Genomic DNA, 56812 nt, shown 5'->3' on the forward strand with positions numbered 1-56812 from the left:
GTTTCGGTGCCATCAGGGGCGCCTTGATCGTCAGCGCCCTCTTGTTTTTCATGGATGCCTTTACCGGCGCGCCTAACGCCAGATGGTGGCAGGACTCGGTATTGGTGCCCGAATTTGGCGTTGTGATCCAGTGGTTCTTCGACTACCTGGAAAACACCTCCAGCTTTGTACCCAAAATATAAGAAAGACAACAGATTTACCCCAAACGTTTGGGATCCAGAGCCGCTATAACCCAGGACCAATGGCGTCGCCGCAATAACATTGGACCTGGGTCATGTAGGGTATCCGGGTTTCGCGTGAGACGGGTAATAGAACATCTTACAATGAGGAAGCTTACCCATGTGTGGTATCGTCGGAATAGTTGGCCAATCATCGGTTAATCAGACCATCTATGATGCATTGACCGTGCTGCAGCACAGAGGTCAGGATGCGGCAGGCATAGTGACTGTTGATCGTGATGCTTTCAGATTACGTAAAGCCAATGGCCTGGTGAAAGACGTATTTGAAACCAAGCATATGCAGCGCCTGCAGGGGAACGCCGGCATAGGCCATGTGCGTTATCCTACCGCTGGCAGCTCCAGTGCCTCGGAAGCTCAACCTTTCTATGTCAACTCGCCTTTCGGTATTTCTCTGGCGCATAACGGCAACCTGACCAATACCCTGGAATTGACGGCCCGTTTGGTGCAACAACGTCGCCATGTGAACACCACCTCAGACTCTGAAGTGCTGCTCAATCTGTTGGCCGATGAACTGCAACAGACCACGAGCCAGCAGTTGAGCGCCGATGAAGTGTTCGATGCCGTTGCCCGGGTGCATGCCCAGACCCGTGGTGCCTACGCCGTGGTGGCGATGATCATCAATCAGGGGCTGGTGGCGTTTCGCGATCCTTTCGGTATCCGTCCTCTGGTGCTGGGCAAGCATGAGACCGCGACTGGCACCGAATACATGGTCGCCTCCGAGAGTGTGGCATTGGACGCCGTCGGCTTCGAGGTCATGCGTGACGTGGCCCCGGGTGAAGCGGTTTACCTGTCGCTCGATGGTGAGCTCTATACCCGCCAGTGTGCCGTGGCTCCCAGCTATGCACCTTGTATCTTCGAGTTCGTCTACTTTGCCCGTCCGGATTCCAGCATAGATAACATTTCTGTGTATGCCAGTCGCGTCAACATGGGCGCCAAGCTCGGCGAGAAGATCAAGAAGGAATGGTACGATCATGATATCGACGTAGTGATCCCCATCCCCGAGACTTCCTGCGATATCGCGCTGGAGATCGCCCGCTGCATGGACCTGCCTTACCGTCAGGGGTTCGTCAAGAACCGCTACATAGGCCGTACCTTCATCATGCCTGGGCAACAGGAACGCAAGAAGTCGGTACGCCGTAAGCTCAACGCCATCAATACCGAGTTTAAGGGCAAGAACGTGTTGCTGGTGGATGACTCCATAGTACGGGGCACCACCTCGGAGCAGATCATCGAAATGGCCCGCGAAGCCGGCGCCAAGAAGGTGTATTTCGCCTCGGCGGCCCCTGAGATACGTTTCCCGAATGTCTATGGCATAGATATGCCGACCTCGAACGAGTTGATCGCCCATGGACGCGATGTGGATGAAATCGCCAAGTTGATCGGCGCCGACGGGATGATCTTCCAGGACCTGAGCGACCTGATCGAAGCCGTGCGGATGGAAAATCCGGACATCAAGCGCTTTGAAACCTCTGTCTTCGACGGTAACTATATCACCAACGATGTGGATCAGGCCTACCTGGATCACCTGACCCAGCTGCGCAACGACGATGCCAAGGCGAACCGTAACAAGGACATAGGCACCAACCTGGAGTTGCATAACGTCTGCCACCCATGATGGCCCCTCGGGTTAACCCGTCCTAGCCCTAAAGCCAGCTGCCTATGCAGCTGGCTTTTTTGTTGGGTGCTGGGGCAGATGTGGCTTGCCCTGGGCCTGGATTCACTGAGCCCGGATTCACTGAGCCTGGGTTCATGGGGCCTGAATTCACTGAGCCCGGATTCACTGAGCCTGGATTCACGGGGCCCGGATTCACTGAGTCTGGGTTCATGGGGCCCGGGCAGGGCCAACAAGCCAGAGTGAATGGCATTTGACTAATGAGATTCAGGGCGAATACTTTAAGGGTGACTCGCGGGTGTCATTCCCGGCACCAGTAGATTCGGAGGCAGATATGGGTATCATCTCCTGGATAGTGTTAGGGCTCATCGCCGGCATTTTGGCCAAATGGATCATGCCGGGCAAGGATGGCGGTGGATTCATCATGACCACCTTGCTTGGGATAGTGGGCGCCATAGTCGGCGGCTGGGTCAGCGCCTTGCTCGGCTTGGGTAGCATGGGCGGACTCACCCTGGGTGGCATACTGATGGCAACCCTGGGGGCACTGCTGGTGTTATTCGTCTATAACAGCGTCAGAAAATAACCTTTGTCTCTCCTGTTGGCGGCGCAGGCGCTAAACCTGGCTGCTGAAAACGGCCGCGGCCGTTGACAGCGGAGTTGCAGCCCGGGCCGCTTTAGGCTAAATTGCACTGTAATTATATCCAGTGCATTGTTGCCATGATCCTCTATATTGCCGAAAAACCCAGTCTTGGCCGTGCCATTGCCGATGCCTTACCCAAGCCCCACAAGAAGGGCGAGGGCTTCATTCAGGCGGCGAACGGCGATTGCGTCTCCTGGTGTATAGGTCATTTGCTGGAGCAGGCCGAGCCCGCCGCCTATGATCCTGAGTTCAAGTCCTGGAGATTCGAGCATCTGCCGATAGTGCCGGCCAAGTGGCAGTTGACTGCCAAGGCCAACACCCGAAGTCAGCTCAATGTGCTGAAGAAACTGGTCAAGCAGGCTTCCGGCCTGGTCAACGCCGGCGATCCCGACAGGGAGGGGCAGTTGCTGGTGGACGAGGTGATAGCCTATCTCGGGGTCACGGGCGACAAGCTGCATAAGACCAAGAGGCTGTTGATCAGCGATCTCAACCCCCAGGCGGTCAAGCGCGCCCTGGGGCAACAGAGATCCAACCGTGAGTTCATTCCGCTGTCGACGTCGGCCCTGGCCCGCAGCCGCGCCGATTGGCTCTACGGCATGAATATGACCCGGGCCTATACCTTGCAGGGCAAGAAGGTGGGTTACCAGGGGGTGCTGTCGGTCGGCCGGGTACAGACGCCGCTGCTGGGGCTGGTGGTGCGCCGCGACGAGGAGATAGCCGCCTTTCAGTCCAAGCCCTTCTATCAGGTGTTGGCACATCTGCACACAGAAGCCGGCGCCACCTTCAGTGCCCGTTGGCATCCGAGCGAGGCCTGCTTGCCTTACATGGATGAAGAGGGGCGGGTGTTGTCCCTTGGCTTGGCGCAGAATGTGGTGCAGCGGATCACCGACAAGCCGGCCTTGGTGACAGAGTTGGAGACGAAAAAACGCCGCCAGCCGCCGCCCTTGCCCTACAGCCTGTCGGCGCTGCAGATAGATGCCGCCAAGCGTTTCGGCATGAGTGCCCAGACGGTACTGGATACCTGTCAGAGCCTGTATGAGCGCCACAAGCTGATAACCTATCCCAGATCCGACAGCCGGCACCTGCCGCTGGAGCAGCATGCCTTGGCGCCACGGGTGCTCGAGGCCATAGGTGGCGGTGCCGGCGAACTGCTCGAGGGGATGATGGCACCGGACCCCGGGCTCAAGTCCAAGGCATGGGATGACAAGAAGGTCGAGGCTCATCACGCCATCATTCCCACGGAAAAGCGCGCCAACCTGAGCGCCTTGACCCAGGCCGAGCGCCAGTTATACCTGCATATCGCCCGTCAGTATCTGGCGCAATTCTATCCTGCCTATCAATATGACGAAACCCGGGTCGAAGTCGGCATAGAAGGCGGGCGTTTCTGCGCCAAGGCGCGGCGGGATACCCACTTGGGCTGGAAGCAGCTGTACGCCCGCCAGCAACAGGAAGACCAGGATAAGGAGGCCATGGATAAGGAAGCCATGGATAAGGAAGCCATGGACAAGGAGGATGACTTTGGCGGCCAGTTGCCGCCACTGGTCGTTGGGCAGGCGCTGCATTGCCTGCGTGGCGAGTTGCTGGAGAAACAGACCCAGGCCCCCAAACATTTTACCGATGCGACCCTGCTTTCGGCCATGACGGGCATTAATCGTTATGTGACGGATCCCAAGATCCGCAGCATTCTCAAGGAGACGGATGGCCTGGGCACAGAGGCGACCCGTGCCGGCATCATAGAGTTGTTGTTCAGGCGCGGTTTCCTATGCCGTCAGGGCAAGTCGATTCTGGCGACCGAGGTGGGTAAGGGCCTGGTCAACAGTTTGCCCGAGAGTGCGACCCGCCCGGACATGACGGCGCTGTGGGAGAGCAGCCTGAACGCCATCAGCCGCAAAGAAACCCGGTATCAGGCCTTCATGCAGCCCCTGGTCGAGTCACTGGCTGACTTGATCGCCCAGGCCGGGGCACAGTTGCCGACGGCGCTGGCAGGCCTGAGCTCCGGGAAAGGTTTTGGGAAGGCTTCCGGTAAGGGTTCCGGCAGAGGCTTTTCCAAGGGGAAAGCCAGGGGTGCCGGCAGAGCCAAGGCCAGGGGCCCGGCTAAATCCGGCGGCGCAGCTGCCGGCAAGACGGCAACGCCCGCGTCGAAGCGGGCGTCCAAGGGCTGATGTTAGCAGTTCTTGTCCAAGATGAGCCTCATCTGAGCCTGGCGCCGCGGTTGAGGGCGATGAGCCTGTCGAGGATCTGCTCGCCGTCCATGCGAATGCCGTTATGTTCATACTCTGAGGTGAGCCAGTATTTCAGATTTCCCACCTGGGCCGCGGTTTCCAGGCTGTATCGCATCTCGACAAACATGTCTTCGCTGTAGATGGCCGCCACCACAGGCACCCGGTTCTGTTTGAGTTGCCCGGCATCATAGAGTGCCGGCCAGTCGTCCTTGACGGCCAGCAACTCGGCGGCCGCTTTCAGCGGTTTCAAGTTGTTGAACTGCTCGAACATCCAGGGATAGATCATCTCACCCGTGAACAGGAAAGGCTCATCTGTCCGGTAGTTAAACTCAGGGTACTGCTGCCTAACCCTGTGGGCCGCCCAGTCGGAGGCCGCTTGCTGGCAATAGATGGACTCGTGCAGCAGGGCGAACAGGGGGTTGGTGTTGTAGTCCAGCATGCCTGAGAATTGGGCCGCAAACAGCGGATTGAGCCTGGTGCCATTCTGGGTCTCTATCAGCGCCTGCTCCAGCAGGTAATAGACAGACTCGCCGCCTTGCTCCATGCCGATATTGATCCCCAAGAGTTGCAGCATTTCCACCGTCAGGCGCTCACCCGTGGCCAGCAGTACCTCATTGTCTTGCAGATAAGTCACCAACTTGGCTATCAGCTCCCCGGCATCGGGGAAACGCGCGAAGAAGTCCCGATTTTTCGCCAGCACTCGCAGGTAGGTCGCTCGATACACTTCCTCGGCACTGCGGCTCAAGGAAGGAATGCCGCCTGTGATATAGGCCTCGAGCAGGCCTTCGGGGGCGGCGCTCAGGTAGCGCAGCACGCAGAAGCCGCCGAAGCTCTGCCCCAGAATGCTCCAGGGGTTGCCTGGGCTGAGTTGGGCGCGGATCGCTTCGGCATCCCTGACTATGTTGTCGGCGCGGAAGTGGCTCAGGTACTCGGCCTGCCCGGCGGCATCCAGGTGCTGCAGGCTGAGGTAGTTGATTGGCGTCGACAGGCCGGTGCCGCGTTGATCCAGCAGCAACACCTTGTACTCCTTGAGGGCGCGCTTTATCCAGCCGCCGTTGGCCGCAGGTCGCATGGCGCCGAAGCCAGGGCCTCCCTGGAAAAACACCAGATATGGCAATTGCTTATCGACATTTTCCGGCAGCGTGAGTTCTCTGGCGAATACCAGGATCCGTTCTCCGTCCGCTTGGCTATAGTCAAGAGGTAAGCTGAAGTTATGCTTGCGCGCCAGCACGCCGGCGAGGGTGATCAGCTGTGTTGCTTGGGTGGTTTCGGATTGCATCTTGTGGCCTTGGTTGGTTTCGGCTCGGCTTACCTGAGATTAAGCGCCAGGGAATATTGGCTGATTGTATACAAATGTTTAGATGTCGCAAGTCTGTTGCCTTTTCTCCTATGCAGCGAACGCCGTGGACCGGGCCCAGAGGCTTAGAGCTTAGCGGCTTAGAGCTTAGAACCTTAGATAGGGGCTTAGTGGACGGACATGTCTCATCGACATGGCGACCTATGATGCCGACATACCCATTGATACTGGGACGAGTTTTGATATTTTCTCACCCAGGTGCCACTTCGGCGCCAATGCCGAGCTGATGACCCTGAATGGCGATCGCGGCGCCAAGGCCCTGTTGGAGCAACATCATAAATCCGGCGAGCGGCTCCTGGTGCCTCTGCCCCAGGCGGCGATAGACATAGATACCCCGGCCGATCTCCAGTCATGGTTGGCTTGACTGGCCGAGTCATGTCTGGCGGTGTCGGATGTGCCATAAACTAAGCCTGTGAAACCAAGAATATAGCGGGAGTCCATCAGGGATTAGCGGAATTGCAAGACACCTGGGGTGTCTTTTTTTTGGTTTTTTTACTACAAAAATGCTTGTATGCTCGGTCATAAACGGGCATTAATGCGAAAAACTGCGATGGAATTCGGAATTTCATCGCCATTTAGATGTAATTTAACCAACAATAATGCGAATGGCGCCAACAGGGGCGGGGGAGAGTATGGAAAATCGTTGCCAAGTGGCAATTTCGGCCGGGGTGCTTGCCGCACTCTGGTGTGGTATCGCCGATGTATTTCAGCTGGTGAGCTGGATAGGTTTCCTGGGCTGCAGCACCTTCTTCGCCCAGGGGCATGCCGGTTTCAAGGGCGTCGTCATGGCTTGGTGTACCAATTTATCCGGGGTGTTCTGGGCCTGGCTGATTATCGCCGGTGGCAGCTTCTTCGTTTCACCTCTGGCCGGTTACCTCCTAACCGGCATAGCGACCGCGGCAATGTGCCTGCAGGCGAGCTACGGCAGGTTGGCCTTCATTCCCGGCGCCTTCATCGGTTGTTGCGCGACCTTCGCCATGGGCGGCGATCTCGCCAACACGCTACCCGCACTGCTCTGCGGTGGCCTACTTGGCTACAGCATGAGCCTATTAACTGCACAATTAATCAGCCTGAAGCCGAAAACAGCGGAAGCTTAGGGGCGAAGTGTGCCAGAATAAGCCATTAACGCCCTGAGTTTCACACTGGGCGGATTTTTGACTGAGGATGACACTAATGAAGGCAATCCAGTTTCGCGCCATCGATGGCATGTTGATTAAGTTGAGTCTCAACGGCAAATTTTGGATGCTTTGCAGCCTGGTTGCCGTGATTACCGCGGCTGTGGCCTGGGCGAATTTGCAACAGGCGCAGACCTTGATCCATGCTCAGTCCGAGTCCAGGCTGCAGGCCAGCGTCGATACCCTGGCCGATGTGGCCAGTGCCCAGGGCCTGAGCGGTGATGCACTCAGGGAGTTTGGCCTTAGTCATGACGCCCGCCTGAGCGGCCGCGATGAACACAGCAGACAGGGTGACAGGCTCACAGTCAGCGCCGCCGTTGGCGGTGAATATTTGCAATTATCCCAGGACGTGAGTGCCTGGGAGCGTGATGCCAGCAGCAATGCCCAACTCATGCTGTGGTTGGCGCTGGCGGGTTTGTTGCCGTTATTCCAGTTGAGTTATTGGATTTCGACCTCCCTGGGTGGGGGCTTGTGGGACATGTACGTCGCCATCAAGCGTCTGGCGGAGGGGGATTTGACTCAGAGGTTAAACTTCTTCGGCACCGACGACTTCAGCCTGATCGCCCGCGAGATAGACAGCTGTGCCGATAACATGAGCGACATGGTGTCGGCCATCAGGAGCAATGCCCAGACACTGGCGAGCGCCTCGGATGAATTCAGCCAACAGGCCAAGGTCAGCGATGAGTTGATAAGCTATCAGCACCAGTACCTGGATTCGGTTGCCGGGGCCATGGAACAGATGAGCTCGGCCATTGAAGAAGTGTCACGCAATGCCGGCGATACTTCCTTGCTGACCAAAGACAATGCGGCCCAAGTCTCCGCCAGCCAAGGGCGGATCAGTGACACTGTGGCCAGCATAGGTCTGCTGTCGGGCACCATAGGCACTGCCTTTACCTCGGTCGAACAGTTATCCAAAGATACCACCCAGATAGATGCAGTCGTCACCACGATCAACGCCATTTCAGAACAAACCAACCTGTTGGCGCTGAATGCCGCCATCGAAGCCGCCAGAGCCGGGGAACAGGGGCGAGGCTTCGCCGTGGTGGCCGATGAGGTCAGAACCTTGGCCGGGCGTACCCAGAAAGCCACGGTCGAGATCAAGGCGATGATCGAAGGTCTGCAGGCGGGAACCCGGACCCTGTCGGGGTTGACCGAGGATATAGTCACCCAGTCTGAACAGGGACGCAGCGCCATAGAGACTGTCGGGGAAGATGTCGAAGCCATGTCTCGCTCGGTCACTGCCGTGTTTGACATGAGCAGCCAGATCGCGGCGGCGGCAGAGCAGCAGAGTGTGTCATCGCGGGATATGAGTGCCCAGCTCAATGAGGTTCGGCAGCAGTCCGATACCATCAAGCAAACGGCGCTGCGTTCGGTGCAATTGGCGGACAATCTGCACAGTGCCTCGCTGGATCTGAACACCATACTGAAGCAGTATCGCACTCAATAAGCCAAGTGTGGGAATAACCTGAGATAGGAAGAGCAGGCCGGGTGTCCATACGGAACACACGGCCTGCTTGAGTGCTAGAAGCTTATGTTCCAGCTGTTGAGGGTGCCACTGTCAAGATTGGCACTGTCTACCACCTTGAGTTGCCAGTTGCCCTGCACGTCGTCGCCGCTGAGGCTGACGGTATAGGTCTGATCTATGTTGTCGCTGCTGCCACCACTGTTGTTATGCAGCACATAGCTTTGACCCGTGGGGCTCATGAGCGTGACCTTGAGATCGCCGATATAGGTATGAGTGATGCTCACATGGACGCTGGCCTGAGCCGAAGTGGCACTCAGAGTCACGTCTATCGGGCTGACCACGCCTGAGGTATTGTTGTCGGGGATGCTGTAGCTTTGATTGTTTTCGAAGCTGCTGCCACCGCCAGTGCCGTCCGTGTAGCTGGCAACCAGGGTCACACCGGCATAGCTCGAATACCCATCCAGCATTATGTAGTAGCGGGTCGCCTGAGGACTGGCCACGGCACAAGACTCGCTGTTGCCATTCTTGTAGGGACGGCAATCATAGTTGGTCTTGCTGACCTGGCTGCCGGCCTTCAGGTAGAGATCCGCATCGCCGCTGCCGCCGCTCATCTGCACATTCAGATTGCTGGCATTGGCAGGCACGTCGATATAGTACTGGCCCTGAGAGCCCGAAGCGCCGCTGAGATTGGTCGCGGCAACTCCATTTAGCAGCTCGACCGCCCCTACAGGTGGGATCACGTCACAGCTGGCATTGACCCCAACCTGAGTGAAGGCATCTATTACGTCCTGGCTGGCGTAGCCCGCATCATCCGCGGCTTTCTTGACGCCACAGGCGGCATTGTCGAAGTCACTGGTGCTGGTCCAGTACAATTGGTTCGCCCTCAACATGACCTCGAACGCCTTGCGCGTATCCCAGCCGCTGGTATGAGCCAACAGGTAGTAAGCCTTGTTGAATACCCCGCTGGAATGGTGCACGTCTATGCCGCTGTAATAATCGTCGGCATGGCCGATGGAACTGCCATCCAGGGTAGGATCGGCGAAGTAACGCAACGCCCCCTGACCCTTGAGGATCTGGGCACCGACCAGCCAGTCATTCTGGCCCTGCATGAAGAACTCGGCCGCTTCACCCGCCATGTCGGAGAAGGCTTCGTTGATGCCGCCGGATTGACCCGAGTATTCCAGCCCTGAGTTCTGCTCGGTGAAACCATGGCTGACCTCATGGGCAGAAACGTCCAGGCTCACCAGAGGATAGAAGGTGCTCTGGCCGTCACCGAAGGTCATGGCCGAACCGTCCCAGAAGGCGTTTTCATAGTTGCTGGAATAGTGCACCTTCATGGTCAGCTGGAAAGTCAGGGGCGCTGTGCCATACCATTGGTCATACATGTTGAACACCACACCGCCGAAGAAGTGGGCGTCGTTCAACGGGGCATAGGCGCCGTTGATCTGTTTGACCGTGTTGCGCGGACAAGTGTAGCTGAACGCGGTCGTGCCGGAAGTGCCGCCGTTCAGGTTGACCGTCTTCACATTGGTGTTGTTCATGGTACAAGTGCTGCCGGACTGAGCCACATCCAGATTGCCGAAGTCGGTGCCGTACTCGTACTGACCCGTCTTCAGGTTGCCGCCGGGGCCTGTGCCCACCAGGGCGTGATTCAGCCCGTCCCATTGCTTGACTATTTCACCCGTGTTGGCATCTATGATCCCGAAGGGACGACGGGGTTGCTCGCCGGCTTCGAAGTAAGAGACCTGATACACCAGCCTGGCTTGGTCGTTGTCACCCAGGTAGATATACAGCTGGCTCTGGACATTTTCCAGCTTGTCGGTCTTGATGCCGTGACCTGCGAGTCTTTGCAGTGCCTGTTTGGCCGACAGTTTGGCGGCCACTGAACTAAGATCTTGCTCCAGCTGAGTCAGCACCTGACCACTGCTGGCCTGCATCAGGCCAAAGCTGTTGGCTTCGGCGACCAGGCTACTGCCATAAACTGGCACGCCTTGGTACATTTGACGGAAACGGGCTTTTTCCTTGCCGCTGCGGGTCTTGACCCTGCGGACTTCTTCCATCCGGTAGTCGTTGCCCAGATTCAGTTGTTGGGAGAGGGATTGCTGCATCACGGACGAGGCCGTGCTTGGGTTACTGCTGAGGCGAGCCACATCTTGCCATTGGGCGGCGCTGACGTTAGCCGTGAATCCGATGGCGAGTGCCAGCGGTGCAATCTTGAATAAAGTTTTCATAAAATTCCTTTTATTTCAATCATTAATCACCTAGTGTTTGGCTCTGAGCCCGACTGCCAATTGATTGATACATCCACCATCCTGAGCAGAGCGTGTTAATTGTTAGCATGATGTGTCTCTTGTGTAAATAAATGTAACCATCGTAAATGGTAATTATTTAGTTTTCGGTACGAAATATCGTATAAAAAATGAGCTGAAAGTAACTTATTGTTAATAATGGGGAAGCTGTGAATTATAACCGAGTGGCAAGTTTACACTTTGTAATGATTTGTTTACACTCGGTTTCAGAAAAAAATATCCAGGCTGCCATGGCTTGGGAATGGGGGCGGGAATGAGACTGGCATGGGGTGAAATGGCTCGAAAAAATGTGCGAACAACAGGGATAACAAATTTAGATTAAAGAAAGTGGGTAAAGCAGGTGGGTAAAAAAGCAGATGGGTAACAGTAGCGCCAGCCAGGACACCCAGTAGCAACCAGGTGTCCTGTGGGGGATCAGGCTAGCTGAAGGTGCTCCAGATAGGAGCATGATCCGAGGGCTTTTCCAGGCCCCTGAGTTCATAATCCACCTCGGCCTCGACCAGACGGGCCGCCAGCGAAGGGGTCGCCAGGATCACGTCTATGCGCAGGCCGCGGTTATCATCGAAGCCCTTGCTGCGATAATCGAACCAGGAATAGCGCTCGCTGCGGTCTGGATGCAACTGACGGAAGGTGTCGATCAGGCCCCAGGCCTGCAGTGTCTTGAGCCACTCACGCTCCTCGGGTTGGAAACTGCATTTGCCTGTCTTCAACCAGCGTTTGGCGTTGGCTTCGCCTATGCCTATGTCCAGATCTATGGGGGAGATGTTGATATCGCCTATGATGGCGATGTCTTCCTCGTTGCTGTGGTGGGCTTCGAGGTAGCGCATCAGGTCCTGATAAAACTTACGCTTTGCCGGGAACTTGGTCTCATGGCTGATATTCTCCCCCTGGGGGAAATAGCCGTTGATCACCGTCAGCGGCCGGCCGTTGTCTTGGGCGAAGGTGGCCATGATGATACGTCGCTGGGCATCTTCGTCATCGGTCGGAAAGCCCTTCTGCAGTGCGATAGGTTCGTCCTTGGAGAGCATGGCAACCCCATAGTGGGCCTTGCCGCCATGGTAATGCACCTTGTAACCCATGGCCTGGACTTCTTCCAGCGGGAAGGACTCGTCATGCACCTTGGTTTCCTGCAGGCCTATTATGTCTGGGTGATGGGCATGGATCAGCGCTTGCAATTGGGGTAGGCGTGCCCGCAGGCCATTGATGTTGAATGAGACTATTTTCATCAGGGCAATACTCGCTTGAAAGGTTTAACCAGCACACTCAGATACACACCGGCGGCGACATAAGGATCGGCATCGGCCCAGGCTTGGGCCGCTTCGAGTGACTCGAATTCGGCGACCACCAGGGAGCCGCTGAAACCGGCTTCCCCCGGGTTCTCGCTGTCGATGGCTGGATGGGGCCCGGCCAGCAACAAGCGGCCTTCATCGGCCAATTCCTGCAGGCGCGCCAGATGCGCCGGACGTGCGCCCATACGCTTTTCAAGGCTGTTTTCAATATCCTGAGACGAAATCATATACCACATTATTTGAGTTCCTTACGTTGTTCTTCCGAGGTATGCCTGAATAAATACACCACAGTGATTACCGTATTGAGCAGGGTTAATGCCGTGAGACCGAAGACCTTGAAGTTGACCCAGGTTTCCTGCGCCAGACTGAAGGCAACATAGAGGTTGACCAGGCCACAGCTGATGAAGAAACCGACCCAATACCAGGTCACCCTGGCCCAGATGGTGTCGGCCACCTTGAGTTCCTGGCCCAGCATGCCCTTGAGAATGGGTTTGCCCAGCAATTGGCTCACCCCCAGTGCGATGGCAAACAGGGCGTACACTAGGGTGACTTTCCATTTGATGAAGGTGTCATCGTGGAAGGCCAAGGTCAAACTGCCGAACACAGCGACCATGGCGAAGGTGATCAGGTGCATCTTCTCGAGTTTCTTGTATATGAGGTAAGTGGCCAGGAGTTGCAATGCAGTAGCGCCTATCAGGGCACCGCTGGCGACATAAATGTCGAACATTTTATAGACGGCAAAGAAGATGACCAAGGGCAGGAAATCGAGCAATTGTTTCATAGATTACTTAGGTAAAAGAGACATTGGCCCGAGTGTAACATGCCCAAGTTGAGGCGCCAAAGCCTGTGCTTGCCCAGGGCGAAACTGAGCCGTAAGCGACAGGCATGAGGCTGGCGTGAGACGGGAGGGGCTAGGTTCTCAGCTTGTTTAATCCCGGTGCAGAAATGAAACAGCATAGGCTGGCGCCTATGCTGTTTGGTTTGCAGCCTATGCTGGCTCAGCCCGGCTGCGACTCCGGACTAGACTCCTGGTTAGCGTCTGGGCTGGAAGCTGGACTAGAAGCTGTAGCCCAGGTCCAGGCTGAGGGAGCGCCCGGGCGCGGCCACCCGGCCCGCGGGCGATACATCCAGCCCCCTGAAGTAGTATTCATTGTCGAACAGGTTGTTGACCGACAGGCCGACTTTCAGCCCATGCCGGTCTTGCTTGAACAGCTCAGTGCTGATGTTGAAGTTGACTACCGTATAGCCAGGGATTTCACCTGCGGTACCCGAGGCATTTTCTGCCACACTGTTGGCCAAGTCAGCGAAGGATTTACTGTAGTAGTAGGCCATCAACCCGAGATCCACCCGCGCTATGCTGTACAGGGCGCTGACCGATACCTGATGCTTGGACACATAGGGCAGTTGCTTGCCGGCAAACGCGCCGTCAAGCTGTTCGGTATCCAGGTAGTTGTAGGCACCGCTGAAGCTGAGATCCGGCAATGACATGGGCGAATACTTGCCTTGCAGCTCTATGCCCTGATTGCGGGTCTTGCCTATGTTGACGAACAGGCTGATGTTTTTGTCGTATTCGACTTTATTCTCGAAATCGATGCGGTAGGCCGCCAGGCTGATATTGCTTCTGACGGTCGGGGTGAATCTGATCCCGGCTTCATAGTTCCATGACAGTTCCGATTCCAGGGTTTGATCTTTGGGCCACAGCTGGGCTATCTGCGGGGTGCGCAGCGAGCGCTGGGCGTTGCCGTACAGGAACCAGTCGGGGGTGAGTTCATAACCCAGGGTGATGCCCGGCAGCCATTGGGTCACATGGTTATCCTGGCTGTAGTCCTGGCCCAGGTTGGTGAAGGTCATGCGCACGTCTTCGTAACGCAGCCCAGGGGTCAGGGTCAGTCTGTCGTCCATGAAGCCCAATTTGTTGCTGACATAATAGGCCATGGCATTGGTGTCCAGGTGCCAATCCCTGGGGCTGGTGGTCACCCCTGTGAGCTTGTCCGTCTGATTGAGTTTGTAGCCTATGTCTTCGTTGACGTAACGCGCCCCGGCGATGATGTGCTGGCTTATCTTCCCGTCGATGAAGAGGCTGGCCTTGGGCTCTATGCCGTAGACGCTGAACTCCCGCGGGGAAGTGCGCAAGTCCGTTGCCGTCTGCGTGGTGTCGCTCCAGTCCGTGCCTAAGTTGCCGTCCGTGTCTTTATTCTTGTTATAAAAATCCCACTGGAAGTTGCGTGAACTCTCATTGGCGAAGCCCATGAGTTCAATTTCGCCGTAATCGACCAGTGTGGAGGGCGCCAGGGTATGGCTGTATTTCAGGCTGATACGTTTGGTATCTGCTTCGAATTCGTCGTTGGGCCTGAGAGACTGTTCTCTGTCTTCCAGGTAAGCCTGGGTGTTCAGCGCACCCGGCAGTTCGGCAAAGGCATCATAGTATTGCAGGTTGGCATCCAGGCTATTGTTGTTGTCCAGGTTCCAGACGGTTTTCAGCATCAGGTTTTTGATATCTGTTTGTGAGTGCTCGCGAAAAGACTCACCCTGGGTCAGGTTGCCATCCAGGCGCAGGGAGAAATCCTCGTTGACCGCCCCCCCAGTGCTGAGATTGGTGTCGTACAGCTTGTTGCCGCCGGAGAAGGTCACGCGCTCGTTGAATTGGGTTTCCCAATCGCTTGAGATCGGCTTGGAAACTAGGTTGATCACCCCGCCCACGTTGTTGGGGCCGTATTGCACCGAGGCGCCGCCACGGGCCACATCTATCCTGTCGATCATGAACAGGGTCGCGGGGAACAGGGATTGGCCGGTATGACCGTAGGGGGCCAGTGTCATGGGCACGCCGTCGAGCAGGAACTGGGCATAACCGCTGCGGCTGCTGTCCAGGCCTCGTACCGAGACGTTCGGCAACACGCCGGTGCCGGTTTCGTCTTTGATTTTGAGCCCGGGCACCTGCTGCAGGGCCGTGTCTATGGAGCGGACCGCGGTGCGCTCCAGCTGCTCATGGGTGATGATGCTGCGATTACCCGTGTAGGTCTTCAAGTCGGCCACTTCCGAGTTGCCCAGCACACTGCCTCTGACCACTATGACTTCGGGCTTGGCGCTTTGCTCTGCATGCGCCGCGGTACCAGAAATACCACCGGCAACGGCCATGGAGAGGGTCGTCAATTTGAAGAGCTTATTCGAGATGAACATGTTACTTCCTTGGAGTTATTTTTCGTGAATTAAATTCTGGAGTTGCTGTTTAAACTGTTTGAAAATCAATCCTCTGTCTTCGCCTACCAGGAAGGCATTCACCCCCTGGCGCTGCCATTTGGGCTTCTGGCCCGGCAGACGCGGGATGGCACAGAAGGGCACACGGGCCCGGGCACAGTGTTCGGCCATATCCTGCAGACTCTGCTGCACCTGGGCATGGCCGAAGTCGATGCCATGGCCCATGGCCAGGCTCAGATCCAGTGCGCCTTCGAAAATCATGTCTATGTGCCCCAACTGCAGCATGTCGCCGAGGGCGGCCAATCCCTGGGGATCTTCTATCATCAGGCCGACGAAGGTTTCCCGATTTGCCAGCGTTATGTAATCGGCCAGCGGCAGGGTACCGAAGCCTGTGTTGCGTCCGCCGCTGATGCCACGATGGCCCAGAGGCGGGTATTTGCTGGCGGCAATCGCCAGTCTGGCCGTGTCGACATCTGTGACACGGGACACCACTATGCCTTGGGCGCCGGCATCGAGCAGCCTGCCTATGACCGCCGGATTGGCATCGGCCACCCTGACCAGAGGGGTGATGCCGGCAGATTCGGCGGCGCGTATGCAGTGGGCCAGGTTCTCGTCGCCGTGCAGCACATGCTCTGTATCCAGCAGCACAAAGTCATAACCCGCGCAGGCCAGCATTTCGATGACCACAGGGGTGGGCACAGAGTTGAGCATGCCGAATACGACTTCATTCCCGGCAAGCTTGGCCTTGAGTGAGTTAGTTCCTAGCATCAGTTCCCCCGGTATCCAAATACAGTTAAAAATAGAATCGATAATTATTCTCATTTAATGATTTTGGTCAAGTCTTTTTACTGCTTTTAATAAATCATGATTTCAATGTGTTGACTGGATGCTTGCGCAGATGGCGTCTTTCCCTGCCTCCGACATTTTTCGCAATGGAATTGTAAATTTACTTCTAATGATAACAATTCTCATTTAACTTGTGGCGAAATTGACCTATGACGGTGAACTTGGCAGTGCCATGGCACCGTCGTTCATTTAGCTCAAAAGGAAGTAAAGATGAAGCCTGTATTGGTGTTGATCACGCATGTCGAGAACAGGGCTGTGACCCAGGGGTTTGTGCCCGCTGCCGTAAAATTGGGGTACGAGATTATTTTGGTGACGGACCATGGCTTGGCGCATAGGCAGTATTTTTCCTATGCCGCTGCTAGCCCGGATCAGATATTGGAAGCCGATGTCTTCAACCCGCTGGCCATCATAGATATGTTGCAAACCCGGGGCATAGAGCCACAGCTGGTGTTTTCCAACAGCGATCACCTGCAGACGAGCACCGCCCTGGTGGCACAATATTTTGCTTGCCCGGGCAAGGACTGGCGGCTGTGCTATCAGGCGAAGAACAAGGCGGCCATGCGTGCCAGGCTGGCCGAATTGATGCTGCCCAATGTGTGGAGCCATTGCTGGCAAGCGCAACAGGATTTGCCCGAGACTATCCCTTTTCCCGTGGTTGCCAAGCCCAGGGAAGGGGTGGCGAGCATGGATGTGACTCTGTGTGAATCGCATGCTGCCTTGCTGGCATACGGCGCCGAAACCGCTCGCGGCGATGCCTGCATCTTGCTGGAGGCCTATCTGCAGGGGCCCTTGTTTACCCTGGAAACCCTGGGCGATGGCGAGCGACTGCAGGCCATAGGCGGTTTCGATGTGACCCTGTCCGAGTTACCGCACTTTGTCGAGACCCAGGCCCAGTGGAATGGGCCCATCTGTACTCGATTCAGGGAGCAAGCCCTGGCACAGGTAGAGGCGTTCGGCATCAATTTCGGCGTCTGCCACAGCGAATTCATCCTCACGGCGCAGGGACCTGTGTTGGTGGAGATCAACTATCGCAGCATAGGTGATGGCCGTGAGTTTCTCCTGGATGAGCTGCTGCCCTTCAACTGGTTCGAGACCATATTGTCATTACACGCGGGAGCGGCATTGCCCGCACTCGAAACCCATACCCCGGCGGCGTTGGTCCGCTATTTCCCGGCGCTGGCATCGGGTCATATCGAGCGGAGCCCAGAGGCCTTCGTGCAGCAGAGCCCCCATGGCGCGGCACGTTTCCTGCCACTGAAACGGGCGGGAGAGCATCTGAGCCTGAGCCATTCGAACAAGGACTATCTTGGCGTCCTGACCCTGATAGGCGAGAACTTGCAGGGCCTGGAAGCCAGTGCCGATGCCCTGGGGCAGCAATTGGAATGGGAGCTGAATTGATGACACAGTCCCAATCTTATATAAGCCAGAGGATCATAGACACCTGTCTGCGCGAGAACGTTTGCGAATTGATGAGTCGGGGCCGGCTGTTGCCGACGCTGCCCGCCGATCTGGCCCGCCATTGGCCCGGGTCATCCGTCTCGCCGCAAGCCTGGCTGCAGGTGAGCCATTTGGGGACACAGACCTTGTACATTCCCCTGGAGGCGACCGAGTATTTACAGCATTGGCGGGCCGCCGGCATCGGCTGGCTGCTGCAGCCCGAGCCGCCTGCCGCTGCGCGCTACAGCCAGGGTTACACAGCTTGGCTCGAGTGTTTGGCGGCAGGCCTGACGCAGGAGGAGGCGCGGCTGTTTCGCGACTATATTCTGGAGGCAGATTGCGCCGCCGAGCACAGGGAGCTATGCCGGCAGGCCTACATTAGCCAGACGCCACTCCTGAGGCAATCGCCCGGCTGCGCGAAGCAGAACCCAGGGGGCACAGGTGTGAGTCAGGCCGCCGACTGGCATAGGCAGCTGCTGCTCAGCGATCAGATCGCCGCCTATCTGGATCACCCCTACTATCCGACGGCGCGCGCCAAGGTAGGTTTCGATGCCGCCGCCTTGCGGCGCTATGCCCCTGAGTTTGCGCCTCGCTTCGAACTCAATTGGCTGGCGGTCGACAAACGTCAGGTGTCACTCACCTCTGCGGTGCCGGCCTGTTGGCCGACCATGAGCCAGGTGGGGCTGGCACCCGAGCTGAGCCTGAGCCACTGCCTGTTTCCCGTGCATCCTCTGACCCTGGCGAGTTTCGGGAGCCTGCCGGAGGGCATCATTCGGGCGCCCTCTGCTTATTTAACTGTGCAGCCGACACTGTCGGTACGCACCTTGGCCCTGGTGGACTTTCCCGGAGTGCACATCAAGGTGCCGCTGCTGATGGCCACTCTGGGGGCAAAAAACATTCGCCTGATCAAACCCAGTACCCTCTACGACGGCCATTGGTTCGAGCGGGCGCTGACCCGGATTGCGCAGACCGACGCCGTCATAGGCCAGTTGTTCGCGCATGTGGATGAGCGCCACGGCGGCCATCTGGGCGAGCATAAGGAATTTGCCTACATAGTGCGGCGCTATCCCGAGTCCATGCAACGGCAGCAGTTGGTGCCCGTGGCGGCATTGGCAAGCGAGATGCCGGATGGGCGCCTGTACCTGGCGCATCTGGCGGATGTCTATTATCTGGGCGACTGGCAGGCCTGGTTTGATGGCTACCTTAGCCTGTTGCTGAGGGTGCATCTGAGGTTGTGGCTCAAGTACGGCATGGCGCTGGAGTCGAATCAGCAGAATGCGGTATTGGCCTATAGGATCTCGGGCTTGTCTCTGGTGATGAAAGACAACGACTCGGCGCGTCTTCTGCCCGAGCGCTATCTTCAAAGCGCCGTCGAATGTGCAGTTAATGACAGCGGAGACGGCGCCGAAGCCAGGGCGCAGGCCCAAGCGCAACTGGCCGGGTTGCTCGACAGGCGTATTCTGGTGGAGGGCGACGAGGCGTTGGCGCAGATGTTCGTCACCATCACGCTGCAATTGGATATTGCCGCCATCATAGAGGCCATGGCGGCCAAGGGGCTAGGTACCAGGGCCTATCTATACCGGCGGCTGCGCGAGCAACTCATCGCCGAGCTGGATGCGCTGGATGCGCAGGGCATAGCCACGGCGTATGCCCGCAACTATCTGTTGCAGCAGAGTTACTTGCCGTTGAAATACCTGTTGAGCTCCGGCAGTTTGCTGAGCAAGACGCAGTCGGGGGCCAGCGATGTCAACAAGTTCTATGGTCAGAGCGCGCCCAACTTCCTGCTCGAGACCCTGCCGGGCTCCGGCTTGGCAGCCGGGCCCGAAACCGGCGTTGCAGCGGGAGGCGAGTCAAGCCCATGCCAGTGATTGCAATCGTACTCTTCTGCCATTTCCTGACGGCCTTTACCGCCTTGGGCATGCCTTTATTCCTGCCGCGCATGCTGACGAGCCTGGGGCTGGCGGACTCAGGCTATCTCGTCGGCGCCATGTTCGTGCTACCGACCGTCTGCACCGCCCTGACGGCACCCTGGTGGGGACGTTTTGCCGACAGGTTCGGCAAGAAAACCTCGCTGCTAAGGGCACAGGCTGGACTTGTGTTGGGTTTTCTGTTGTCGGGTTTTGCCGACTCTGTCTGGCTGTTTGCCCTGGGCCTGATGGTGCAAGGGGTGAGTGGCGGCACGCTGGCGGCGTCTAACGCCTACCTGAGCCGCCTGTATGGGGGCAAGGCGCTGGCACATAGCCTGAACCTGACCCAATGTTCGGCGCGGCTCGCCCTGGTGTGTGCCCCCATAGTTCTCGGATTGTTTACCCATCTGAGTGAACCCCTGCAGATCTACCGGGCGTTGGCACTGTTGCCGCTGCTGGCCTTGTTCATCTGCAGCTTTTTGCCCGGTGATGGCGAGCAAGCCATGCCGGCGGCAGATAAAGCGGATGCCCCAACCCGGATGCAAACTGAAATTGGGACAGGGACAGGGACAGCTTTCTCACACCTGCTCTGGCTGCAGTTTCTATTCTGCTTCGCCATGGTGGTGACCTTTCCCTACTTTTTGCCCTACAGCGAGCAGTTGGGCGTCGGCAGCGATGCCCTCAGCGGCTTCTACTACAGCCTGCCGCACCTCGTCTATCTCTTGCTGGCCTTCCATACCAAGAAGCTCAGCCTGAGCCCCCAGTTGCAGAGCCGCTTGGGGCTGGGGCTGCTGGGCATCTCCTGCTTAGGGCAATTTTTGCTGCCCGGCAGCGAGGGACTGCTCTGGCTGCGGCTGCTGTTCGGCCTGGGGATAGTCCTGAGTTACAGCGGTTTGCATCTGTTGGTGAGCCAGAGCCTGAACCACAAGGCGGCGGGGCTGAGCTTTGGCCGTTTCGATGCCTGGGGTAAATGGGCCGGGGTGATGGCAGGGCTCGCGGCCAGTGGTGTGAGCCAGCTGGGCAACCTGCAATGGCCTTTCTTGCTGGCGGCATTGAGCTGTGGTGCCGGCTTATTCGTATCAATGTTTTCTTTCAAGGAGGTTCAAGATCATGCTTGCACAGTCCCATAGCGCTAATGTTACCGCGAGTGCCATCGCCGCTGCCGAAGTCGGCAACAGCATGCGCGACCAATGGCATAGACAATTGGCCGAGGATAATGGCATCGGCTGCCTGCTCAACTGCTACATACGTGAATATGCCCAGCCTCACGCCCAGGTGTGTTTAAAGGATGAGTCGGCGGATCGACCGCTGGCCCTGAGTCATGGCATTCTGGCGGGCGAGCGTAAGGTGCGGATCCGCTTTCCCGAGTCGGGGGCCGTCCTGCTGCTGGTGGCCGATCGCATCAGTCTGTTGGGGCGGTGCCGTTTCATCGGCCAGCCTTACCTGAAGAGGAAGGGCCATTGCTGGCAGCTTATGGAGGCGTTGGCGCTGGCACAGTTTCTGCTCGGGCACCTGGCGCGGGTGACAGACACGGAGTTCAATCACGAGCTGCTGGCGCAGATAGGCAACAGCATGGAGGTGACCAAGGCCTTCGTGCAGCGGCTCGACCTGGATGAGGCAATCCCGGGCGCCGATGGCGCGCCCTCGGGGCAGGTGGGTGCCCAGGCGAGTCTCATCGTCTCAGAGCAGAGCCTGCTGTGGGGCCACGCCATGCATCCGGCGCCCAAGAGCCGTCATGGGGTGGCGTTCGATGACATGCTCGCCTGTTCGCCCGAGATCCAGGCCAACTTTCCCCTCTATTGGTTCGAGGTCGATGCCGGCTTGGTCAAACAGCTGCGCTGCACCCAGGTGTTGCCGCTAACCTTGCTGGAGCAGGCGAGTCAGACACAGGCGCCGAGCGGCCGCTGTCTCTATCCATGCCATCCCTGGGAAGTGCAGACCATATTGGCGCAGCCCCTGGTGCAGGCGGCAATCGCCGCAGGGCGGATGACCCCTATAGGCAACTTGGGCGCCGAGGTCTATCCGACATCGTCGGTGCGAACCACTTATCTGCCGGAGATCAATCAGTTCCTCAAGTTCTCCATTCACGTGCGCCTGACCAATTGTGTGCGCAAGAATGCCTGGTACGAATTGGAAAGCGCGGTGGCGCTGAGCCGTCTCCTGCTGGCTGCCACCGGGGATGCCTATTTCCATTGCCCCAAGTTTGCCCTGATGGCCGAGCCTGCGGCCAGTACCCTGGATCTCTGTGACCTGGCCCCCAATGCCGAGGAAGACGCCGCGGCCATCATGGTGGCCGAATGTTTCGGGATCCTCTACCGTGACGGCATAGCGCCCGAGTTGCAAGCGAAGTACCGGCCGCAGATGGCCGGCGCCCTGTTTGCCTGGGACATGAGGGGCCAAAGCCTATGCGGGCAAGCGGTCGCGCGCCTGGCGCGGCAGCGACAGCAGAGCTATGGCCAGACGGCGCTCACCTGGTTCGACGCCTATCTGGATGCCTTGCTGCCGGGGGTGTTTTACTATTTCTTCAAGCTGGGCGTCGCATTCGAGCCGCACTTGCAAAACACTGTCATAGGCTTCGATGCCGGCTTGCCGGCCTTCGTGTGGATCCGCGATCTGGAAGGCACCAAGTTAGTCCCCGAACACTGGCCGGCAGAACGTTTGAGCGGCTGGTCGGCCAAGGCGAAGGCCTCAGTGTACTACAGCCGCGAGCAGGGGTGGCAGCGTATCGGCTACTGCACCTTAATCAACAATGTCAGCGAAGCCATCTTCCACCTCGCCGGCGGCGATGAGGCGCTGGAAGCAAGTCTCTGGCAACGCCTGGCCAAGGCCATAGCCCAGTGGCAGCTGCTGCAGGGCGAGCAGCCTGAACTCATGGGGGTGCTGCGAGGCGATGACATTCCTTCAAAAAATAACCTGACCACACGCTTGCTGAAGCAGGCGGATCGTCTGTCTGGTTACACTCAACTGGCCAATCCCCTGGCCCTAAGCCCGGTGGCAGCATGATGCAAACCAACACTCAAACCCCGCCGGCCCGGGTCGGCATCAATAGGGCCAGAATAGCCCAGGCCATAGACACTATCCTGGCCGGACAGGCGCCGGACACCCAGGTATGCGCCTACATCTATGATCTCCAGGGACTCGAGGCGCATGCCCGGCACCTGGTGGCGGCCCTGCCGGACAACTGTGAGTTTTATTACGCCGCCAAGGCCAATCCCGAGGCCAGGATACTGGCGACACTGGCACCAGTGGTGCATGGCTTCGAAGCCGCCTCGGGTGGGGAACTCGACTGGCTGCATGCCTGCCATCCCGAGATGCCGTTGATCTTCGGCGGTCCGGGCAAGCTGATCTCCGAGCTTTCCAGGGCGATAGATCTCGGCATAGAGGCCATACACGTGGAGAGCTTGACCGAGCTCAAGCGGCTCGCCGCCCTCTGTGTCCAGAAACAGGCGAGTTGCCGTATCCTGCTGCGGATGAACATCTCGCTCGAAGGCATAGCCCAGACGCGGCTGACCATGGGCGGCAAGCCGACGCCCTTCGGCATAGACGCGGAAGATCTCGGCGCCGCCATCGACATCATAGCCGCGGCGCCGCAACTGACATTGGCGGGATTTCATTTCCACTTGATGTCCCACCAGCTGGATGTGCAGCGGCACCTGGCGCTGATCGAACTGTACTTCACCACCTTCAAGCGCTGGTGCCGCGAATATCGCTTGGATCTTGGCTTGTTGAATGTCGGTGGCGGCATAGGGGTTGATTATGCCAACCCAGAGCAGGTATTCGACTGGCCGGCGTTCTGCGCCGGGCTGGCGCGGCTCATAGGGGAGGCACAGCTGACCGGGGTGAAAATCCGTTTCGAGTGCGGCCGCTTCGTCACCGCCGCCGCAGGTTGTTATGTGATGGAAGTGCTGGATATCAAGAAGAACCATGGTGAATGGTTCGTGATAGCTCACGGCGGTACCCATCATTTTCGGACCCCGGCGGCCCAGAATCATGATCATCCCTTCATGGTGCTGCCCGGGATGCGGCGCCGGCAGTCGATCGAGACAGAGGGGGATGACACCAGGCTGGTGCGGCAGCAGGCCACCCTGGTTGGCCAGTTATGTACCCCAAAAGATGTGCTGGCGCGCCGGCAACACATAGAAGCGCTGCAGCTGGGGGATTATCTGGTATTCACCCACGCTGGGGCCTATGCCTGGAACATCTCGCATCAGCATTTCCTGATGCATGCGCCACCGGTAATGCACTTCATCGAATCCTGAGCTAGATGACATAGAAAAGGCCTGCCGGATGCAGGCCTTTTTCTTTTTTTTTGTTGGGGGGGACGTGTGTCTACGCCGGGCTCTTGCTAAGTTGGTGGCTAAGCCGGCGGCTCAGGTGGCGGCTTTCATGGCGCGGCCGAAGTCCGCCAGCGTCGCCAGCAGCTTGGGCTCGTCATGCAGGTTGTTCTCTATGATCTTCACCACGGCTGAACCCGAGATGGCGCCGGCCGCCCCCGCCTTGATGGCGGCGCCGACCTGGGCCGGCTCGGCGATGCCGAAGCCCAACAAAGGCGGCGGGGCGTTGAATTCACGCAGCTGCGCCAGTATCTCTTCCACCGGGGTGCCCGCCTTGGAATCCGTGCCTGTGACGCCGGCACGGGACAGCAGATAAGTGTAACCCGCGCCGCTTTCACTCACCCTTTGCAGCGTGTGTCTGTCGGCGTTGGGCGGCGCGATGAAGATGGGCGCTATTCCCTGAGCCTTGGCCGCCTCGGCGAAGGGGGCCGACTCTTCCACCGGCACGTCGGCGATCAATACCGAATCTACCCCGGCGGCGGCGGCCCTGGCGTAGAAGGTCGCTATGCCGTTGGCAAAGACCAGGTTGGCGTACAGCAACAGGCCTATGGGCAACTCAGGATACTTGGCGCGAATTTGCCCCAGCATCTCGAAGCAGCTGCCCGGGGTAGTGCCCGCGGCCAGCGAGCGCAGATTGGCGCCCTGGATCACCGGGCCGTCGGCCAGGGGATCCGAGAAGGGGAAACCCAGTTCCAGCGCATCGGCGCCATTCTCCACCAGGGTGTCTATTATCTTCAGCGACAGCTCGGCCCCGGGATCGCCCAGGGTGACGAAGGGTACGAAGGCGCCGCGGCCTTCGGCCTTGAGGCGGGCGAAGGTAGCCTGATAACGGCCGTCATTGGCATTGATATTGTTCATTTTGATGCTTCCTCGTCCTGGGCTCTGGCGTCTAAGATGTCTGCAACTGTGAAGATGTCCTTGTCACCCCGACCCGACAGGTTGACCACCAGCAAGGTTTCCTTGGTGGCAGCGCGTGCCAGCTTGAGGGCGTAGGCGATGGCATGGGCCGATTCCAGCGCCGGAATGATGCCTTCGCAGCGGGCCAGCAACTGGAAGGCGTCCAGCGCTTCCTCGTCCGTGGCCGACTCATAGCTGGCGCGGCCCGTGGCATGCAAATGGGCGTGTTGCGGTCCGACCGAAGGGAAGTCCAGTCCGGCGGAGATGGAGTAAGACTCTTCGATCTGGCCTTCGCTGTCCTGCATCAGCGGCGCCTTCATGCCGAAGAAGATCCCCGTCTTGCCGTGTTTCAGCGGTGCGCCATGCATGGGGGTGTCTATGCCCTTGCCGGCCGGTTCCACCCCTATCAGCGCCACCTCAGGCTCGTCGATGAAGTCGGCGAACATGCCGATGGCGTTGGAGCCGCCGCCGACGCAGGCGATGACGGCATCGGGCAATCTGCCTTCACGTTCCAATATCTGCCGCTTGGTTTCCGCGCCTATCATGCGCTGAAACTCCCTCACTATGGTGGGGAAGGGATGGGGACCGGCGGCGGTGCCGAGCAGATAGTGGGCCTTGTCGTAGCTGCCGGACCAGTCGCGCATGGCCTCGTTGCAGGCATCCTTGAGGGTCGCCGAGCCCGAGGTGACGGGAATGACTTCGGCACCCATGAGGCGCATCCTGAATACGTTGGGGGATTGCCTGGCCACGTCCTTGGCGCCCATGTAGACCTTGCATTTGAGCCCGAGCAGGGCACAGGCCAATGCCGTGGCGACCCCATGCTGGCCCGCGCCCGTCTCGGCGATGATTTCCTGCTTGCCCATGCGCTTGGCCAGCAGCGCCTGGCCCAATACCTGGTTGGTCTTGTGGGCGCCGCCGTGGAGCAAGTCTTCCCGTTTGAGGTAGATCTTCACCATGGGATTGGGGCTGAGGTTACGGGTCAGGGTCAGCGCCGTCGGCCTGCCGGCGTAGTTTTGCAGCAGGTCGTTGAACTCGGCCTTGAAGGCGTCATCCTGCTGAGCCTCGACGAAGGCAGTTTCCAGTTGTTGCAGTGCCGGCACCAGAATTTGCGGCACATACATGCCGCCATATTCGCCGAAATAAGGGTCGAGCTTAAGCTTGGTCATACCTGTATCCTTATCTTACATTCATCTTGAGCCATGCCCATCTTGTGGTGGCCGTGTCTCTGTCGCCTATGCCTTGGGCCGCATGGGTCGGCCATCCAAGGCATGGGCCCGTTGTTCTTCAGTAGCGGCGCAGCTGCGCGAAGGCGGCGGCTATCTTCTCGGCCGACTTGATCCCGGGCGCCGTCTCCAGTCCGGAATTGAAATCCAGACCGTAAAATCCCTGGGCGTTGGCTTTCGCGGCATTCTCCTGGGTTAGGCCGCCCGCCAGCATGGCCTGCGCCTTGTCGACCCATGAATGCTGCAACACTGAAGACTGCCAGTCGAAACATTGGCCGGTACCGCCAAACTGTCCCGCCGCCCGGCTGTCGTACAAGTACCTGTCCGCCCCCTGGGGCACAGCTAGCTGCGTCTGGGCATCCGAGGTGACAGCTATCGCCTTCCACACTTGGGTTTCGCCATTACGCTCGTCGCAAGCCTCGGCCAAGGCGGCTTTAAGGGCGGCGATTTCCGGCGCGGTTTCGCTGCCATGCAACTGCACCGCATGGAGCCGCAGGCGCTTGGCCAGGGCGACTATTTCGTCCAGCGGCTGGTCGGCGAACACCCCGACAAATTTCAGCTGCGGGCCCGTTTCCCTTTGGCGGGTGACCAGCTCCAGTGCCTGCTGCGGCGTGAGCGCCCGTGGCGATTTGGGGGCAAAGATCAAGCCGCCGTAGACGGCGCCGGCCCGGGCCACGGCCTGCATGTCCTCGATGCGGGTCAGGCCGCAGACCTTGTTGTGGCCATAGATAAGTTGCCTGCAGCCGAGGTCGATATCGGCCTGGGCCATGATGGAGCTGCCCACCAGGAAGCCATTCACCAGCGGGCTCAGGCGCCGCACCTGCTTGTTATCATAGATCCCTGACTCGCTGATGATGACACGATCGGCGGGCACACGCGGCGCCAATGCTTCTGTGGTGGCCAGATCTGTGCTCAAATCCCGCAGGTTGCGGTTGTTGATGCCTATGATGGCGGCATCCAGGGCGATGGCCCGCTCGAGTTCTTCGGCGTTGCTGACTTCGGTCAGCACATCGAGGCTAAACTTGGCGGCTTCGCTTGCCAGCTGCCGATAGCGGCTATCGTCCAACACGGACAACATCAGCAGTATGGCATCGGCACCCTGATGCGCCGCGAGCCTGACTTGGTAGCTGTCGACGAAGAAGTCTTTACACAATATGGGTTGGCTGACCCTGGCTCTGACCCTGGGAATATAGTCCATGTCGCCCTGGAAGAATTGTTCATCCGTCAGCACAGAGATGCCGGCGGCATAGCGGCCATAGATGTCGGCGATGGCCTCGACATCGAACTCGTCACGGATCAATCCCTTGGAAGGGCTGGCCTTCTTGCATTCGAGGATGAAGCCGGCATCTGGGGCCTTCAGGGCCTCGAACAGGCTGCGATCCGACACTTGTGGCCTCAGGTCGGCCTCGGGGAAGCGGCGTTTCAGCTGTTCAATATGCGCCGTCTTGGTCGCGACTATGCGGGTCAACACGTTACTCATGGCGTTATTCATTCCTTCACTCATTTCTTAGCCCTCGGCCCTCGGTTTTTGCCTCTAGGCTTTGCTGCAGCGCGTCTTCCCGGCTGGCCTGTGCCAGTTGCTGCAACAGCCCGTAGGCCTTGCCGCTGTCTATGGTGGCCAGCGCCAGCGCCGTACCCGCGCGCACCGACTCGCAGACGCCTGCGATATATAAGGCACAACCCGCGTTGATGGCAACCGCATTCTTGTGGGCCGTCTTGCCCTTGCCCTGCAATATGGCCTGGGTGATGACGGCATTCTCGCTCGGCTCGCCGCCTTCCAGTTCACTCAGCTCGGCGGCAGGCACCCCCAGATCGGTAGGCGATAGTCGATACTGGCGAATTTGCCCCTTGTCGAGTTCGGCCACCTGGGTATCGCCATGCAGCGCCACTTCATCCAGGCCGCTGCCATGGACCACAAGGGCGCGCTTGACCCCGAGGGCCTCGAGCACTTGGGCTATCGGCAGTACCAGCTCAGGGCTATAGACCCCCAGCAGCATGGCATCCGGGCGCGCCGGGTTGATCAGCGGCCCCAGCAGATTGAACAGGGTGCGGGTCTTGAGGGCCTGGCGCACCGGCACTGCGTGCTTGACGCCGCCATGGTAGTGGGGGGCGAACAGGAAACACAGCCCGAGCCTGGCCAGGCAATCGCCGGCGGCCAGGGGCGACATGGTCAGCGCTATGCCGCATTGCGCCAGCAAGTCCGACGAGCCCGACTTGCTGGAGACGCTGCGATTGCCGTGTTTGGCGACCCTGGCGCCGGCGGCCGCGGCGACGAAGGCGGCGGTGGTGGAGATGTTGATCGTGTTATGGCCGTCGCCGCCTGTGCCGACGATATCCACTATGGCGGTGCCGGCGGGAAATGCCGGCCTGGGGAAAGGCTTGGCCGCCGCCAGCAGCGCATCGGCGGCGCCGGAGATCTCGGCTATGGTCTCGCCGCGCAGCTTGAGGGCCACCAGCATCCCGGCCATGGCGGCTTCACTCAGCTCGCCGGCGATCAGGGCATCGAACAGGGCGCGGGTCTGCTCCCGGCTGAGGCTATGGCCGAGGTAGAGTTCATCGAACAGCGGCTGTAAGTCGACCCGGGTTGCAGCAATGCCCTTGGGCGTGCTCTTAACTGAATTCATAGCGTCTCCCCGACAGCGGCGGTTAGATAGTCCAGTGTCTGTAACAATAGCCGACTGCCCAGGGTGGTGAGTATCGACTCTGGATGGAATTGAAAGCCGACGGCCCTGTGCTGCGGGTGCAAGACGGCCATGGGCATGTCCTCAGTGCTGGCGATGATCTTCAGGCAGTCGGGCACCCGGGTCGCGACCAGGCTGTGGTAGCGGGCCACGGGCAGCGGCGAGGGCAGGCCGGCGAAGATGCCAGTGCCCCCATGTAAGGTGGGGCTGGCCTTGCCATGGACCACAGAGGGGGCGCGTTCGACCTTGCCGCCATAATGCTCGACCATGGCCTGATGTCCCAGGCAAATGCCCAGCATGGGCACCTTGCCGGCGACGCGGGCGAGCAGCGCCATCATGGAGCCGGCCTCATGGGGCGCGCCCGGGCCGGGGGAGAGCACCAGTGCCACCTTGCCCGCCTCTTGGAGCAGCTTGCCGGCGATATAGTCGGCGTCGACATCGTTGCGATAGATGATGACCTCACAGCCAAGGCTGCGGAATTGATCTACCAGGTTGTAGGTGAAAGAGTCAAAATTATCCAATAGATAGAGTTTCATAGGCCACCTCCCATGTGAATGGCGGAGATCACCGCCTGGGCCTTCTGCCGGGTCTCGTCGGCTTCGGCCTGGGGATCCGAGTCGAATACCACCCCGGCGCCCGCCTGGATGAAGGCAAGGTCATTTTTCACGAACGCCGAACGTATGACGATGCAGGTGTCCATGTCGCCCAGGCCATTGAGATAACCCACGGCGCCGCCATAGCTGCCGCGTCTGGCCTGTTCGGCTTCGCGCACCAGTTGTGAGGCGCGCACCTTGGGGGCGCCGACCAGGGTGCCCATGTTCATGCAGGCCTGATAGGCATGCAGGGCATCGAGATCGTCACGCAGCTGGCCCGTGACCCGGCTGACCAGGTGCATCACATGGGAGTAGCGGTCGACCTTGAGCAGCTCAGCCACCCTGCGACTGCCGCTTTTGCTTATGCGGGCTATGTCGTTGCGGGCCAGATCCACCAGCATCAGGTGCTCGGACAGCTCCTTTTTGTCCAGTCGCAGCTCGAGTTCGATGCGGCTGTCGAGATCGAAGTCTATCTCGCCCGTCGCCGTCTTGCCGCGTTTGCGGGTACCGGCTATGGGATAGACCTCCACCTGGTTGCTCTTGGCCTCGTACTTGAGGGCGCTCTCGGGCGAGGCGCCGAAGAGGGTGAAGTCGGGTCCCTGAAAATAGAACATGTAGGGGCTGGGATTGCTGAGCCGCAGCGCCCGGTAAGCGCCCAGGCTGTTGGGGCAGGGCAGGCTGAAGCTGCGTGAGGGCACCACCTGGAATATGTCGCCGGCGACGATATGTTCCTTGAGTTCATCGACCTTCTGCTTGAAGCGCTCGTCGTCTATGTTGACTCTGACTTCGTCTGTGACCGGCTTAAGTTGCGCCACCGGCATCAGTGTCTGGCTGTCTTTTTGCAGCCGCGCCAGGCGCTCGGCCAGCATGGCATCGACGGCGGGGTGAAAGCCGTGGCTGACGATCTCCGCCTCCCGGGTCTGGTGGTCCACCAAGATCAAGGTCTCGGCCAGGTAGAAGAGGTAATCCGGACAGTCGTTGTCGGCATTGGCCACGGCCGGCAGCGGCTCGACCGTGTCAATCAGATCATAGGCCAGTACGCCGCCGAGGAATAAGTCCTCGAAGGCCGGCTGGGCGCCACAGTCCAGGTTTTGCACCAGCATGCGCAGGCCATCGAGCGGCGATACCGACTTGAGTCTGGCATCTTCGTCCTGGAGCCGGGTGTCCTTGTGCAGGCTGACGGTCAGCAGCTTGCCGTCATGCTCTGTGTCAGCCTGGCCGGAGCGGCTGAAGAAATGCGCTATGGGCTCGAGCAGGCTGGCGCCGTTGTCCGTCAGGGCGGTGAAGCGCAAGCGATAGCCGTCGCAGCGGATCATGAGCGCCGCATGGGTCATCAACAGGCTCTTGACGTGATCTTTGCTGTCTACTTCGGCAGATTCCAGCAACAGGGTGTGAGGCGCACCCTGGGTCAGCTGCTGATACAGGCGCAGGGGATCCGCATGGTAGGTCAGCGGCATCTTGCTGACCCTGACCTTTGCGAGCTTGGGTTGGGCAATTCCGGCATCAGGCATCTTGGCGTTCCTTGTATTCCGCTTGGGTGGCGAGTGCTATCTTCATATTCTGTCTCTTCCTGGCTGTTTTGCCCTGTCGCTGCGGACATTTTCTGTTTTACAAGGCACCATAAACAAAAAAGCCCGCATGGTTGCGGGCTTCTTCGTTGAATCTGTTCTCTTTTTCAAGGAGCACAGCATTTCACACCACCCGCTAAGTTGGGAAGTGCCACCACCAAATGATGTTGAAAGCTGTCTGTAAAGGCGTCATCGAAAAAGTCTCTTGTTTGAAAGCGCTATCTGAAAATCTGTCGCTGATTGCTATATAGAAAACCTTAGCCTGGCATCATTGTCAATTGAATATTTTTTATATCTTAATCAGGTTGGGGTATTTTGCCCCAGATAGCTGCGCTTTTTGTAACAAACTCAAGTACAATAGCCTGATGATGACAGAAACAATTTTGGCCGATCTTCACAGCCACACGACCGCATCCGACGGTCAATTGACCCCGGCCGAACTGGTTGCCAGGGCACTGGAAAAGGGCGTTGAGATGCTCGCCATCACAGATCATGACACTGTGGCCGGGCTCGCCGAGGCCCATGGCTTCAATGCCGCCCAAGCCGCGCCGCTCAAGCTCATAGATGGGGTCGAGATCTCCACCCGTTGGAACAGCTACGACATACACATAGTGGCGCTTAACATAGATGCCAAGGACCCGGCCATGCTGGCCTTTCTCGAACACCAGCGCGAACTGCGGGAGTTGCGGGCGCAGGAAATCGGCGAGCGTTTGGCCAAGGCCGGCATAGCAGGCGCCTACCTTGGTGCCAAGGCCATCGCCGGCGAGGCGGCGCTCAGCCGCGGTCATTATGCCCGTTGGCTCGCCGATAACGGCTATGCCACGGATATGCCGAGCGTGTTCAAGCGCTACCTGGCCCGCGGCAAGACGGGCTATGTGCCCAACAATTGGGGCGACATGGCCAACGCCATAGCCGTCATTCACAATGCCGGTGGTTTGGCGGTGTTGGCGCATCCCAGTGGATATAAACTCTCGGGCAAGTGGCTCAAGCGTCTGGTGCGGGAGTTCAAGGAGGCGGGTGGCGACGCCATGGAAGTGGTGCTCGGGCAGCAGACCTTGGACGACAGAGCCAATCTGGTGGCATTAAGCCATCAAAATCAATTATTAGGCTCGATTGGCAGTGATTTTCATTTCCCGAGCAACTGGATAGAATTAGGCAAAAATTTATTTCAGCCTCAGGGAATAGACTGGGTCTGGCAATCACAATCTTGGATGGAACGAACATGAGCCAGTTTTTTTACGTACACGAAGAAAATCCCCAGGCGCGGCTGCTCAATCAGGCCGTGGCTGTGTTGCAAAAGGGCGGGGTGATCGTTTATCCGACAGATTCGGGTTATGCCCTGGGCTGCCTCATAGGGGACAAGGATGCCATGGCGCGGATGGCGCGTATCCGCCAGATAGACATGGATCATAATTTTTCCCTCATGTGCCGTGACCTGTCCGAATTGGCGACCTATGCCAGCGTCGATAACCAGGCCTATCGTTTATTGAAGAGCTGTACCCCGGGTCCCTATACCTTCATCTTCAAGGCGACCAAGGAAGTGCCGCGCCGGCTGCAGTGCGACAAGAAGCGCACCATAGGCATAAGGGTGCCGGACAACCTGATCGCCCTGGCGCTGCTCGAAGCCCTGGATGCACCTCTGATGTCCACCAGCCTGGTGATGCCGGGCGCCGAGTTTGCCGAGTCGGATCCCGAACATATCCGCGATCTGCTCGAGCATCAGGTAGACGCTATCATTCATGGCGGCTACTTGGGGGAGAAGCCCACCACTGTGATAGACATGTCCGAAGGGGCGATGGACATAGTCCGTGAAGGCGCGGGCGATACCAGTCACTTCCTCTGAGCCTGCATTGACGGCATGCATGACCTATGACAATCGCTTTATCTTGATGCTGGCGGTTTAATCGGCAGGGTTTTACTGTATAATCGCGCGTTTGGCGCCGAATGACGGCTTATTGTCGTCCTGGCTTGTCGCTCTGGGTGAGAGGAAGTTTAACGGATGCAGGGCATACAACAGAGTCTACCCTTAGCCGTTATTCGGGGCCAGGCGGTCAAAGAGATGCCGGCCGACCTCTTCATTCCGCCGGAGGCGCTGGAGGTGTTTCTCGAGGCGTTCGAAGGCCCACTGGATTTACTCTTATACCTGATCCGTAAACAGAAAATGGATGTGGTGGATTTACCCATACGGCAGATCACCGCCCAGTATCTCGAATACATAGAGCTGCTTTCCGAAGCCAGGGTCGAGCTTGCCGCCGATTATCTGGTGATGGCAGCCACCCTGGCCGAGATCAAATCCCGCCTGCTGCTGCCCAAGATGCTGGCCGAGAATGAGGTGGAAGAAGATCCCAGGGCCCAGCTGATCCGTCAGCTCAAGGCCTATGAGGTGATCAAAGAGGCGTCGCAACGTCTGGATGACTTGCCCAGGTTGGAGCGGGATGTGTTTCAGGCCAGGGCCGTGCCCGCCGACGGCATCAAGCCCATGCTGGTGCCACCGGATGTGTCTCTGTTGGAGTTGGCCAGGGCCTTCGGTCAGGTGCTCAAACGTATAGATGCCAGCGAGCACCATCAGGTTAAGCGCGAACTCCTGTCGACCCGGGAGCGCATGAGCCAGATACTGGCTATGCTCAACAGTGAGGCCTTCATGCCGTTCGAAACCCTGTTCCAGCTCAGCGAGGGGCGCGCCGGGGTGGTGGTGAGTTTTCTGGCATTGATGGAGCTGGTCAAAGAACTCCTGGTCGAGTTATACCAGAGTGAACCCTTTTCGAACATCTATGTGAAGGCTTATTGAGCGATGCAGATTAATCCCATCCAATTGAAGCAGCTGATAGAGGCCAGCTTATTTGTATTGGGTAAGCCATTGTCTGTTAAGGCATTGAAAGACACGGTACTGGCACAGTTCAGTGTTTCCAGAGACAGGGTCAAGGCGGCATTGGACGAGTTACAGCAAGATTACGCCGAGCGGGGCGTGCAACTGGTGCAGGTGGCCGGTGGTTACCGCTTCCAGACCCAGGAAGTCTTGAGTCCTTATCTGCAGCCCCTGTGGCAGGAAAAGGCGCCCAAGTATTCCCGTGCCACCCTGGAAACCCTGGCGGTGATAGCCTACCGTCAGCCCGTGACCCGGGGTGATATAGAGCAAGTGCGTGGTGTGGCGATCAGCAGCCATATCATCAAGAGTCTGACCGATAGAGGTTGGATTAAAGTGGTAGGGCATAAGGAAGTACCGGGACGCCCGGCACTCTATGCCACTACATCGGAGTTTTTAGCATATTTTGGCTTAGACAGGTTAGCCGACTTGCCGTCGCTGTCCGATCCTGAGTCATTGCAGGCGCTCTTTTCAAACCTGAAAAGCGTGCCAGAACCAGCAGAAGAGCAGAGTACTAATGAGTGAAAAATTGCAGAAAGTCTTGGCCCGTGCAGGCCATGGCTCCCGTCGTGAGATGGAGGCATGGATTGCTGCAGGCCGAGTTAGTATTGACGGTGAAATTGCCGGCCTAGGCGATCGCGTCGAAGCCGATGCCAAGGTGCGTATCGATGGCCGTGCCATCTCGCTCAAATCCGCCGACGAAGTGATTTGTCGCGTGTTGGCCTACCATAAGCCGGAAGGCGAGATTTGCAGCCGTAAGGATCCCGAAGGGCGTCCGACCGTGTTCGACCGCCTGCCAAAGGTGCGGGATTCACGCTGGGTGGCCGTCGGCCGTCTGGATATCAACACATCGGGCCTGTTGCTGTTCACCTCCGACGGTGAACTGGCCAATCGCCTGATGCACCCATCGAACGAAGTCGAGCGTGAATACGCAGTGCGTACCTTCGGTGAAGTGCCCGAGGCCGCGGTGCAGCGTCTGCGCACCGGCATTACCCTGGAAGACGGTCCGGCACAGTTCGACAGCATCAAGCCGGCAGGTGGCGAAGGCATGAACCAGTGGTGGCATGTGTCATTGCGTGAAGGTCGCAACCGCGAAGTGCGTCGCCTGTGGGAATCCCAGGAAGTGCAGGTGAGCCGTTTGATCCGTATTCGCTACGGCATGATAGACTTGCCCAAGTCACTGCCCCGCGGCGGTTGGGTGGAATTGTCGATAGAACAAGTGAATTATCTGCGCCAGCTGGCGGGACTCGAGCCTGAGACCCGCAGCATGCTGGGCACAGACAAGCACAGCGTCGCCCGGGCCCAGGTGCGCAGCGCCAAGATCCGCCGTGCGGTACGCAAGCATAAGGTCACGGGCGCCAAGCCCAAGCCCAGCCGTCAGCGCAGCTGATCCTGTAGGGGTGAAAACCGCATTAAAAAAGGCCGCTTAGCGGCCTTTTTTGTGGGCCGGCGGTTTTGCAACCGCCGGCAGTGCCATTACTGGGCGTCGAATTGCTGACCGTTAACCCCTTGGGAATCGTCGCCCATGAGGTAGAGGTAGGTCGGCATCAGCTCTTGGGGGGTCTTCAGTGTCTGTGGATCTTCGCTCGGATAGGCCTTGCCGCGCATGCCGGTGCGGGTAGCGCCCGGATTGATGCTGTTGACCCTGACCTGACTGCCATCGCATTCATCGGCCAACACCTGCATCATGCCTTCGGTGGCAAATTTTGAGAAGGCATAGGGGCCCCAGTAGGCGCGGCCCCGACGACCCACGCTGCTGGAGGTGAAGAGGATCGAGGCGCTCGGTGCCTTGCGCATCACGGGCAGGAGCGCCTTGGTCAGCATCACCTGGGAAATCAGGTTAACCTTGAGCACTTCTTCCAGGGAGGCGATATCTATGTGTTCGAATGGCCCCAGGGCACCCAGCTGACCGGCGTTATGCAGCAGGCCATCCAGATGACCGAATTGCTCTGCTATGGTCTCGGCCATGTCCTGGTAGTTCTGCTCAGTGGCGCCCTTGAGATCCAGCGGCACTATCGCCGGCGTCGGATAACCTGCCTGCTCTATCTCATCATAGACGGCTTCGAGTTTTTTAACCGTCCTGCCCAGCAAGATCACGGTGGCGCCATGCTTGGCGTAGTTGATGGCGGCCGTGCGGCCTATGCCGTCCCCGGCACCGGTTACCAGTATGGTTTTGCCTGCGAGCAATTCTTTTGCAGCTTGATATTCCAACATGAGTCAATGTTTCCTCTGGGCGGTAATGCCCGCCATTTCTAGCGTCGCCGAACCAATAAACGACCGTTTCAAACAAACGACTAAATAATTGCCTTATTCGGGTCGTTCTTGTGTGACAAAATTGTAGCTAACTCAATACTTTTACGTTAACTTGGAGCCAGTTAGAGGCTAACATAAGCCTCATTGGTCATAGATATCGGGCTATTGTGACTAATTTCTTAGGGAAAACAAAATTATTACAACAAGATTTGGGGAAAAAAGATGAAAAGACTCATTTTGGGTGTTGCTATAGCATCTGCGCTGGGACTCACAGGATGTGGTGAGGATAGTTTCAACGAGGCCAGGGAAGAGGCGACCCCTCTGATACCCGCTTCCCACATGGTATTCGATCCCGCCGAAGGCGAGGTTCCTTTACCCAACGACCTGTTATTCAGCGGCACTACAGACGGCACCTTGAATATCCCAAGCAAGGCGGGAGATCCGAGTGAAGCCAATGGCGACTATACAGATCCCAAGATAGCCTTGGGTGCCCTCGATGGTTGGTCTACCACTTCACCCATTTCCATCGATGTCGAGCTCGCCAATGACAGCGAGGGCAACCCCTTGACCCTCAACGCCGCTTCCGTGGCCCAGGCCGGTGCGGTGCGGGTATTCGAAGCGACCGTCGGTGGCGCCCTGTCGTCAGATCCCGAATGTAAGGCCAAGCCCTCAGTGTCCGCCTGTAAGGTCGGCGAAGAGTTGCAGTTTGGTGTCGATTTCATCTCCACAGCCTCGGGCAACAAGGTGGTCATAGTGCCGCTCAAGCCACTCAAGGCCGGCCAGTCCTATATCTATGCGACGACCAAGTTAATCGAAGATTCCGCCAGCCGCCCCATAGAGGCATCGAGCAGCTATGGTTTGCTCAAGATGGACATAGAGACACTGCCGCTGGAAACCCCGGATCAGCTGATGCTGCAGACCCTGGTCAACAGCTATGAGAAAAGCCTGGCCGCGACTCACGGCGTCGATCCTGACAGCATCAGCTATTCGGCCCTGTTTACCACCCAATCCGTTGCCGAAGTCTACGAAACCAGCAAGCTGTTGATGGCGCAGCCGGGTTCTCCCTATGCCCCCAAATTCGTGCAGGAGCCAACCCCGGCAGGTTATACAGTGGCCCAGGCGGCAGGGTTGACGCCGGCCGATGGCAAGGCCTATGTGCTGGCGGATCTGGCCGATGTCTATACCGCGACCATAGAGATGCCCATCTATGGTACTTGCTCCTCTGTCAGTTGCCTGGACGGTGAAGGGCATCCACTGATCAATGGCCGCTGGAAGGCTCAGGGCGACAGCCCAGTGTCAGTCTTGCTGGCGTTGCAGGCCGGTACCCTGAGCCAGGAGAAGTTTATTTCCCAAGCCCAGGCCCAGAGTGTCGATCCCACCACCGCCCTGGCCAATCCCAGCCTGCTGGCGGGCAAGACCTGGCTGCTCGATGACGGTACGCCTGCGGACAAGGCCAAACACCTGACCAAGTTCAATCCGATACCTGCTATCCAGACCCATGAAACTGTGCCCGTGCTGATTTCCATGCCCAACGCCGCCAAGCTGGTCGAGTTCTACAAGGATAAGGGCGGATTCGTGCCGCCGACCTCGGGTTGGCCAACCAACATAGCCATGCATGGCCTGGGTGGCGGTAAGGAAATGTCGCTGGCCTATGCCGGTGCCTATGCCGCGGCCGGGATTGCGACCGTCGCCATCGACATGCCACTGCATGGCGAGCGCTCCTTCGATGCCGACAAAGACGGTGTCTATGAGGTGACTGCGAGCTATCCAGAATTCGGTGCTTCCATCGGCAAGCCGGCGGCCTTCGCAAACGGCAATATTTTGTCTTTCATCAACATAGGCAGTTCCCTGTCGGTGCGGGATAACTTCCGTCAGGGGATCCTGGATCATCTGGAACTGAGACTGGCCCTGACCGGCATGGCCCAAAGCCTGGCGGCGGAAGGGAAGCCACAGGTGTTCGACGTCACCAAGATCAGCGCCCAGGGCCTGAGTCTGGGTGCCATTGTCGGCACCAGCTTCTCCACCTATGCCAGCACAGGTCTGGTTAACCCCATGACAGGCGATGCCTTGCCCAATGCCTATGCCCTGAATGCGGCCTCTCTGGTGGCCCCGAGCGGTGGCCTGGCGGGCGCTTTCGTTGGCTCGGCAGGCTTCGGTCCTTTGCTGTTCAGTAACATCAGCACTTCTCCAACCTTCCTGGAACAAGTGAATGAGGCCAATACCCAAGGTTATGAGCCGGGAAGCCAACAGTATAGCGATCTGGTGAAGACGGTTTATGCCGAGTTTGTGCCTACGTTTGCGTTTGCGGTGCAGACGGCTGTCGATTCGATAGATCCAGTCAATCAGGGCGCCAGATTGGCCGCTACCGAGCTGCCGCTGCATCTGATCGAAGTGGTCGGTGACGGCGCTGCTAACCTGCCGGACCAAACTCTGCCCAACAGGGTAGAAGGCTTCCCGCTGTCGGGCACAGAGCCGCTGATCTCCGCCCTGGGTCTGGGTTGTGTCGATAGCACCAGTGTCGGCTCCGGCGCCGTGCGCTTCGCCAAGGGGCACCATAGCTCTATCGTCAGCCCGAGCGAAGTCCCTGGGGTAACGGATGGTTTCGCCGCTGCCGCAACCGCAGAGATGCAGTCCCAGGTGGTAGGTTTTGCCGCCTCGGCGGGATTGGGCCAGGCGACGATAGTGGTGGCCAAAGTGGATGAGAACGAGACGAGCGTGATCAGCCCCTGCGCCAATTGAGTTGATATCAATCCCAAAGACCCGGCTTTCGCCGGGTTTTTTTATTGCGCAATAGGCTGTTAGAATAAGGGTCAACGTCTGCCTGTATATGGCTAACATCTCTGATGGAGCTTGAATTGGAATTTTTATACGAATACGGATTATTTTTGGCCAAGGCCATCACTCTGGTGGTGGCCATATTGGCCGTGGTGGTCGGGGTACTGGCCGCGGCGATGAAACAGAAGAGCGACAAGGGCGAGCTGAGCCTGACCCATGTTTCGGATGATTTGCAGGAGCTGGCCCACTCGCTGAAACAGGAATTGTTGCCCAAGAAGCAGTTCAAGGCCTATGAGAAGGCGCGCAAGGCGGAGCTGAAAGCCAAAGAGAAGCAAGCAGAGACGCAGATAGGCAAGCGGGTCTTCGTGGTCGATTTCAAGGGCAGTCTGGATGCCGGCGAAGTCGCCTCGCTGAGGGAAGAGATCAGCGCCATCATCACCATAGCCGAGCCGGGAGACGAGGTCATAGCCAATGTCGAGAGCGGCGGCGGCATGGTACATGGTTACGGCCTGGCCTCCAGCCAGCTGGATCGCCTGCGTCAGGCCAACATTCCCCTCAGCGTCTGCATCGACAAGGTGGCCGCCAGTGGCGGTTACATGATGGCCTGTGTTGCCAACAAGGTGTATGCCGCACCTTTCGCCATAGTAGGTTCCATCGGGGTGGTGGCCCAGCTTCCCAACTTCAATCGTCTGCTGAAGAAGCATGATATAGATTATGAGCAACACACGGCAGGCGATTTCAAGCGTACCCTGACCCTGTTCGGTGAGAACACGGATGAGGGCAGGGAGAAGTTTCGGCAGGAGCTGGAAGAGACCCATGTGCTGTTCAAGAAGTTTGTCAGCCACTATCGTCCCGCACTGGATCTCGCCAAGGTCGCCACCGGCGAGCATTGGTACGGCAAGCAGGCGATAGAACTTGGGCTGATAGACGAGATAGCCACCAGTGACGATGTGATCATGGCCAAGGCCAAAGCGCATACAGTGATCAAGGTGCGTTATCAGCTGAAGAAGAAGCTGGCGGATAAGCTTGCCCACGGGGTCTCTCTGTCGGTCAACGCTATCTTCGATCGCCTGATGGAGAAGAACCGGCCTCTGTAGGCTGGGACAACGACACACTCGGCTGAGCCTGGTGCTACTTTCGGCCGAGTGTTGCAGCCAAGTGAATTTGCAACCCCTCATCTGCCGTGGGCCTCTCTGGTGTTCTTCCTCGACTCTTGAGTTCGATTCGAAGCTGAATTGACCATATAAGACAACAAGATTTACTGGCGATAAACCCAGTCACAAAACACCCCCGTCTTCCTCCGGAGCTGCCACAGGGTGTTGGACTCTCTTGGTAAGAGGCTGGCGTGAGTTCAGCCATGGAGGGTTGAGCCCAAGAGCGAACAAACGTTCAAGTTATAGCCATAAGTTCGAGCAATGAAAAAGCCTGGCGAGAGCCAGGCTTTTTTATTGTCAGGGGCGGCTAACCCGGGCCCGGGCCTTCCTCATGATCGGGAAGGCTGATACTGACGTTGCAGGGATCGCAGCCCAGCACAAAACAACAACGATAGCTGGCATTACCTGACCCCAAACCTGGGCAACAGGCGCAGATAGGCTCGGTTGACATGGTACTGCCGTTCGCGACGAGACCGAATTCGGCTATCTGTAGTCCAAGCCCGAATTTCTCTATGACTCTATTGAACTCGCCTCGAATTTCTGAGCTCACCTCGCAAAGTTTCGACTGCAATGCCTGTTCATGCTCGGACAGCTGCCGCTTCATATGGTTCGAGGAGCCGCAGCGACAGTCTGATTGCAGGGCCGCTACCTGGGTTTGCAGCCGGCCTATATCCTTGCCTATGATGTAATCATTTCCACTCATGATATTGTGCCTCATTGGATTATCGGCGAAAGTACAGAGTTTTTGAAACTGCATGTCATCCGCACAATCGCCCATGTGAAGAAGACCTCCACGACTAATGTATAAGAGGTTCTTCGGCAGGACGTCAACTTTTGGCGGCTGGGCTGGGACCCTATGGAGCGGCTAAAACGTTTTGTACCATCCCGATTAGGATCAATGCCACCGACATTTATCTGCAAGCATTGCCATGATTTCAACCATAAGTCGGTCGATTGAATCACAGGCGACGCAGTTTCATAGATCCACAGCATAGATCCGTTTCATTCAGAGACTCGCCTTCCGGCGTTCAAATTTTGCCAGAAAATTGTTGTCATGCAATCAATGCCTGTGCTCCCAGGGCTCGCTGATGATGAGCAGGTTAATTTCTACATAACAGTGGCTTGTGCTAATCTTCCGTGCATAGAACCCAGGTGCATATACACCGTTAAAATACGAGCTTACAGGAAGAAGCATGAGTACAGTTGATTACTCCAAATACACGTTGGACGAATTGTTTGATGTGCGTGCCAATATTGATAAAGAGGCTCACCCTGAGAATTATAAAGCGTTGCTGACTGAGCTTGACAATCGTAAGGAAGAAGTTGAGGCGCTGACAGAAAAAAGGCAAGAGGAGTTTATTTTTTCAATTGAGAACAGATTGAAAATACTCGGCTGGCTTCAACTGGCAACCTCACTTGGGTTTGCTATAGTGTGCATTTATTCAGCTTTTGGCACACAAACAATAGTCAATGTGATGGTTGACAGTGTTCTTGCCATTTTTAACGGACTAGCAGGATATAGGCTGTTAATGTGCAAACGTTATGGATTCGAACTTTCTTATATCAATCAAATTTTTCAGTTAGTGACAATCAATACCGGCAGCTTTTTTTTCTCATACTCAGGGCTGTGCAGCTTTATTGTTGGCATAGGAAACGGTGTTTTCGTTAAATTTTCTGTGTTCAGCCCAGGGTTTGGTGTTTTCGTCGGTGAAAACTTAGGCCAGTTCAGCGTGGGGATAGATTTAGTTGCGATATTTTTCCTGATAGTACTTAATTCGTGCAGCGAGTTGGGATTACTATCAAAAACTGACAACAAAATTAATTCAACGCCAGGCCGCAGTGAGGTTGATTAAGACATGGGACAATGTTCAAGGTGAAGGTCATGGATACGGATCAGTCTTGTTGAGTCTAAGACGGCTCAGCAAGACATATCCGCAACTCTTTGTCCTGTCTTTGTTACTGCAAACTCTTTTTCAACGCTGCATCCCTGACCACCATGGTGAGATCGTACGCTATGCTGCGGCGTAATTTAGTGAGCCAGCCCTCGACTTCCTCCTCCTTGACGGAGCAATCTCTGTCGTTACACTCGACGCGGGTTGCCGACAGCAGTTTAACCTGTAGCGTGTCCTTGTCGGCCACAATCTGGCTTTTTATCTCGTAGCCTTTATGGGTAATATTTGCAAAATAATGGCCGGCTTCATCTTTGGAAAAGGTCCATTGATTGCGCTGTAGCGATCTGCTCAAAAGGGCGTCTATGTCGCTCACATAGCCGTTGAGAGGGATAGGATCTTGATACAGGTGCAGCTCTGTTGCCATAGCCTGAACAGTAAACAAGGTGCCGAATATTAATCCTAGTGACAGCTGTTTCATTTCCATTTCCTTATAAACGTTCAATCTTGTATGCAATACTTTTCCGCAGGTTTTTGATGTAGTTGTAGTAACCTCGGCCATTCTTGTAGCAAATACCTTCGATGAGTTTTTCGCACACATAATCGCCTAAGGCATCCTGATATTTAAGCTGCACATAATTTTCATCATATTCGATACGCATGACATTGGTGTCGCCGCGATAATCAAACCGCGCCAGAATGTAACCCTCCCCCTCACCATCGTAAACCCAGGAGAAGCCTTTCGTTTCGAGCATGCCTTCTAAAATTCCATAACGGACTTTATTCAGATCAGCGCCCATGGTTGGAATTTCTTTGTGTACCGCATTGATACGGCCGTTGGACGATTTTGGCCTAACGTTCTTATCGATAATGAGTGGACTTGGAGCCGCCATCGCAGGAGTGGCTAAGACTAACGCAGCGCATAGGCTTAGCAATAAACCGGTTTTGAACATAACAAGTTTCTTTAATATGAATTTGAATAGAATATTATCATCATCAATGTGTGATGTAACTAATTAGTGCGGCTTGGAAAATATACCGGCACGATATAGGGCGCGGCATACAGAACCGAGTTATCAACTTTTTGGTTGTTATGACTGGAATGAAAATGTCTTGCTTGCTGGATATTAAATAAATATGTTGATTTAGGCCTGGAAAATTGGTGCAAGCCTCGGGTGCTGCGGCACTATGACTATGACTATGACTATGACTATGACAATGACATTGACTCCGACAGTTCGTTCGCGGCTGTCGGAGTCAATCGGGTCGAAGCATTACCTGCGGTAACTGATATGCTGATGGAACCTCAGGATAAGATCTTCGTGTTCCTTATCCATGTCTATCTCATTGGCGAAGCTGCGCAGCGCTTCTTCGACCTGGTTCATGAAGCGGCCGTAGCCGCCGTCGTCGCAATCTTTGGGACCTGCGACTATGGCGAAATGTGCCGCCTCGGCCAGTTTGTCCCCCTGCCAGTGACGGCTGAATTGCTGCTCTGTGGCATTGGGATCGAAACCTATCATCTGCAGTTCGGCCGTGCTTTCCAGGGTCTCAAACTTGCTGTTGCGCACTATAGGTGTCAGGCCGTTGGCAACCATGGCGAGGCGGCTGAGCTGCTTGGTCGACGCGGCGCTGAGGAACTTGTCTTCCAGATATTGGTACAGCGGCGTGAAGTCGGTCGTCCCCTCGGGCAAGATGCGCTGTTTGAGCTTGCGGCTCAGGGGCAGGCTGACGGTCACATAGTTCAGGGCGCTGTGTTCCTGTGGCAGTTGGCAGCCTCTGGCCTGATATCTTTTATCTATGGCCCGCAGCTTATAGCCGTAACTTTCCTTGTTGCCTTTGGCTTTGGTGAAAAAGTCGTAGGACAAATGCTGATGATCGCGGATTTTTACCGCCAGGCCAGTGGCGGGCAGCAGCGGCAGCAGGCTGTCCATGAAGTGCTGCACCTTGGCGTGAAAGGTCGCCGAATTACTGCGCAGCTCACTGCCGGTGGCGAGGAATACCAGACGCAGCTTGCGGGCCCTATGCCCAGCGGTGGCAAACAGGTTTTGTGCCTCATGGTAGGCGGGATTGTAGAAGAAGCGGATCTGCTCGGCAGTCTCGAAGCTATAGGCCTCGGTATGAAACCGCACCACGGGCAGCTTATCGTTGGCTATGACCTGTATGTTATGGATTTCCTGCTTGTCCGCCAGGGAGAAGACGGTCTGGCTCAATTGGCGATAGGCATCCTGAACATCGTCATATCCGCTCAAGAGTTCATCCGTGACTCTGATTTCGGCCAATATGTACTGATTGCTTCTGGCGTTGGTGGGGATATAGATTCTCTTTTGATGATGGTATGGCATGATGATTCCCTGTTAAAAATTAACCCGCGGTCATCCTAGCCGCGTTTGCTGACATAAATATTGCTGTAGAACAAGTTTCTGGCTGCTAGTGAGTATTTTTGTGCCTTTATTGTTGAGCCCCTGGCAGTACTTGGACAATCCAAGGTTTTACCCAGAGGCTGATCTGTTCCTGGGCGGCTTGATTGGGATGCAGGCCATCTTTTTGCATCAAGTCCGGGTTAGGCGCTATCTCCCGCATGAAGAAGGGCATCAGGGTGATTGCCTGCTCGGTTTGTATTTCCTGATACACCCGGCGGAACGCCTGGCTGTAACGCTTGCCATAGTTGGGAGGCATAAGTATGTCGCTCAGCAGCACATTGGCTCCTGTGGCCTTGATGAGCGTGATGATTTTTGTAAGATTTTTTTTCAGCTGCGCCGGTGGAAATCCCCGCAGGCCATCGTTGGCTCCGAGTTCGACCAACACCAGCTCGGGGGCGACAGAGTCAAGCAGGGCGGGCAATCGCCGCAGGGCGCCGGCACTGGTTTCGCCGCTGACCGAGGCGTTGATGATCTTATGTTCGGGCAGTTTATCTCTCAGCAGCTGCACCCAACCCTGATGTTCCGGCATGCCATAGCTTGCACTCAGGCTATCACCCAGTATTAATATAGTGGCGGCCGATACCGGCGTCGCCGTGAGCAAGATGCCGGATATCAGCAAGGCCGATATCTGCATAGATCGCGCGAGAAAGGGTCGCGTGCGCCCCAGCATTCCAATGAAGAAGGATTTTATGTCTAGCGAAAGTATGTCTTGTGACAGCCAGTCCAGCGAAAGCGTGCCGCGTGAGAGTGCCATAAATGTGGTTAACCTCAAAAAGTCCGTTATTACTCAGGAAGGTGAGTTAACTATCCTCGACGGCATTAACCTGCATGTCAAGCCGGGGCAGAGTGTGGCGATACTCGGACCTTCCGGCTCGGGCAAGTCGACCCTGCTCGGGCTGCTGGCCGCCTTGGATACCCCTAGCTCGGGTGAGATCTGGCTCGACGGGGTGGCACTGTCCGACTTGAACGAGGAGCAGAAGGCGAGCCTGAGAAAACAGAAGGTGAGCTTCATCTTTCAGTCTTTCATGCTGGTCGACACCCTGACGGCGCTTGAGAATGTGATGTTGCCCGCCGAACTCGCCGGAATCGGGCAGGCGAGGGAAAAGGCGCAACAGATGCTGGAGCGGGTCGGCTTGTCCCACAGGCTGACCCATCTGCCCAAACAATTGTCCGGTGGTGAGCAGCAGCGGGTCGCCATCGCCCGTGCCTTCATCTGTGAACCTAAGGTGCTGTTTGCCGACGAGCCCACGGGTAACCTAGACGCCGCCAACGGCCATAAGATTGCCGACATGTTGTTTGCCCTCAACCAGGAGAGTGATACCACCCTGGTGCTGGTGACCCACGACATGCAGCTGGCCAGGCGCTGTCAGCGGCAACTGCTGATGGAGTCGGGACACTTGTCCGAGCCCGAGCACTCGAATGCACAAGCGCCCGGTGCCGGCTCTCAAGACTGCAGCGGGACAGAGCGCGCAGGCCCCAAGGCCGTTACGGCCGCGGATGACGGCGCCATGCCGACACGGGAGTCGGGCACATGGAACTGAGTCTGGCCTGGCGTCTGTTCAAGCGCGAGTTACGCCAGGGGCAGCTGCTGCTCATCATACTGGCCATCACCCTGGCGGTATTGTCTGTCAGCGGCCTCGCCAGGGTCAGCGAGCGGCTGCAATTGGCGATCCAGGGCCAGGCATCGCAGTTTATCGCCGCAGATCGCCTCATCTTTTCCCCGGCCAAATTGGCGCCCGAGCTGCTGGCGCGGGCCGACGCCCTGGGGCTGAAAACCGTTAGCAACCTGCAGTTCAACTCCATGGTGTATTCGGGGGATAAGTTTCAGTTGGTGACGGTGCGGGCGGTGCAGGCCGGCTATCCGCTCAAGGGACAGATAGAACTGGCCTCGGGCCCGACCCGGGCGCTGCCTGCGGCGGGGGAGATCTGGTTCGAAACCCGTCTCGGGGGCCTGCTCGACCAGCCTGAGACCCTAGAGCTGGGCAACAGCGAATTTCGCCTCGGCGCCGAGATCCGCCGTCTGCCGGACGCCGGCTTCAATCCCTTCGCTTCGGCCCCGGTGATCCTCATGCGCATCGAAGATGTCGCCAAGACGGGCATAATACAGCCGGGCAGCAGGGTGAGCTATCTGTATCAATTCGTCGGCACAGAGGCGCAGCTCAAGGCCTTCGAACTTGAGGTCAAGCCCAGGCTCACCACCAGCCAGGAGTGGCGCGATGTGCAGTCGGGTGAGTCACCCATCGCCGCCGCCGTCAAGCGCGCCGAAAGTTTCCTGCTGCTCGCCAGCCTGCTGGGCATAGCCCTCGCCTGTGCCGCCATAGGTATCGCCGCCCAGCGCTACTGTCAGCGCCACTATGATGTGGTCGCCATGCTGAAGACCTTCGGCGCCTCGGCCAAACAGATCCGCCGTTTGTTCGGGATGCACTTGCTCATGGTGACCCTGGCCGGCCTGGGCTTGGGCCTGCTCGGGGGGTACTTGCTGGATCTGGGGATCACAGCTTTCCTGCCCGCAGACATAGCGGCCTATGCGCCGCCACTGCTGCGTCCCGTGTTGCTGGGCCTGGGCACTGGGCTCATCAGTGCCTTCATGTTTTCCGCCTATCCCTTGTTGCGCCTGCTGGCGATACCGCCGTTGCGGGTGTTGCAACATAACCTCGAAGGGGTGAATGTCGGCATGTGGCTGCATCTGCTGTTGAGCCTGCTGGCGATGGCGCTCTTGGGGTACCTGTATTCCGGCAGCCTGACTCTGACCCTGACAGTGGTGGCGAGTGTGCTCTTGCTGGCGGCGCTGCTGAGCCTGTTGGGTTTCGGCATGATACGTCTGGGTCATAGCGTGGGGATGAAGACCACCAACCCCTTGCAACTGGCGCTGGCGGGCCTGCGCCGCAGGGCGCGGCAGAATGCGTTGCAACTGGTGGGCTTCAGCAGCGCCCTGGTATTGTTGTTGACCATATTGTCGCTGCGGCAGGACTTGCTCGACGAGTGGCAGAAACAGTTACCCGCCAATGCCCCGAATTATTTCCTGGTGAATATCGCCCCCGACGATGAACAGCCATTGGCGGCGTTTATGGCGGAGAAGCAGATAGCGACGACCGACATTTATCCCGTGATCCGCGGGCGTCTGAGCCGGATCAACGGTGAAGAACTGCTCTCCCGGGAACAGCTGGACGCGGGTGAACAGGGGCGGCTGGGAATAGGGCGTGAACTCAATCTAACCTGGCGGGAGCAGCTGCCGCCCAACAATGAATTGCTGCAGGGTGAGTTCAACCGCAACGCCTTCGATGTGTCGGTCGAGTCCGGGGTCGCCGAGCGCCTCGGCATAGCCATGGGGGATAAGCTGACCTACAGCATAGACAATCGTGAGCTGGTGGTGACCGTCAGCAGCATACGCAATGTGCACTGGGAGACGCTGCAACCGAATTTCTTCATGATCTTCACCCACGAGGCCCTGGCCCAATTCGCCTATACCTCGATGGCGAGCTTCAGGCTCGAAGAGGCACAGCGCCCCGTGCTTATCGACCTCATCCAGCAGTTTCCTACCCTGTCCATCATAGATGTGGGCACCATGGTGGAGCAGCTCAGGCTGATCATCGCCCAGGTTTCGCTGGCGCTCAGCCTGGTGCTGGCCCTGGTGGTGCTGGCCAGTGCCCTGGTGCTGTTTGCCCAGACAGAGGCGGGTATGGCGACCCGGCAACGTGAGCTGGCGGTGCTGCGCACCTTCGGCGCCTCGGGTTGGCTGCTGCGCAGCGCCACGGGCATAGAGTTTGCGCTGCTTGGTAGCATAGCCGGCTTGTTGGCCGTGGTGGTGACCGAGTTTGCTCTGTACCTGCTCAAGACCCAGGTGTTCGAGCTCAATGTCTACCCCCATTGGCCTTGGTGGGGCATAGCCCCCGTCTGTGGCGGTTTGTTGGTGGCGCTGCTCGGTGTGTGGCGCTGTCGGGCGCTGCTCAGCCTGTCCTGCAGTGAGTTGCTCAAGGGAGAGTGAGACCAGTAATGTGTGTCTTAACTAATGTTTGCAATAGGTGCTAAGGAGTGGGATATGGAGCAAAGGATAATGTCTGGGGTGATGCAGAGGGTTGGCCGCGGCATCAGGGATAACAAGGGCTTTCTGCTCTTTGTTGGCCTCATGTGTGTGTTTCGCAGCGCAGTGGCGGATTGGAATACTGTCCCGACCGGCTCCATGTTGCCGACCATAGTGCCGGGCGACAGGATCCTGGTGGATAGGCTCGCCTATGATCTTCGTCTGCCCTTCACCCATGTGTCTCTGGCAAGACTCGAAGATCCCGCCAGGGGCGATATCGTGGTCTTCGATTCCAAGGCGGCCGATAAGCGTTTGGTGAAGCGGGTCGTCGGCGTGCCGGGTGACAGAGTCGCCATGCGCAACAATCGCCTGACGATCAATGGCGTGGCGCTGGACTATGGGGAGCTGGATGGCACTGCCTCAGCCTCAGCCGCCGTGACCGTCGCAGGAGCTGAGCCGCCGAGCTATGTCGACAAACAGGAGTCTCTGCCCGGCGCGGCGCACGCCATTCGTTTGATGCAGCGCAGCTCAGGGTTAGCCAATTTTGGCCCTGTCAGCATTCCGGCCGGTTATTATCTGGCTCTGGGGGATAACAGGGACAAGAGTGCCGATTCCAGGGTGATAGGTCTGGTGCCGCGCGATGAAATCCTCGGCCGGGCCAACAGGGTGCTGCTGTCACTGGACTATGGGGATTATTATCTGCCACGCGCCGACAGGTTTATGCGGTCGTTGCAGCCCTAGCCAAGCCGCTGGCTTCAGCGGCTGTCAGTGGTTAGTGGCCCATGGAGGCGTTTCCTGGGCTCTGCCATTCACAGCGCATCTAAGCTAGTTTGTGTAACAGGAAGTGCAATTAACCAAGGTGAGGTGAGACATGATTGACAAGGTATTTATCAATTTGCCGGTGAAAGATTTACCCCTGTCGGTACGCTTTTTTACCGCGTTGGGCTTCAGTTTTAATCCGCAATTTACCGACGACAGCGCCACTTGTATGCTGGTGACCGACAATGTCAGCGTGATGTTGCTCAGTCATGAGAAATTTCTTCAGTTCACCCCCAATCCCATCTGTGATGCCAGGGAGGCGACCGAAGTCTTGGTCTGTTTGAGTGTCGACAGCCGTGCCAGGGTCGATGAGCTGGTGGCCAAGGCGCAGGCCTCAGGCGGCAGCAGTTATAATCAGCCCCAGGATCATGGTTTCATGTATGGTCATGGCTTCAAAGATCCCGACGGCCACATTTGGGAATTGGCCTATATGGAGAGTCAGGAGCAACAGCAGGGATAAGCCCGAGCCAGGCTCCCGAACCCCATCATGAGGTGGATACTGGGTTCGGGGCTGGCATTTTCAGGAGCAGGCATTTTCAGCTGATCCCCATGGCCCATGGCATTTGCTAGCTCAGCAGATCCGTGAGCGCGGCTTCCAGATAGGGGTAGTTGAAGCTGAAACCTGCGGCGAGGGCGCGCTTGGGGATCACAAACTGCCCCTCTGTGATCAGTTCTGCCATTTCGCCCATCAGCAATTTGAGTGCCCAGGCAGGGACTGGGAGCAGCGCCGGCCGCTTCAGTACCCGTCCCAATGTCTTGGCAAACTCGGCATTGCTGACAGGGTGGGGGGCCGTGGCATTGTAGATGCCGTGACATTTGTCTGTGTTGAGCATGAATTCAATCAGCCTGAGGAGATCCTGTTGGTGGATCCAGCTCATGCCTTGTTGTCCCTGACCTATGGGGCCGCCTAAGCCGAGCTTGAAGGCGGGTAACATCTTGGCCAGCGCGCCGCCCAGCCCCAGCACTATGCCGAAACGCAAGATACAGACCCGGGTCCGATCCGAGCTGGCTTTTTGTGCCAGGGCCTCCCAGCGCTGGCATACCTGGTGACTGAATTCATTGTAGAAGGAGCCGGCTTCATCCAGGTGTTCGCTGCCGTGGCGGCCGTAGAAACCCACGGCGGAGGCATTGATCAGCACCTTGGGCGGCGTGTCGCTCTGGGCGATCAGCTGGGCCAAGGACGCCGTCATTTCCCAGCGACTGTCGCAAATGCGTTGTTTCTGTGCCTCGGACCAGCGTTTGCCGACGATAGGTTCACCGGCAAGGTTGATCACTGCGTCTATGTTGTTGAGCTCGGTGAGCCCGATCAGGCCCTGATGGTAGCCGTGCTGCTCGCCGAACTTGGCGGTGGCGGCCTGTATGTCGCGGCTCACTAGCACCAAGGAGTGGGTCTCGCCGAGCAGGCTAACCAGCTGGCTGCCGATAAAGCCCGTCGCCCCTGTGATTAATATTCTCATCTTGCCTGGTCCCCTTGCCAACTTGTATTGAGTATAAGTGCGGCCGGGGGAAAGGCGGCTTATTGAGGTTATTTTTTGTAACACAGCTCCATGGAGACCGAATCGGCGAAGCGCAGCGCATGGGGCTTGTCTATCTCGACACTGGCAAATTCGACCCAAGCATGCTCGCTGGCAATGGCCAGTACCTGGTTGGTGAGGTTTTCCAACAGGGAGAAGCGGTTGTTTTCGATGAGCCCTATGACTCTCTTGGTGATGGTGCGGTAGTTCAGTGCATCTTCAACCTTGTCGCTGTTGCGGGCTTTCTCGGCACAGTAGTGAATAACGATATTCACTACAACGTCTTGCCGGTTTTGAATTTCGTCTTCCTTGATACCAATAAAAGTACGGAGCCTGAGGTTTTTAATGCGTATAATGGCGGTTTCTGGTTTCATAGTACCGATAATCATTCCGTTCATGGTTGAGGCGTGTTGCCTGAAAATGTTGTCTTTATTGGCACTTAGCCTAGCAATTTTATCCAGGATCAAGAAGGATTTTTAACTCATGACTCGAGCCAATGTGCCCTCTATGGCCTATCGCAGTTTTGCCGTGATGGCATTTTTGGTGGTGATCCTGGCAGGGATAAAAGCCGCCAGTCCGATAGTGGTGCCCTTCGTGTTGTCGGCCTTTATCGCCATGATCTGCAACCCGGCCATCGGCTTCATGATGCGCTTCAAGATCCCCAAGTGGCTGGCCGTCATAGTGCTGATGGGGTTCATAGTGCTGATGGGGCTGTGGTTGGCGTCTTTGGTGGGGCGCTCGGTCAACGAGTTTTCCACCCAGCTGCCCCATTACCGGGATCAGTTGATCGAGCAATTCGGCTGGCTTATCCAGAAGCTGCAATCCCTGAACATACAGGTCTCCAAGGCGCAACTGCTGGCGTACTTCGATCCCGGCATGGCCCTGTCCATGACCACCAACATGTTGTCCGGTGTCGGCAATGTGATGGCAAACCTGTTTCTCATCATACTGACCATAGTCTTCATGCTGTTCGAAGCGCAGGCGCTGCCGAAGAAGCTGCATTTGGCGCTGGACGATCCCGACATGCGCCTCAAGCAGATAGATAAGTTCTTGAGCTCGGTCAACCAATACATGGTGATCAAGACCCTGGTGAGTCTGGGCACCGGGGCCATAGTGGGCCTAGGGCTGGCTATCATAGGCGTGGATTACGCCTTGCTGTGGGCGGTCATCGCCTTCCTGTTTAACTACATACCCAACATAGGCTCCATCATAGCCGCGATCCCGGCGATACTGCTGGCCTTCATCCAGCTGGGGCCAACGGCAGCCGGGGCCACGGCTGCCCTGTACCTGGGCTCCAACATGGTGATGGGCAATGTGATCGAACCCAGATTCATGGGACGGGGGCTGGGGCTGTCGACCCTGGTGGTGTTCCTGTCGTTGATTTTCTGGGGCTGGCTGTTGGGCTCGGTCGGCATGCTGTTGTCCGTGCCGCTGACCATGATAGTCAAAATAGCGCTGGAATCGAGCGAGAGCGGCGGCTGGCTGGCGGTGATGCTGGCGGACGATCTCAGCGAGCTGTCACTGCTCAAATCCGGACAGGCTTCAGAGCCGTCGCCCGTGATGCTCGAGCCCGCAGCCGAGGCCACGCCTGAATCTGAAGCCGAAGTTGAATCTGAGACTGAGGCTGAAGTTAAGTCCAACTGACCGAGATGACAGCGAAAATGATGCCGGTGCTGCGAGCGCATCCGGCGAGCAGCCGCCTTGGCAGCTGAATTATGTGTCAACCGAATCGAGGCATCCATGCCTGCAATGAGTGTAATGAATGAGTAGTGAATCGATACAAAGTTTTATCCAACAAGTGGCCGCCGCCGAGTTAACCGACGAGGCCGTCAGGCTGTTCCATGGCCGCGGCGGGCGTTTTCCCGGCTGTGAACACTTATGTCTGGATTGGTTCGCCCCCGTGTGGTTGCTGACCAGCTTCATGCCATTGGAGGCCGGCGAGCTGGCGTCTTGCGTGGCGGCAATAGCGCAGCGCTGGGGTCAACTCGGGGGCGATGAGGCGTTCAACCTGGTGTACCAGTATCGCAGCGGCGGCCAGACCCATACCCAGTTGCTGCATGGCGCCGTGCCTGAGCCGCATCTGGTGTCCGAGAATGGCATGCAGTTTCAGGTGCACCTGCTGCGGGGCCAGAACCATGGTCTGTTTCTCGACATGCGCAACGGCAGGCAATGGCTCAAGGACAACGCAAAACACAAGAAAGTGCTCAACCTCTTTGCCTATACCTGTGGCTTCTCCGTGGCCGCCCTGCGCGGCGGGGCGGATGAAGTGGTCAACATGGATATGAGCAAGGGGGCGCTCGCCATAGGCAAACAGAACCATGTGCTCAATGGTTTTCATGCCGGTGCTCGTTTCCTGGGACACGATATCTTCAAATCCTGGGGCAAGCTGACCAAGCTGGGTCCCTATGACATCATAGTCGCAGATCCACCGAGCAATCAGAAGGGCAGTTTCGTCGCCACCAAGGACTATGTGCGCCTGTTGCGCCGCCTGCCGGAACTCATGAGTGCCGATGGGGAAGTCTTGCTCTGTCTCAATGCCCCCGAACTCGACAGCCAATTCCTGCGCCGCCAAGTGGCAGAGGTCGCGGCGCAGCTGACCTTCATCGAGCGGCTCGATAATCCAGCCGTGTTCGAGGATGCAGATCCGGAAAAGGCCCTGAAGGTATTGCGTTACCGTCTTGCCGCTGCGACCGGCGGGCAATGATGTTCCGCAGTCGACCCCGACAAACCAGCAGCCTGGCAGCGAACTATCGGTAAACTGTCGGCGAACCCTAGGTAAGCCCGCGGCCAAACGTCATCGCACCCGGCCAGTCACCCTGGCCGGGAAACTCTGGTCTGTGAGGTTAGTAGGCGAGGCGTTCGGAAAGGAGTGATTGGCCGTAGGTCTCTATGATTTGCGCTATGCTGCGCTGGTCTTTTTTGGCCAGTGAAGAGATCTCGTTGTAGAGCTTGTCCTGCACATCGAGGGGAATGTTCATGTGTTCCATGAACATGTGTATGCCCAGGGTGTCGTTACGCTCGAATAGATCGGCGAATCTTCCTGCTTCGAATTCAATCAGTGCATTCATCATCGATCTCCAGTGTCATCTATTAATAAATAGCAGCTGCGGCATCGCCGAAATAGACTATTTGCTTGTAAGCAGCATGGGCTAAATGCCTGAAGCTGCTAAGCGGCACAATTTCTGTAAGACTTTCTTGGGTTTTCCCTGAAAGGCGCCGATTTCAGCATTTTTTGGCTGAATGAGACGACAAAATTGAAAGTTTTCTGTAACTCCGGCTCTGGCTTGGGTATAATGCCGTTGTTGGAAAGACAGCTGGGGAGAGGCTGTTTTTCCTGACCGGGCAAAATGTCGACTCATACAAGACATGCCTCTGAGACCTTACTGAATCTATGCGGAGTTGTTATGGAAGTGCTGGAATACGAGAGTGCCTACTATCAAGTGAAAGACGATGTTTCCTTGTCTGTTCCTGCCGAGTGCGATGAAGAGGCCTGAGACAGCCGCTGACAGCGACAGATAAAAAAATAGCGACCCCAGGGTCGCTATTTTTTTATCTAATGCCAGCCGGCTTAACCGTTGACCTGGCGTTTTTCGGGCAAGATCTCGACTATCACCCAGTTCTTGCCGCGTTTATGCAGCCGCAAACTTCTGTCATCGATCCAAAACTGCCCCGCTTTCAATCCCTTGAGTTTGATGACCACGGTCACCTTGTCGGACAGCTTACGGAAAAAGTCGATATCCACATCATCTATTTCCATTTCGACGTCCGTCATCGACAGGTTCAGCATGTGTCGTTGCACCGAGGCGGCTATATAGTAATGTTCCAGGAGCTCCTGCAGTGGTTCGCTGACATATTGCTTGGCCTCGTCGACATCTTTGTCGACATAGATGGCTTTGAAGAATCCCAGGGTGACTTTCTCCGGGGAATGGGTTAACGCGCCGTCTTCGGCAGCGTCACCGCATCCGAACAGGAAGAGCAGGCATAGAAAAGCGAGTTTTTGCATAGGACAGTCAATCATGGGTTTGCCGGTCAGTATCGCGATTTCTGCCCCGAGACACAAGATCTGCCGTTAATGGTCCGATTTAGCGTTTCGGCTATTGACTCATCAGTCTCATTCATGGCATATACAGAGAGATGACTGCTCAAGGTTATCCACAGAATCTGTGGAAAACTGTGTTGACGACTGAAGGCTTGCACTTTAAGTGCTTGATATTATGTCGGATAAAACTGTGGTTAAAAAGTAACTCCCCAGCATTTCTGCTGCTGAAAACATCCGTTCCCCGTTTCAGTCCCGTATCTTAGATGGCAATCGGCCCGGTTGGACAGTCGTTTGGATTAGCCGGCCATAGTGAGTCGCAATCCGGACACTCGAGTCATTTGAGCTAAAAAAACACCGCTTAAGGCGGTGTTTTTTTCGTTCTGCTGCAGCCAGGGCTGCCGGTGTCTGTGCGACTCGCGGCTATGAGCTCTGCGATGCCTGGATGGCGGTCAGGGCTATGGTGTAGACGATATCGTCCACCAGGGCGCCGCGGGACAGATCATTGACGGGTTTACGCATGCCTTGCAGCATGGGGCCTATGCTGATCAACTCGGCACTGCGCTGCACCGCCTTGTAGGTGGTGTTACCCGTATTGAGGTCCGGGAATACGAATACCGTGGCCTTACCTGCGACCGGGCTGTCGGGGGCCTTGGAGCGCGCCACATTGGGCATCACGGCGGCGTCATATTGCAGCGGGCCGTCGATCACCAGATCCGGGCGTTTCTCCTTGGCGATACGGGTGGCCTCGCGCACCTTATCCACATCCGATCCTGTGCCCGAGGTGCCGGTCGAATAACTGATCATCGCCACCCTGGGTTCTATGCCGAAGGCCATGGCAGACTCGGCCGATTGAATGGCGATATCCGCCAGTTGTTCGGCGTTGGGATCCGGATTGATGGCGCAGTCACCGTAGACCAAGACCTGATCCGGCATCAGCATGAAGAAGATGGACGATACCAGGCTGGAGCCAGGCGCCGTCTTGATCAACTGCAACGGCGGGCGTATGGTGTTGGCCGTGGTATTGACGGCCCCTGACACTATGCCGTCGACTTCGTTTTGCGCCAGCATCATGGTGCCGAGCACCATATTGTCTTCCAACTGCTCACGGGCGACGACTTCGGTCAGGCCCTTATGACGCCTCAACTCCAACATGGGCTCGACATAACGCTCACGGGCATCCAGGGGATCTATGATGTCGACGCCATCGCCGAGGGTGACGCCCTGTTGGGCGGCGATCCTCAGTATGTCGTCTCTGTTGCCCAAGAGCACGCAGCGGGCAATGCCGCGTTCGGCACAGATGGCGGCGGCCTTGACGGTACGGGGCTCGTTGCCTTCGGGCAAGACGACCGTCTTGCGGGCGGCGCGGGCCAGCTCGGTCAGCTTGTAGCGGAATGCCGGCGGTGACAGCCTATGTTCCCTGGGTGAGTGTTTGGTCACCCCTTCAATCCAGCTCTGATCTATATGACTGGCAACGTATTCCTGTACCAGTTCGATGCGCACCGCATCATCGACCGGCACTTCGTGATCGAATCTCTGGATGTTGAGCGAGGTCTGCCAGGTATTGGTGTCTATGAGGAACACAGGCAGACCGGTCTCGAAGGCCTGCTCGCATAGCTTGAGGATCTCCGGCTCCGGCTCATAGCTGCCGGTCAGCAGCAGGGCACCGACCTTGACCCCATTCATGGCCGCCAGACAGGCGGAGACTATCACGTCCGAGCGATCTCCCGAGGTGACCAGCAACGAGTCTGTCTTGATGTGGGTGACCATGTTGGGAATGCTGCGGGCACAGAAGGTGACCTTACGCAGCCTGCGGGTGTCCATCTCGCCGGCGTTGATGATGCGGGCATTGAGATGCTGGGCCAGATCCGAGGCCCGGGGCGAGACCAGATCCAGGTTGTAGGGCACAGTACCCAAGATCCTCAAGGGGCTCTTGCCCGGCAGCTGGAACATGCCGGCGGTATCCGGACGTTGGGTCTCCTGGTGATCGAACACTTCCGACAGATCCGGGCGGGCACGGCCTTCATCATCGACAGGTGCGCCTATCTTGTTGATGATGGCGCCTATCAGGCGTTTATT

General features: G+C 57.4%; 51 protein-coding genes and 1 other annotated feature (2 of these 52 running past the window's edge). Of the genes, 26 read left to right on the forward strand and 25 right to left on the reverse strand.

The features are described 5' to 3' along the window. Both LZP73_RS11655 and purF read left to right on the forward strand, forming a co-directional pair. Nucleotides 1–182 carry the end of a CvpA family protein gene (locus LZP73_RS11655; protein ID WP_169564794.1) on the forward strand. 307 nt of this gene lie to the left of the window's left edge, so only the last 182 of its 489 coding nucleotides appear in the window; the start codon falls outside the window, past its left edge; the stop codon is at nucleotides 180–182. Between the two features lie 157 nt (nucleotides 183–339). Beyond that, entirely contained in the window at nucleotides 340–1854 is a 1515-nt protein-coding gene (purF, locus tag LZP73_RS11660) for an amidophosphoribosyltransferase (protein WP_169564795.1), read from the forward strand. Between the two features lie 28 nt (nucleotides 1855–1882). Here purF and LZP73_RS21530 read toward each other — a convergent pair whose 3' ends face one another. Further along, nucleotides 1883–2104 (reverse strand): hypothetical protein, encoded by a 222-nt coding sequence (locus tag LZP73_RS21530; protein WP_442800734.1) that lies wholly within the window; start codon nucleotides 2102–2104, stop codon nucleotides 1883–1885. A gap of 81 nt (nucleotides 2105–2185) precedes the next feature. Here LZP73_RS21530 and LZP73_RS11670 point away from each other — a divergent pair, with 81 nt between their 5' ends. Both LZP73_RS11670 and LZP73_RS11675 read left to right on the forward strand, forming a co-directional pair. Next, nucleotides 2186–2434, forward strand: a complete 249-nt coding sequence (locus LZP73_RS11670) for a GlsB/YeaQ/YmgE family stress response membrane protein (protein ID WP_169564796.1) — start codon at nucleotides 2186–2188, stop codon at nucleotides 2432–2434. A 134-nt stretch (nucleotides 2435–2568) separates the two neighbouring features. Further along, on the forward strand, nucleotides 2569–4653 hold the full coding sequence (locus LZP73_RS11675; RefSeq protein WP_234235169.1) for a DNA topoisomerase III: 2085 nt from the start codon (nucleotides 2569–2571) through the stop codon (nucleotides 4651–4653). Between the two features lie 28 nt (nucleotides 4654–4681). Here the strand turns inward: LZP73_RS11675 and LZP73_RS11680 are convergent, their stop codons facing one another. Further along, on the reverse strand, nucleotides 4682–5992 hold the full coding sequence (locus LZP73_RS11680; protein ID WP_234235170.1) for an alpha/beta fold hydrolase: 1311 nt from the start codon (nucleotides 5990–5992) through the stop codon (nucleotides 4682–4684). Nucleotides 5993–6203: 211 nt separating this feature from the next. On the opposite strand from LZP73_RS11680, the gene LZP73_RS21535 reads away from it, so the two are divergent. The 3 genes from LZP73_RS21535 (at nucleotide 6204) to LZP73_RS11695 (ending at nucleotide 8692) form a co-directional block, all read left to right on the forward strand. Continuing rightward, entirely contained in the window at nucleotides 6204–6434 is a 231-nt protein-coding gene (locus LZP73_RS21535; protein ID WP_442800735.1) for a hypothetical protein, read from the forward strand. A 268-nt stretch (nucleotides 6435–6702) separates the two neighbouring features. Continuing rightward, nucleotides 6703–7167 (forward strand): DUF1097 domain-containing protein, encoded by a 465-nt coding sequence (locus LZP73_RS11690; RefSeq protein WP_234235171.1) that lies wholly within the window; start codon nucleotides 6703–6705, stop codon nucleotides 7165–7167. A gap of 76 nt (nucleotides 7168–7243) precedes the next feature. After that, nucleotides 7244–8692: a methyl-accepting chemotaxis protein gene (locus LZP73_RS11695; RefSeq protein ID WP_234235172.1), complete on the forward strand. Its 1449-nt coding sequence runs from the start codon at nucleotides 7244–7246 to the stop codon at nucleotides 8690–8692. Nucleotides 8693–8766: 74 nt separating this feature from the next. On the opposite strand, the gene LZP73_RS11700 is transcribed toward LZP73_RS11695, so the two are convergent. From LZP73_RS11700 to LZP73_RS11725, 6 genes are all read right to left on the reverse strand, one after another. Next, nucleotides 8767–10941: a M4 family metallopeptidase gene (locus LZP73_RS11700; protein WP_234235173.1), complete on the reverse strand. Its 2175-nt coding sequence runs from the start codon at nucleotides 10939–10941 to the stop codon at nucleotides 8767–8769. 497 nt (nucleotides 10942–11438) lie between these two features. Further along, on the reverse strand, nucleotides 11439–12245 hold the full coding sequence (xthA, locus tag LZP73_RS11705; RefSeq protein WP_234235174.1) for an exodeoxyribonuclease III: 807 nt from the start codon (nucleotides 12243–12245) through the stop codon (nucleotides 11439–11441). Beyond that, on the reverse strand, nucleotides 12245–12544 hold the full coding sequence (locus tag LZP73_RS11710) for a YciI family protein (protein ID WP_234235175.1): 300 nt from the start codon (nucleotides 12542–12544) through the stop codon (nucleotides 12245–12247). Before LZP73_RS11710 ends, xthA begins: the two co-directional genes overlap by 1 nt. After that, complete coding sequence (locus LZP73_RS11715) at nucleotides 12544–13089, reverse strand: septation protein A (RefSeq protein WP_234235176.1); 546 nt, start codon at nucleotides 13087–13089, stop codon at nucleotides 12544–12546. The genes LZP73_RS11710 and LZP73_RS11715 overlap by 1 nt, the downstream gene beginning before the upstream one ends. Nucleotides 13090–13364: 275 nt before the next feature. Beyond that, on the reverse strand, nucleotides 13365–15485 hold the full coding sequence (locus LZP73_RS11720) for a TonB-dependent receptor family protein (protein WP_234235177.1): 2121 nt from the start codon (nucleotides 15483–15485) through the stop codon (nucleotides 13365–13367). Nucleotides 15486–15500: 15 nt separating this feature from the next. Further along, the gene (locus tag LZP73_RS11725) at nucleotides 15501–16271 is read right to left on the reverse strand and encodes an HpcH/HpaI aldolase family protein (RefSeq protein ID WP_234235178.1); all 771 of its coding nucleotides are present in this window, start codon (nucleotides 16269–16271) and stop codon (nucleotides 15501–15503) included. A 288-nt stretch (nucleotides 16272–16559) separates the two neighbouring features. Here LZP73_RS11725 and LZP73_RS11730 point away from each other — a divergent pair, with 288 nt between their 5' ends. Genes LZP73_RS11730 through LZP73_RS11750 form a run of 5 tightly spaced genes read left to right on the forward strand, consistent with a single transcriptional unit; the run spans nucleotide 16560 to nucleotide 23952 of the window. Further along, complete coding sequence (locus LZP73_RS11730; RefSeq protein ID WP_234235179.1) at nucleotides 16560–17747, forward strand: ATP-grasp domain-containing protein; 1188 nt, start codon at nucleotides 16560–16562, stop codon at nucleotides 17745–17747. After that, complete coding sequence (locus LZP73_RS11735; RefSeq protein WP_234235180.1) at nucleotides 17747–19654, forward strand: IucA/IucC family siderophore biosynthesis protein; 1908 nt, start codon at nucleotides 17747–17749, stop codon at nucleotides 19652–19654. Before LZP73_RS11730 ends, LZP73_RS11735 begins: the two co-directional genes overlap by 1 nt. Then, nucleotides 19645–20823, forward strand: coding sequence for an MFS transporter (locus tag LZP73_RS11740; protein ID WP_234235181.1), 1179 nt, complete (start codon nucleotides 19645–19647; stop codon nucleotides 20821–20823). Before LZP73_RS11735 ends, LZP73_RS11740 begins: the two co-directional genes overlap by 10 nt. Beyond that, nucleotides 20804–22696, forward strand: coding sequence for an IucA/IucC family protein (locus LZP73_RS11745; protein ID WP_234235182.1), 1893 nt, complete (start codon nucleotides 20804–20806; stop codon nucleotides 22694–22696). Before LZP73_RS11740 ends, LZP73_RS11745 begins: the two co-directional genes overlap by 20 nt. Further along, the gene (locus LZP73_RS11750) at nucleotides 22693–23952 is read left to right on the forward strand and encodes a type III PLP-dependent enzyme (RefSeq protein ID WP_234235183.1); all 1260 of its coding nucleotides are present in this window, start codon (nucleotides 22693–22695) and stop codon (nucleotides 23950–23952) included. Before LZP73_RS11745 ends, LZP73_RS11750 begins: the two co-directional genes overlap by 4 nt. 111 nt (nucleotides 23953–24063) lie before the next feature. Here LZP73_RS11750 and trpA read toward each other — a convergent pair whose 3' ends face one another. The 6 genes from trpA to LZP73_RS11780 all read right to left on the reverse strand — a co-directional run bounded on the left by trpA (nucleotide 24064) and on the right by LZP73_RS11780 (nucleotide 30932). Further along, nucleotides 24064–24885, reverse strand: a complete 822-nt coding sequence (trpA, locus tag LZP73_RS11755) for a tryptophan synthase subunit alpha (RefSeq protein WP_234235184.1) — start codon at nucleotides 24883–24885, stop codon at nucleotides 24064–24066. Continuing rightward, on the reverse strand, nucleotides 24882–26090 hold the full coding sequence (gene trpB, locus LZP73_RS11760) for a tryptophan synthase subunit beta (RefSeq protein ID WP_234235185.1): 1209 nt from the start codon (nucleotides 26088–26090) through the stop codon (nucleotides 24882–24884). The genes trpA and trpB overlap by 4 nt, the downstream gene beginning before the upstream one ends. Nucleotides 26091–26208: 118 nt before the next feature. Further along, nucleotides 26209–27651 (reverse strand): bifunctional indole-3-glycerol-phosphate synthase TrpC/phosphoribosylanthranilate isomerase TrpF, encoded by a 1443-nt coding sequence (gene trpCF / locus LZP73_RS11765; protein WP_234235186.1) that lies wholly within the window; start codon nucleotides 27649–27651, stop codon nucleotides 26209–26211. After that, nucleotides 27644–28771 (reverse strand): anthranilate phosphoribosyltransferase, encoded by a 1128-nt coding sequence (gene trpD / locus LZP73_RS11770; RefSeq protein WP_234235187.1) that lies wholly within the window; start codon nucleotides 28769–28771, stop codon nucleotides 27644–27646. Before trpD ends, trpCF begins: the two co-directional genes overlap by 8 nt. Further along, on the reverse strand, nucleotides 28768–29364 hold the full coding sequence (locus LZP73_RS11775; RefSeq protein WP_234235188.1) for an aminodeoxychorismate/anthranilate synthase component II: 597 nt from the start codon (nucleotides 29362–29364) through the stop codon (nucleotides 28768–28770). Before LZP73_RS11775 ends, trpD begins: the two co-directional genes overlap by 4 nt. Then, the gene (locus LZP73_RS11780; protein ID WP_234235189.1) at nucleotides 29361–30932 is read right to left on the reverse strand and encodes an anthranilate synthase component 1; all 1572 of its coding nucleotides are present in this window, start codon (nucleotides 30930–30932) and stop codon (nucleotides 29361–29363) included. Before LZP73_RS11780 ends, LZP73_RS11775 begins: the two co-directional genes overlap by 4 nt. A gap of 113 nt (nucleotides 30933–31045) precedes the next feature. Next, nucleotides 31046–31155 (reverse strand) — a sequence feature (Trp leader region). A gap of 199 nt (nucleotides 31156–31354) precedes the next feature. Here LZP73_RS11780 and rnm point away from each other — a divergent pair. From rnm to rluB, 5 genes are all read left to right on the forward strand, one after another. Further along, nucleotides 31355–32215: an RNase RNM gene (rnm, locus tag LZP73_RS11785; RefSeq protein ID WP_234235190.1), complete on the forward strand. Its 861-nt coding sequence runs from the start codon at nucleotides 31355–31357 to the stop codon at nucleotides 32213–32215. Next, nucleotides 32212–32832, forward strand: a complete 621-nt coding sequence (locus tag LZP73_RS11790) for an L-threonylcarbamoyladenylate synthase (RefSeq protein WP_169564818.1) — start codon at nucleotides 32212–32214, stop codon at nucleotides 32830–32832. The genes rnm and LZP73_RS11790 overlap by 4 nt, the downstream gene beginning before the upstream one ends. Nucleotides 32833–32988: 156 nt before the next feature. Further along, a complete protein-coding gene (locus tag LZP73_RS11795; protein ID WP_234235191.1) occupies nucleotides 32989–33777 on the forward strand; it encodes a segregation and condensation protein A in 789 nt (262 codons plus the stop codon). A 3-nt stretch (nucleotides 33778–33780) separates the two neighbouring features. Further along, nucleotides 33781–34377, forward strand: coding sequence for an SMC-Scp complex subunit ScpB (gene scpB, locus LZP73_RS11800; RefSeq protein ID WP_169564820.1), 597 nt, complete (start codon nucleotides 33781–33783; stop codon nucleotides 34375–34377). Continuing rightward, nucleotides 34370–35242, forward strand: coding sequence for a 23S rRNA pseudouridine(2605) synthase RluB (gene rluB / locus LZP73_RS11805; RefSeq protein ID WP_234235192.1), 873 nt, complete (start codon nucleotides 34370–34372; stop codon nucleotides 35240–35242). The genes scpB and rluB overlap by 8 nt, the downstream gene beginning before the upstream one ends. A gap of 86 nt (nucleotides 35243–35328) precedes the next feature. Here rluB and LZP73_RS11810 read toward each other — a convergent pair whose 3' ends face one another. Then, entirely contained in the window at nucleotides 35329–36066 is a 738-nt protein-coding gene (locus LZP73_RS11810; RefSeq protein WP_234235193.1) for a YciK family oxidoreductase, read from the reverse strand. A 261-nt stretch (nucleotides 36067–36327) separates the two neighbouring features. Between LZP73_RS11810 and LZP73_RS11815 the strand changes: the two genes are divergently transcribed. Beyond that, nucleotides 36328–38844, forward strand: coding sequence for a VolA/Pla-1 family phospholipase (locus LZP73_RS11815; protein WP_234235194.1), 2517 nt, complete (start codon nucleotides 36328–36330; stop codon nucleotides 38842–38844). A 116-nt stretch (nucleotides 38845–38960) separates the two neighbouring features. Then, entirely contained in the window at nucleotides 38961–39977 is a 1017-nt protein-coding gene (gene sohB / locus LZP73_RS11820) for a protease SohB (protein WP_234235195.1), read from the forward strand. A gap of 364 nt (nucleotides 39978–40341) precedes the next feature. Here the strand turns inward: sohB and LZP73_RS11825 are convergent, their stop codons facing one another. Beyond that, nucleotides 40342–40737, reverse strand: a complete 396-nt coding sequence (locus LZP73_RS11825; RefSeq protein WP_234235196.1) for a hypothetical protein — start codon at nucleotides 40735–40737, stop codon at nucleotides 40342–40344. 490 nt (nucleotides 40738–41227) lie between these two features. Between LZP73_RS11825 and LZP73_RS11830 the strand changes: the two genes are divergently transcribed. Beyond that, nucleotides 41228–41887, forward strand: coding sequence for a hypothetical protein (locus LZP73_RS11830; protein WP_234235197.1), 660 nt, complete (start codon nucleotides 41228–41230; stop codon nucleotides 41885–41887). A 103-nt stretch (nucleotides 41888–41990) separates the two neighbouring features. Here the strand turns inward: LZP73_RS11830 and LZP73_RS11835 are convergent, their stop codons facing one another. From LZP73_RS11835 to LZP73_RS11850, 4 genes are all read right to left on the reverse strand, one after another. Beyond that, nucleotides 41991–42404 (reverse strand): hypothetical protein, encoded by a 414-nt coding sequence (locus tag LZP73_RS11835; RefSeq protein WP_234235198.1) that lies wholly within the window; start codon nucleotides 42402–42404, stop codon nucleotides 41991–41993. 10 nt (nucleotides 42405–42414) lie between these two features. Beyond that, on the reverse strand, nucleotides 42415–42876 hold the full coding sequence (locus LZP73_RS11840; protein WP_234235199.1) for a hypothetical protein: 462 nt from the start codon (nucleotides 42874–42876) through the stop codon (nucleotides 42415–42417). Nucleotides 42877–43197: 321 nt separating this feature from the next. Further along, a complete protein-coding gene (locus LZP73_RS11845; RefSeq protein ID WP_234235200.1) occupies nucleotides 43198–44265 on the reverse strand; it encodes a DUF3083 family protein in 1068 nt (355 codons plus the stop codon). A gap of 106 nt (nucleotides 44266–44371) precedes the next feature. After that, complete coding sequence (locus LZP73_RS11850; protein ID WP_234235201.1) at nucleotides 44372–44977, reverse strand: arylesterase; 606 nt, start codon at nucleotides 44975–44977, stop codon at nucleotides 44372–44374. A 55-nt stretch (nucleotides 44978–45032) separates the two neighbouring features. Between LZP73_RS11850 and LZP73_RS11855 the strand changes: the two genes are divergently transcribed. The 4 genes from LZP73_RS11855 to LZP73_RS11870 all read left to right on the forward strand — a co-directional run bounded on the left by LZP73_RS11855 (nucleotide 45033) and on the right by LZP73_RS11870 (nucleotide 49643). Beyond that, the gene (locus LZP73_RS11855) at nucleotides 45033–45884 is read left to right on the forward strand and encodes an ABC transporter ATP-binding protein (protein ID WP_234235202.1); all 852 of its coding nucleotides are present in this window, start codon (nucleotides 45033–45035) and stop codon (nucleotides 45882–45884) included. Beyond that, nucleotides 45875–48328: an ABC transporter permease gene (locus tag LZP73_RS11860; RefSeq protein ID WP_234235203.1), complete on the forward strand. Its 2454-nt coding sequence runs from the start codon at nucleotides 45875–45877 to the stop codon at nucleotides 48326–48328. The genes LZP73_RS11855 and LZP73_RS11860 overlap by 10 nt, the downstream gene beginning before the upstream one ends. Nucleotides 48329–48409: 81 nt before the next feature. Further along, entirely contained in the window at nucleotides 48410–49105 is a 696-nt protein-coding gene (lepB, locus tag LZP73_RS11865; protein ID WP_442800739.1) for a signal peptidase I, read from the forward strand. Nucleotides 49106–49235: 130 nt separating this feature from the next. Then, nucleotides 49236–49643: a VOC family protein gene (locus LZP73_RS11870; RefSeq protein WP_234235204.1), complete on the forward strand. Its 408-nt coding sequence runs from the start codon at nucleotides 49236–49238 to the stop codon at nucleotides 49641–49643. A gap of 106 nt (nucleotides 49644–49749) precedes the next feature. On the opposite strand, the gene LZP73_RS11875 is transcribed toward LZP73_RS11870, so the two are convergent. Both LZP73_RS11875 and folX read right to left on the reverse strand, forming a co-directional pair. Beyond that, nucleotides 49750–50640: a TIGR01777 family oxidoreductase gene (locus LZP73_RS11875; protein WP_234235205.1), complete on the reverse strand. Its 891-nt coding sequence runs from the start codon at nucleotides 50638–50640 to the stop codon at nucleotides 49750–49752. Nucleotides 50641–50708: 68 nt separating this feature from the next. Then, on the reverse strand, nucleotides 50709–51071 hold the full coding sequence (gene folX, locus LZP73_RS11880; protein ID WP_169564833.1) for a dihydroneopterin triphosphate 2'-epimerase: 363 nt from the start codon (nucleotides 51069–51071) through the stop codon (nucleotides 50709–50711). A gap of 109 nt (nucleotides 51072–51180) precedes the next feature. Here folX and LZP73_RS11885 point away from each other — a divergent pair, with 109 nt between their 5' ends. Next, nucleotides 51181–52341 (forward strand): AI-2E family transporter, encoded by a 1161-nt coding sequence (locus LZP73_RS11885; protein WP_234235206.1) that lies wholly within the window; start codon nucleotides 51181–51183, stop codon nucleotides 52339–52341. A gap of 133 nt (nucleotides 52342–52474) precedes the next feature. Then, nucleotides 52475–53401: a class I SAM-dependent methyltransferase gene (locus tag LZP73_RS11890; RefSeq protein ID WP_234235282.1), complete on the forward strand. Its 927-nt coding sequence runs from the start codon at nucleotides 52475–52477 to the stop codon at nucleotides 53399–53401. Nucleotides 53402–53540: 139 nt separating this feature from the next. On the opposite strand, the gene LZP73_RS11895 is transcribed toward LZP73_RS11890, so the two are convergent. The 3 genes from LZP73_RS11895 to pta form a co-directional block, all read right to left on the reverse strand. Continuing rightward, entirely contained in the window at nucleotides 53541–53765 is a 225-nt protein-coding gene (locus LZP73_RS11895) for a hypothetical protein (protein WP_234235283.1), read from the reverse strand. A 500-nt stretch (nucleotides 53766–54265) separates the two neighbouring features. After that, a complete protein-coding gene (locus LZP73_RS11900) occupies nucleotides 54266–54700 on the reverse strand; it encodes a hypothetical protein (RefSeq protein WP_234235207.1) in 435 nt (144 codons plus the stop codon). A 456-nt stretch (nucleotides 54701–55156) separates the two neighbouring features. Then, nucleotides 55157–56812, reverse strand: partial view of a phosphate acetyltransferase gene (pta, locus tag LZP73_RS11905; RefSeq protein WP_234235208.1) — the 3' portion only. Its footprint extends 486 nt past the window's final position; 1656 of the gene's 2142 nt are visible here — the last part of the coding sequence; the start codon falls outside the window, past its right edge — the gene reads right to left on this strand; it ends in the stop codon at nucleotides 55157–55159.

This window comes from Shewanella sp. AS16 (assembly GCF_021412365.1).
Taxonomy (GTDB): Bacteria; Pseudomonadota; Gammaproteobacteria; order Enterobacterales; family Shewanellaceae; genus Shewanella; species Shewanella salipaludis.

What these genes read in the sequence shown, in the direction of transcription:
- LZP73_RS11710 (WP_234235175.1), bottom strand. Translation starts at nt 12,544, where the DNA reads ATGTGGTATATGATTTCGTCTCAGGATATTGAAAACAGCCTTGAAAAG.
- LZP73_RS11720 (WP_234235177.1), bottom strand. Translation starts at nt 15,485, where the DNA reads ATGTTCATCTCGAATAAGCTCTTCAAATTGACGACCCTCTCCATGGCC.
- LZP73_RS11840 (WP_234235199.1), bottom strand. Translation starts at nt 42,876, where the DNA reads ATGTTCAAAACCGGTTTATTGCTAAGCCTATGCGCTGCGTTAGTCTTA.
- LZP73_RS11695 (WP_234235172.1), top strand. Translation starts at nt 7,244, where the DNA reads ATGAAGGCAATCCAGTTTCGCGCCATCGATGGCATGTTGATTAAGTTG.
- LZP73_RS11730 (WP_234235179.1), top strand. Translation starts at nt 16,560, where the DNA reads ATGAAGCCTGTATTGGTGTTGATCACGCATGTCGAGAACAGGGCTGTG.
- LZP73_RS11815 (WP_234235194.1), top strand. Translation starts at nt 36,328, where the DNA reads ATGAAAAGACTCATTTTGGGTGTTGCTATAGCATCTGCGCTGGGACTC.
- LZP73_RS11850 (WP_234235201.1), bottom strand. Translation starts at nt 44,977, where the DNA reads ATGCAGATATCGGCCTTGCTGATATCCGGCATCTTGCTCACGGCGACG.
- xthA (WP_234235174.1), bottom strand. Translation starts at nt 12,245, where the DNA reads ATGAAAATAGTCTCATTCAACATCAATGGCCTGCGGGCACGCCTACCC.
- rluB (WP_234235192.1), top strand. Translation starts at nt 34,370, where the DNA reads ATGAGTGAAAAATTGCAGAAAGTCTTGGCCCGTGCAGGCCATGGCTCC.
- LZP73_RS11895 (WP_234235283.1), bottom strand. Translation starts at nt 53,765, where the DNA reads ATGAATGCACTGATTGAATTCGAAGCAGGAAGATTCGCCGATCTATTC.
- LZP73_RS11690 (WP_234235171.1), top strand. Translation starts at nt 6,703, where the DNA reads ATGGAAAATCGTTGCCAAGTGGCAATTTCGGCCGGGGTGCTTGCCGCA.
- LZP73_RS11745 (WP_234235182.1), top strand. Translation starts at nt 20,804, where the DNA reads ATGCTTGCACAGTCCCATAGCGCTAATGTTACCGCGAGTGCCATCGCC.
- trpA (WP_234235184.1), bottom strand. Translation starts at nt 24,885, where the DNA reads ATGAACAATATCAATGCCAATGACGGCCGTTATCAGGCTACCTTCGCC.
- LZP73_RS11860 (WP_234235203.1), top strand. Translation starts at nt 45,875, where the DNA reads ATGGAACTGAGTCTGGCCTGGCGTCTGTTCAAGCGCGAGTTACGCCAG.
- LZP73_RS11735 (WP_234235180.1), top strand. Translation starts at nt 17,747, where the DNA reads ATGACACAGTCCCAATCTTATATAAGCCAGAGGATCATAGACACCTGT.
- LZP73_RS11715 (WP_234235176.1), bottom strand. Translation starts at nt 13,089, where the DNA reads ATGAAACAATTGCTCGATTTCCTGCCCTTGGTCATCTTCTTTGCCGTC.
- LZP73_RS11830 (WP_234235197.1), top strand. Translation starts at nt 41,228, where the DNA reads ATGAGTACAGTTGATTACTCCAAATACACGTTGGACGAATTGTTTGAT.
- LZP73_RS11900 (WP_234235207.1), bottom strand. Translation starts at nt 54,700, where the DNA reads ATGCAAAAACTCGCTTTTCTATGCCTGCTCTTCCTGTTCGGATGCGGT.
- LZP73_RS11855 (WP_234235202.1), top strand. Translation starts at nt 45,033, where the DNA reads ATGTCTAGCGAAAGTATGTCTTGTGACAGCCAGTCCAGCGAAAGCGTG.
- LZP73_RS11740 (WP_234235181.1), top strand. Translation starts at nt 19,645, where the DNA reads ATGCCAGTGATTGCAATCGTACTCTTCTGCCATTTCCTGACGGCCTTT.
- folX (WP_169564833.1), bottom strand. Translation starts at nt 51,071, where the DNA reads ATGAAACCAGAAACCGCCATTATACGCATTAAAAACCTCAGGCTCCGT.
- LZP73_RS11725 (WP_234235178.1), bottom strand. Translation starts at nt 16,271, where the DNA reads ATGCTAGGAACTAACTCACTCAAGGCCAAGCTTGCCGGGAATGAAGTC.
- LZP73_RS11680 (WP_234235170.1), bottom strand. Translation starts at nt 5,992, where the DNA reads ATGCAATCCGAAACCACCCAAGCAACACAGCTGATCACCCTCGCCGGC.
- trpCF (WP_234235186.1), bottom strand. Translation starts at nt 27,651, where the DNA reads ATGAGTGAAGGAATGAATAACGCCATGAGTAACGTGTTGACCCGCATA.
- LZP73_RS11790 (WP_169564818.1), top strand. Translation starts at nt 32,212, where the DNA reads ATGAGCCAGTTTTTTTACGTACACGAAGAAAATCCCCAGGCGCGGCTG.
- LZP73_RS11750 (WP_234235183.1), top strand. Translation starts at nt 22,693, where the DNA reads ATGATGCAAACCAACACTCAAACCCCGCCGGCCCGGGTCGGCATCAAT.
- LZP73_RS11775 (WP_234235188.1), bottom strand. Translation starts at nt 29,364, where the DNA reads ATGAAACTCTATCTATTGGATAATTTTGACTCTTTCACCTACAACCTG.
- rnm (WP_234235190.1), top strand. Translation starts at nt 31,355, where the DNA reads ATGATGACAGAAACAATTTTGGCCGATCTTCACAGCCACACGACCGCA.
- LZP73_RS11870 (WP_234235204.1), top strand. Translation starts at nt 49,236, where the DNA reads ATGATTGACAAGGTATTTATCAATTTGCCGGTGAAAGATTTACCCCTG.
- LZP73_RS21530 (WP_442800734.1), bottom strand. Translation starts at nt 2,104, where the DNA reads ATGCCATTCACTCTGGCTTGTTGGCCCTGCCCGGGCCCCATGAACCCA.
- LZP73_RS11875 (WP_234235205.1), bottom strand. Translation starts at nt 50,640, where the DNA reads ATGAGAATATTAATCACAGGGGCGACGGGCTTTATCGGCAGCCAGCTG.
- scpB (WP_169564820.1), top strand. Translation starts at nt 33,781, where the DNA reads ATGCAGATTAATCCCATCCAATTGAAGCAGCTGATAGAGGCCAGCTTA.
- LZP73_RS11825 (WP_234235196.1), bottom strand. Translation starts at nt 40,737, where the DNA reads ATGAGTGGAAATGATTACATCATAGGCAAGGATATAGGCCGGCTGCAA.
- LZP73_RS11700 (WP_234235173.1), bottom strand. Translation starts at nt 10,941, where the DNA reads ATGAAAACTTTATTCAAGATTGCACCGCTGGCACTCGCCATCGGATTC.
- lepB (WP_442800739.1), top strand. Translation starts at nt 48,410, where the DNA reads ATGCAGAGGGTTGGCCGCGGCATCAGGGATAACAAGGGCTTTCTGCTC.
- LZP73_RS11845 (WP_234235200.1), bottom strand. Translation starts at nt 44,265, where the DNA reads ATGCCATACCATCATCAAAAGAGAATCTATATCCCCACCAACGCCAGA.
- LZP73_RS11835 (WP_234235198.1), bottom strand. Translation starts at nt 42,404, where the DNA reads ATGAAACAGCTGTCACTAGGATTAATATTCGGCACCTTGTTTACTGTT.
- LZP73_RS21535 (WP_442800735.1), top strand. Translation starts at nt 6,204, where the DNA reads ATGGCGACCTATGATGCCGACATACCCATTGATACTGGGACGAGTTTT.
- trpB (WP_234235185.1), bottom strand. Translation starts at nt 26,090, where the DNA reads ATGACCAAGCTTAAGCTCGACCCTTATTTCGGCGAATATGGCGGCATG.
- LZP73_RS11670 (WP_169564796.1), top strand. Translation starts at nt 2,186, where the DNA reads ATGGGTATCATCTCCTGGATAGTGTTAGGGCTCATCGCCGGCATTTTG.
- purF (WP_169564795.1), top strand. Translation starts at nt 340, where the DNA reads ATGTGTGGTATCGTCGGAATAGTTGGCCAATCATCGGTTAATCAGACC.
- trpD (WP_234235187.1), bottom strand. Translation starts at nt 28,771, where the DNA reads ATGAATTCAGTTAAGAGCACGCCCAAGGGCATTGCTGCAACCCGGGTC.
- LZP73_RS11675 (WP_234235169.1), top strand. Translation starts at nt 2,569, where the DNA reads ATGATCCTCTATATTGCCGAAAAACCCAGTCTTGGCCGTGCCATTGCC.
- LZP73_RS11795 (WP_234235191.1), top strand. Translation starts at nt 32,989, where the DNA reads ATGCAGGGCATACAACAGAGTCTACCCTTAGCCGTTATTCGGGGCCAG.
- LZP73_RS11885 (WP_234235206.1), top strand. Translation starts at nt 51,181, where the DNA reads ATGACTCGAGCCAATGTGCCCTCTATGGCCTATCGCAGTTTTGCCGTG.
- LZP73_RS11780 (WP_234235189.1), bottom strand. Translation starts at nt 30,932, where the DNA reads ATGCCTGATGCCGGAATTGCCCAACCCAAGCTCGCAAAGGTCAGGGTC.
- LZP73_RS11810 (WP_234235193.1), bottom strand. Translation starts at nt 36,066, where the DNA reads ATGTTGGAATATCAAGCTGCAAAAGAATTGCTCGCAGGCAAAACCATA.